General features: G+C 58.5%; 43 protein-coding genes (2 of these 43 running past the window's edge). 23 read left to right on the forward strand and 20 right to left on the reverse strand.

Going from position 1 to position 57,671, the window contains the following annotated elements:
- A protein-coding gene (locus tag SH410x_RS24655; RefSeq protein ID WP_473671687.1) for a DUF1805 domain-containing protein crosses the window boundary here: on the reverse strand, positions 1-8 show its 5' end (the start). 325 nt of this gene lie to the left of the window's left edge; the window shows 8 of its 333 coding nt (coding positions 1-8); its start codon is at positions 6-8; its stop codon lies beyond the left edge, outside the window.
- 709 nt (positions 9-717) lie between these two features.
- Between SH410x_RS24655 and SH410x_RS24660 the strand changes: the two genes are divergently transcribed.
- The 5 genes from SH410x_RS24660 (at position 718) to SH410x_RS24680 (ending at position 8,664) form a co-directional block, all read left to right on the forward strand.
- A complete protein-coding gene (locus SH410x_RS24660) occupies positions 718-3,063 on the forward strand; it encodes an FAD-dependent oxidoreductase (RefSeq protein ID WP_473671689.1) in 2,346 nt (781 codons plus the stop codon).
- Positions 3,063-4,742, forward strand: a complete 1,680-nt coding sequence (locus SH410x_RS24665; RefSeq protein WP_473671690.1) for an FMN-binding protein — start codon at positions 3,063-3,065, stop codon at positions 4,740-4,742. Before SH410x_RS24660 ends, SH410x_RS24665 begins: the two co-directional genes overlap by 1 nt.
- Before the next feature lie 241 nt (positions 4,743-4,983).
- Complete coding sequence (locus SH410x_RS24670; RefSeq protein WP_473671692.1) at positions 4,984-7,110, forward strand: FAD-dependent oxidoreductase; 2,127 nt, start codon at positions 4,984-4,986, stop codon at positions 7,108-7,110.
- A gap of 82 nt (positions 7,111-7,192) precedes the next feature.
- On the forward strand, positions 7,193-8,047 hold the full coding sequence (locus tag SH410x_RS24675; RefSeq protein WP_473671694.1) for an ABC transporter permease: 855 nt from the start codon (positions 7,193-7,195) through the stop codon (positions 8,045-8,047).
- A complete protein-coding gene (locus SH410x_RS24680) occupies positions 8,044-8,664 on the forward strand; it encodes an ABC transporter ATP-binding protein (RefSeq protein WP_473671696.1) in 621 nt (206 codons plus the stop codon). The genes SH410x_RS24675 and SH410x_RS24680 overlap by 4 nt, the downstream gene beginning before the upstream one ends.
- 52 nt (positions 8,665-8,716) lie before the next feature.
- On the opposite strand, the gene polA is transcribed toward SH410x_RS24680, so the two are convergent.
- Together polA and SH410x_RS24690 are read right to left on the reverse strand one after the other, a co-directional pair.
- A complete protein-coding gene (polA, locus tag SH410x_RS24685) occupies positions 8,717-11,824 on the reverse strand; it encodes a DNA polymerase I (protein ID WP_473671698.1) in 3,108 nt (1,035 codons plus the stop codon).
- 313 nt (positions 11,825-12,137) lie between these two features.
- Positions 12,138-13,919, reverse strand: coding sequence for a hypothetical protein (locus SH410x_RS24690; RefSeq protein ID WP_473671700.1), 1,782 nt, complete (start codon positions 13,917-13,919; stop codon positions 12,138-12,140).
- A 411-nt stretch (positions 13,920-14,330) separates the two neighbouring features.
- Between SH410x_RS24690 and SH410x_RS24695 the strand changes: the two genes are divergently transcribed.
- A complete protein-coding gene (locus tag SH410x_RS24695) occupies positions 14,331-14,693 on the forward strand; it encodes a hypothetical protein (RefSeq protein ID WP_473670265.1) in 363 nt (120 codons plus the stop codon).
- Complete coding sequence (locus SH410x_RS24700; protein WP_473670264.1) at positions 14,674-15,981, forward strand: hypothetical protein; 1,308 nt, start codon at positions 14,674-14,676, stop codon at positions 15,979-15,981. The genes SH410x_RS24695 and SH410x_RS24700 overlap by 20 nt, the downstream gene beginning before the upstream one ends.
- A 95-nt stretch (positions 15,982-16,076) precedes the next feature.
- On the opposite strand, the gene SH410x_RS24705 is transcribed toward SH410x_RS24700, so the two are convergent.
- Positions 16,077-17,570: a Gfo/Idh/MocA family protein gene (locus SH410x_RS24705; protein WP_473671702.1), complete on the reverse strand. Its 1,494-nt coding sequence runs from the start codon at positions 17,568-17,570 to the stop codon at positions 16,077-16,079.
- A gap of 277 nt (positions 17,571-17,847) precedes the next feature.
- Between SH410x_RS24705 and SH410x_RS24710 the strand changes: the two genes are divergently transcribed.
- Positions 17,848-18,219 carry a response regulator gene (locus SH410x_RS24710; RefSeq protein ID WP_473671704.1) on the forward strand — a complete coding sequence of 124 codons (372 nt, stop codon included), beginning with the start codon at positions 17,848-17,850 and terminating at the stop codon, positions 18,217-18,219.
- A gap of 18 nt (positions 18,220-18,237) precedes the next feature.
- On the opposite strand, the gene SH410x_RS24715 is transcribed toward SH410x_RS24710, so the two are convergent.
- Complete coding sequence (locus tag SH410x_RS24715) at positions 18,238-18,960, reverse strand: hypothetical protein (RefSeq protein ID WP_473671706.1); 723 nt, start codon at positions 18,958-18,960, stop codon at positions 18,238-18,240.
- Between the two features lie 307 nt (positions 18,961-19,267).
- On the opposite strand from SH410x_RS24715, the gene SH410x_RS24720 reads away from it, so the two are divergent.
- On the forward strand, positions 19,268-21,115 hold the full coding sequence (locus tag SH410x_RS24720) for an APC family permease (RefSeq protein WP_473671708.1): 1,848 nt from the start codon (positions 19,268-19,270) through the stop codon (positions 21,113-21,115).
- A 6-nt stretch (positions 21,116-21,121) separates the two neighbouring features.
- Here the strand turns inward: SH410x_RS24720 and SH410x_RS24725 are convergent, their stop codons facing one another.
- Both SH410x_RS24725 and SH410x_RS24730 read right to left on the reverse strand, forming a co-directional pair.
- Positions 21,122-22,543 (reverse strand): pyridoxal phosphate-dependent decarboxylase family protein, encoded by a 1,422-nt coding sequence (locus tag SH410x_RS24725; RefSeq protein ID WP_473671709.1) that lies wholly within the window; start codon positions 22,541-22,543, stop codon positions 21,122-21,124.
- A gap of 146 nt (positions 22,544-22,689) precedes the next feature.
- Positions 22,690-24,138, reverse strand: a complete 1,449-nt coding sequence (locus SH410x_RS24730) for a sulfatase (RefSeq protein ID WP_473671711.1) — start codon at positions 24,136-24,138, stop codon at positions 22,690-22,692.
- Positions 24,139-24,225: 87 nt separating this feature from the next.
- Here SH410x_RS24730 and SH410x_RS24735 point away from each other — a divergent pair, with 87 nt between their 5' ends.
- The gene (locus tag SH410x_RS24735; RefSeq protein WP_473671712.1) at positions 24,226-25,284 is read left to right on the forward strand and encodes an ROK family protein; all 1,059 of its coding nucleotides are present in this window, start codon (positions 24,226-24,228) and stop codon (positions 25,282-25,284) included.
- Positions 25,285-25,286: 2 nt separating this feature from the next.
- The gene (locus SH410x_RS24740; protein ID WP_473671714.1) at positions 25,287-27,212 is read left to right on the forward strand and encodes a glucosamine-6-phosphate deaminase; all 1,926 of its coding nucleotides are present in this window, start codon (positions 25,287-25,289) and stop codon (positions 27,210-27,212) included.
- 77 nt (positions 27,213-27,289) lie between these two features.
- On the opposite strand, the gene SH410x_RS24745 is transcribed toward SH410x_RS24740, so the two are convergent.
- Together SH410x_RS24745 and SH410x_RS24750 are read right to left on the reverse strand one after the other, a co-directional pair.
- Positions 27,290-27,595, reverse strand: coding sequence for a BON domain-containing protein (locus SH410x_RS24745; RefSeq protein WP_473671716.1), 306 nt, complete (start codon positions 27,593-27,595; stop codon positions 27,290-27,292).
- 115 nt (positions 27,596-27,710) lie between these two features.
- Entirely contained in the window at positions 27,711-27,935 is a 225-nt protein-coding gene (locus tag SH410x_RS24750; RefSeq protein ID WP_473671718.1) for a hypothetical protein, read from the reverse strand.
- Between the two features lie 283 nt (positions 27,936-28,218).
- On the opposite strand from SH410x_RS24750, the gene SH410x_RS24755 reads away from it, so the two are divergent.
- On the forward strand, positions 28,219-31,785 hold the full coding sequence (locus SH410x_RS24755; protein ID WP_473671720.1) for a DEAD/DEAH box helicase: 3,567 nt from the start codon (positions 28,219-28,221) through the stop codon (positions 31,783-31,785).
- Between the two features lie 28 nt (positions 31,786-31,813).
- Here SH410x_RS24755 and SH410x_RS24760 read toward each other — a convergent pair whose 3' ends face one another.
- Positions 31,814-32,737 carry an RDD family protein gene (locus SH410x_RS24760; protein ID WP_473671722.1) on the reverse strand — a complete coding sequence of 308 codons (924 nt, stop codon included), beginning with the start codon at positions 32,735-32,737 and terminating at the stop codon, positions 31,814-31,816.
- 122 nt (positions 32,738-32,859) lie between these two features.
- Positions 32,860-33,573, reverse strand: coding sequence for a BON domain-containing protein (locus SH410x_RS24765; RefSeq protein WP_473671724.1), 714 nt, complete (start codon positions 33,571-33,573; stop codon positions 32,860-32,862).
- A 99-nt stretch (positions 33,574-33,672) separates the two neighbouring features.
- On the opposite strand from SH410x_RS24765, the gene SH410x_RS24770 reads away from it, so the two are divergent.
- From SH410x_RS24770 to SH410x_RS24780, 3 genes are all read left to right on the forward strand, one after another.
- Positions 33,673-35,661: a DUF3352 domain-containing protein gene (locus SH410x_RS24770; RefSeq protein ID WP_473671726.1), complete on the forward strand. Its 1,989-nt coding sequence runs from the start codon at positions 33,673-33,675 to the stop codon at positions 35,659-35,661.
- Between the two features lie 553 nt (positions 35,662-36,214).
- Positions 36,215-36,637: a TraR/DksA family transcriptional regulator gene (locus SH410x_RS24775; RefSeq protein ID WP_473671727.1), complete on the forward strand. Its 423-nt coding sequence runs from the start codon at positions 36,215-36,217 to the stop codon at positions 36,635-36,637.
- A 121-nt stretch (positions 36,638-36,758) separates the two neighbouring features.
- On the forward strand, positions 36,759-37,334 hold the full coding sequence (locus tag SH410x_RS24780) for an adenine phosphoribosyltransferase (protein WP_473671729.1): 576 nt from the start codon (positions 36,759-36,761) through the stop codon (positions 37,332-37,334).
- Between the two features lie 104 nt (positions 37,335-37,438).
- Here SH410x_RS24780 and SH410x_RS24785 read toward each other — a convergent pair whose 3' ends face one another.
- The gene (locus SH410x_RS24785) at positions 37,439-38,029 is read right to left on the reverse strand and encodes a hypothetical protein (RefSeq protein WP_473671730.1); all 591 of its coding nucleotides are present in this window, start codon (positions 38,027-38,029) and stop codon (positions 37,439-37,441) included.
- Positions 38,030-38,206: 177 nt separating this feature from the next.
- On the opposite strand from SH410x_RS24785, the gene SH410x_RS24790 reads away from it, so the two are divergent.
- Positions 38,207-38,872 (forward strand): DNA-3-methyladenine glycosylase, encoded by a 666-nt coding sequence (locus SH410x_RS24790; protein ID WP_473671732.1) that lies wholly within the window; start codon positions 38,207-38,209, stop codon positions 38,870-38,872.
- Positions 38,873-38,958: 86 nt separating this feature from the next.
- On the opposite strand, the gene SH410x_RS24795 is transcribed toward SH410x_RS24790, so the two are convergent.
- Positions 38,959-40,119, reverse strand: coding sequence for a glycoside hydrolase 5 family protein (locus SH410x_RS24795; protein WP_473671734.1), 1,161 nt, complete (start codon positions 40,117-40,119; stop codon positions 38,959-38,961).
- A gap of 715 nt (positions 40,120-40,834) precedes the next feature.
- Here SH410x_RS24795 and SH410x_RS24800 point away from each other — a divergent pair.
- Positions 40,835-42,346, forward strand: a complete 1,512-nt coding sequence (locus SH410x_RS24800) for a sulfatase family protein (protein ID WP_473671736.1) — start codon at positions 40,835-40,837, stop codon at positions 42,344-42,346.
- Positions 42,347-42,439: 93 nt separating this feature from the next.
- On the opposite strand, the gene SH410x_RS24805 is transcribed toward SH410x_RS24800, so the two are convergent.
- Together SH410x_RS24805 and SH410x_RS24810 are read right to left on the reverse strand one after the other, a co-directional pair.
- Positions 42,440-43,720 carry a prenyltransferase/squalene oxidase repeat-containing protein gene (locus tag SH410x_RS24805; protein ID WP_473671738.1) on the reverse strand — a complete coding sequence of 427 codons (1,281 nt, stop codon included), beginning with the start codon at positions 43,718-43,720 and terminating at the stop codon, positions 42,440-42,442.
- Positions 43,721-44,007: 287 nt separating this feature from the next.
- The gene (locus tag SH410x_RS24810; RefSeq protein ID WP_473671740.1) at positions 44,008-45,405 is read right to left on the reverse strand and encodes an HlyD family secretion protein; all 1,398 of its coding nucleotides are present in this window, start codon (positions 45,403-45,405) and stop codon (positions 44,008-44,010) included.
- 305 nt (positions 45,406-45,710) lie between these two features.
- Between SH410x_RS24810 and SH410x_RS24815 the strand changes: the two genes are divergently transcribed.
- The 4 genes from SH410x_RS24815 (at position 45,711) to SH410x_RS24830 (ending at position 49,512) form a co-directional block, all read left to right on the forward strand.
- Positions 45,711-45,992, forward strand: a complete 282-nt coding sequence (locus tag SH410x_RS24815) for a zinc ribbon domain-containing protein (protein ID WP_473671742.1) — start codon at positions 45,711-45,713, stop codon at positions 45,990-45,992.
- Between the two features lie 4 nt (positions 45,993-45,996).
- Complete coding sequence (locus SH410x_RS24820) at positions 45,997-46,848, forward strand: 2-phosphosulfolactate phosphatase (RefSeq protein ID WP_473671744.1); 852 nt, start codon at positions 45,997-45,999, stop codon at positions 46,846-46,848.
- Complete coding sequence (locus SH410x_RS24825) at positions 46,845-48,263, forward strand: hypothetical protein (protein WP_473671746.1); 1,419 nt, start codon at positions 46,845-46,847, stop codon at positions 48,261-48,263. The genes SH410x_RS24820 and SH410x_RS24825 overlap by 4 nt, the downstream gene beginning before the upstream one ends.
- Positions 48,264-48,375: 112 nt before the next feature.
- A complete protein-coding gene (locus SH410x_RS24830) occupies positions 48,376-49,512 on the forward strand; it encodes a M20 family metallopeptidase (protein ID WP_473671748.1) in 1,137 nt (378 codons plus the stop codon).
- 92 nt (positions 49,513-49,604) lie between these two features.
- Here SH410x_RS24830 and SH410x_RS24835 read toward each other — a convergent pair whose 3' ends face one another.
- Complete coding sequence (locus SH410x_RS24835; RefSeq protein WP_473671750.1) at positions 49,605-49,850, reverse strand: hypothetical protein; 246 nt, start codon at positions 49,848-49,850, stop codon at positions 49,605-49,607.
- 110 nt (positions 49,851-49,960) lie between these two features.
- Between SH410x_RS24835 and SH410x_RS24840 the strand changes: the two genes are divergently transcribed.
- Positions 49,961-52,084, forward strand: a complete 2,124-nt coding sequence (locus tag SH410x_RS24840; protein ID WP_473671752.1) for an AI-2E family transporter — start codon at positions 49,961-49,963, stop codon at positions 52,082-52,084.
- 44 nt (positions 52,085-52,128) lie between these two features.
- Here the strand turns inward: SH410x_RS24840 and rdgB are convergent, their stop codons facing one another.
- The 4 genes from rdgB to SH410x_RS24860 form a co-directional block, all read right to left on the reverse strand.
- Entirely contained in the window at positions 52,129-52,740 is a 612-nt protein-coding gene (gene rdgB / locus SH410x_RS24845) for an RdgB/HAM1 family non-canonical purine NTP pyrophosphatase (protein WP_473671754.1), read from the reverse strand.
- A gap of 110 nt (positions 52,741-52,850) precedes the next feature.
- Positions 52,851-53,894: a 2-amino-4-hydroxy-6-hydroxymethyldihydropteridine diphosphokinase gene (gene folK, locus SH410x_RS24850; RefSeq protein WP_473671756.1), complete on the reverse strand. Its 1,044-nt coding sequence runs from the start codon at positions 53,892-53,894 to the stop codon at positions 52,851-52,853.
- A gap of 271 nt (positions 53,895-54,165) precedes the next feature.
- On the reverse strand, positions 54,166-55,446 hold the full coding sequence (gene clpX, locus SH410x_RS24855; RefSeq protein WP_473671758.1) for an ATP-dependent Clp protease ATP-binding subunit ClpX: 1,281 nt from the start codon (positions 55,444-55,446) through the stop codon (positions 54,166-54,168).
- Positions 55,447-55,957: 511 nt separating this feature from the next.
- Entirely contained in the window at positions 55,958-56,422 is a 465-nt protein-coding gene (locus SH410x_RS24860) for an SHOCT domain-containing protein (RefSeq protein WP_473671760.1), read from the reverse strand.
- 279 nt (positions 56,423-56,701) lie between these two features.
- Between SH410x_RS24860 and SH410x_RS24865 the strand changes: the two genes are divergently transcribed.
- A protein-coding gene (locus tag SH410x_RS24865) for an MFS transporter (protein WP_473671762.1) crosses the window boundary here: on the forward strand, positions 56,702-57,671 show its 5' portion. It continues 530 nt past the right edge of the window; only the first 970 of its 1,500 coding nucleotides appear in the window; the start codon lies at positions 56,702-56,704; the stop codon falls past the right edge of the window.

A 57,671-nucleotide genomic window follows, 5' to 3' on the forward strand; every position in this document is an offset into this window, starting at 1 on the left:
CTGGTCATGAATCGGGCAAAGTGGTTGTTAGCGTGGAAAGTGGATTCGCCGAGCGTGACAGCGATTCAGACCACCCATCTCGCGATGCCGGGGTTCTCGATCGGTGGGCGTGGAACGAGGCTGGTGCATCGGACCGTTTGTGCTGAGCCACGCGTGTGCGGTTGCCAGTTTCGAAATTGCAGTCACGACCGGGCTGACATGCCTAGGAGCTTACCACCGGCGACGATCTTTGCAAAGCAAATTGCAGGCCCGTGGCGTCCGGATGGTCTCCCGTCTCGTGCACCTCCAGTTGCCCGGGTGTCATGTGTTGCTTCGCAGTGATGTTTTCCTCGATCGCGTCAAGCGACCTGACTGGACCCTGAGTGACGAGATACATTTGCCTGTGAGCTGCGTCCAGGTTAGGAACGAGCGGAAAGTCACTGTCTAAAATTGTGGTCGAACGCTCCGCGGTCGAGCATCCCGACCGCGGAGCGTTCGGCCACCTATTTTCCGCTCGTTGCTTAGAGCGAGTGATAACAGGCCAGGACCGCCCCGCACTTCGGGCCGCCGTTGAGATCGCGTGGCGACTTACCATGGCGTCACCTGCGACATTTCGTTCTGATTCGCTCATTCCGGAAACCACACTTTGCCGTGCGAATGAGATAGACTGGTGGGTCGTCACTCAACGAGCAAAATTCGCGTGACGATTCCACCTTCACTATCCGAGAGCCATTGTCGATGCACCGAAATTCCAGTCTGTTTTTCCATCGCTTGCTAGCGTACGTGGGCCTGACGGTCCTGGGCGTCGCTGCGCAGCCTGCCCTCGCTCCGGTATCGGTGATGGCCGACGGGGAATCTGCGACCGGCGTATTGATCGAGGCCGAGTCATTGAAGTCAGCGGGTGGCTGGAAGCTCGATACGCAATTCATTCGGGAGATGGGATCGCCCTACCTGTTGGCTCACGGACTGGGCGAACCGGTCGCCGACGCGTCTGGATCGATTCAGGTGCCTGAAACCGGCGAGTATCATGTCTATGTCCGCACGAAAGACTGGGTCGCTCGCTGGGACGCGCCCGGGGCGCCCGGTCGCTTTCAACTTCTCGTCGATGGCGTTCCACTCGCCACGGAATTTGGTACCGAAGGCGCCGATTGGCACTGGCAAGACGGTGGGACGGTTCTGATTTCCAACAAGACCGTGGAGCTAACACTGCATGACCTGACCGGATTCGATGGCCGGTGCGATGCGATTTACCTGACCAAGTCGAACGAGGCGCCACCTACCGACGATGCGATCCTTCCCGCTTGGCGACGAAAGCTGCTCAACGTTGATGAAGAATTCGAGACCAAGGGCGATTACGACCTGGTCGTGATTGGTGGAGGCTACTCCGGCCTCGGCACATCGATCGCTGCCGCCCGAGCCGGTTGCCGTGTCGCCCTGATTCAGGATCGCGGCGTGCTCGGCGGCAACGGTTCGAGTGAAGTGCGGGTATGGGCCAAGGGTGAGATCCGCCGTGGCAAGTACCCTCGCATCGGTGAAATTGTCGAAGAGATTGCCGATGATGCGAAGAAGTCTCCCGGCACCTACGAAGAGTTTGAGGATGCGAAGAAAGAGGCGATTGTGCGGGCCGAGCCGAACATTGATTTATTCCTAAACCATCACGCCTATCAGGTGGAAATGGACGGAAACCAAATCCAGAGCATCGATGCCTTCGACACGAAAACCAGTCGCCGCTTAAAATTCGTGGCACCCTTGTTCGCTGACTGCACCGGACACGCCACGATTGGATTTTTGGCTGGCGCTGACTTCGACATGTCAGCCGACGGCCGGATGGGCATGAGCAACATGTGGGCTTGGGACGAGATCGATGAAGAGGTCGATTTTCCCGAGACGCCCTGGGCACTCGATTTAGAAATGCAAGACTTCCCCTACCCGCGAGACCACCACGCCCAGTGGTTCTGGGAGTCCGGGTTTGACCAAGATGCAATCGGTGACGCCGAAGGCATCCGTGACTGGAACTTGCGAGCATCCTATGGTGCTTTCAATGCGATGAAGAATCGTGGCGGAGCAGCCGAACACAAAAACGCAACGATGACGTGGTTAGCATACATCGGGGGCCCACGCGAATCGCGACGGTTACTGGGCGATGTGATACTGAATCACGACGACATCATCCAAAAGAAGGAGTTCGTCGACGGCACGGTGCCGAGTACGTGGTCGGTCGATCTGCACTACCCTAAAAAACAATACGCTGAAAAATTCCCCGACAACCCATTCATCTCCATTGCCGTTCATGGATCGGGAGTTGATCGAATGGTGGGTTATCCCATTCCGTATCGCTGTTTTTACTCGCGAAACATCCCCAACCTGTTCATGGCGGGACGGTGTATCAGTGTGACGCACGAAGCGCTCGGAACGACGCGGGTGATGAAGACCTGCGGGATGATGGGTGAAGTCGTTGGGAAAGCGGCCTCGCTGTGCCGGCTTCACGAGTGCCTGCCACGTGACATCTACTACAACTATTGGCCCGAACTCGATGCGATGCTGAAACTGCCGGGCAAGGCAAACCGCAAAACCGTGGATGCGGAATTCGTCATCCCCGACGATGCCATGGAACTGGCAAAACCGCCGGTCCCCAAACAGGCCAGTGACCCGTCTAAGGGGATCGATCCCAAGACGTTCAGTGGGCTGGTTGTTGACGACGCCACCGCCAAACGAACGGGCAACTGGACAGCGGGAACCGGTCTGGCAAAGTTCATTGGTGAACGCTATCTCTACAGCAGTAGCCCGGATGCCAAGATCCGCTTTGATTTCGTGACGCCTCCGTCGGGAAAACAAGAGATTCTGCTGGCATATCAAGCTCATGAAAATCGTGGCAAGCGAGTTACCGTTACTCTGCAATTAGGAAACGATTCGCTACAGCAGACGATTGACATGACCGTCGAACCGCCCATCGACGGCCTTTTTGTGTCACTCGGAACGATTGATGTGAATCGGGCCGAACGCGGCTCTGTCACTCTGTCGGCCAAAGACGCTGGGGGTCACGTCCACGCTGACGCGATCCGTGTGAAGCCTATCGACAAGTAATGCATGTTCCGGAGTCGGCTCGCCGCGTCCTGGTTCACGCTATCCGCGTGGGCCTGTTCGCGGCGATCATTCTTCTCGTGCACTCACGCTTCGCCGTGGGCACGAGCCAAACCGCCAGCGAACCCGACGTCGAACTCAATGACGTCGCTCGCCTGCTGCCTGATGCTGCTGCGCTCAGTGAGCGCCACGACGACGGCTCGCACAGTGTGCTGAACTCGGACGCCGATCCGATCGGCTACGTGCTGCAGACATCGCCGCTCAGTGACCATATCATCGGCTTTTCAGGGCCCACGAATATGCTCGTGGCTTTCGCGCCCGACGATACGATTGTCGGTGTGAACATCCTCAGCAGTGGTGACACGCGCGAGCATTTGGACGAGGTGCGTCAGAGCCCTACCTTCCTCTCATCATTTAACGGGGAATCACGTAGTGATGTTGCGAATCACATTCGCGTGGATGCCGTCTCTGGAGCGACGCTGACCAGTATGGCGATCAGCGAGTCGATCATTCACCGATTGGGCGGAGTGAAGTCGTCATTGCGTTTCCCTGAACCGGTCGCTCTCTCGCAAGTGCAATCCCTATTCCCTGATGCCGATCATTATCAAACCGACGACGCATCCGCGCTCACGAAGGTGTTTTCACGCGACCAATGCATTGGACATATCCTGCGAAGTTCGCCTGCGGCCGATAACATCGTTGGGTATCAAGGTCCCACCGACACGTTAATCGGATGGGCGTTGGATGGCAGTGTGAATGGATTCGTTGTTGGCCAGTCCTATGACAACGAACCCTATGTCGGCTATCTGCGGGAAGACGACTATTTTCGGCGGACGTTCAACGACCTGTCACTCGACCAACTTGCGGCCGCCGATTTGCAGGCGATGCAGGTCGAGGGTGTGTCAGGCGCCACCATGACGAGCCTGGCCGTTGCCGAAGGAATCGTTGCGGCGGCGCAGGCGCAACTGAGATCAGCTCGAGAGGCCGTTCCGCCCCCAAAGTCGGGTTGGCTGAGCATCCATGACATCGGTACAGCACTCGTGATCATGGCGGCGATCCTCATTGGGTTCACCCGACTTCGAGCAAACAAGCGAATACGGATAGCGTTTCAGATCGTGCTCATCCTCTACCTGGGGCTGATGACGGGCAACCTGCTGTCGCAGGCAATGATCGCGGGCTGGGCGAAGCATGGCGTGCCATGGCGGAACGCGGCCGGGCTCGCGATGCTGGCGGTTGCGGCGTTCGCATGTCCGATTTTTACCAAGCGAAATATCTACTGCTCCCATCTATGCCCCCACGGAGCCGTGCAGCAACTCGTCAAGCGGCGGATTGGTTATCAGGTCTCGCTCAATCGAATCGTGACGAAACTGCTGAAACTCGTCCCGGGGCTGTTATTGCTCTGGTGCTTGATCGTTGTATTGGCGGGTTTGTCCTTTAGCTTGGTCGACATTGAGCCATTTGACGCATACCTATTCCCGATCGCTGGCTGGGCAACCATCATCGTTGCGATCGCGGGGATTGTTGCGTCGCTATTTGTTCCGATGGCCTATTGTCGCTTCGGCTGCCCCACTGGATTGCTGCTAGAATATCTGCGTTACAATGCGAAAAGTGATCGCTGGACCATCCGAGACTGGATCACCACAGGATATCTGCTGTTAGCGGTCATGATTTATTTGGCTTAACGATCGCGTGAAGAAAGACTGGCGTACGATACGCTCGCCAGAACGTGGGCCCCCACCGTCGGGCGACGGTAGCTACGAGAGAATCCGTCACTTGTTGTTCAGGCGATCAGAACCTTGTTTTTTATTGAGTGAGCGAGTCTCTTCGACACGCACTGAAGTCTCGGAGAGACTCGGCTGCTCACTGCACCTTTGAATGACTCCCCTTCCCCTCCCCCCCACACACCCCACCGAGTAGTCACACATGCATCGTGTCCCCACCTTACAAACCCTCTCACTGATCGCGTTGTTCTACGCGTCGACGTTCTGTTCGATTTCGCGAGCTGCCGATGAAACGGCATATGACGTCGTGATTTACGGCGGCACTTCGGCCGGGATCGCAGCGGCGGTTCAGGTCAAGCGGATGGGCGGGTCCGTGATTGTCGTCGAGCCCAGCCGACGCATTGGCGGTTTGACGACGGGGGGCCTCGGACAAACGGACATTGGGAACAAAGCCGCGATCGGCGGGATTGCCCGTGAGTTCTATGAACGGGTGCAGAGATACTACGAACAACCCGAGAACTGGGACGGGCAACCCCGCGAAAGCTATCGCGACGGCGGCCAAACTCGCACGGGAAATGCTGAGAAAGCGATGTGGACGTTCGAGCCTTCCGCCGCCCTTTCGATCATGCAAGACTTAGTGCGTGAACACGAAATCCCCGTCGTGCTGGAGGAGCGACTCGTTCGCACTGACGATGCCAATTCCACCAGCAACACTGGGGGCGTGACACTCGACGGGCAAAAGATCACCGCAATCACAACGGAGAATGGGCATACCTATCACGGTCGTACATTTATCGACGCCACCTATGAAGGTGACCTGATGGCCGAAGCCGGCGTCGCGTACACGGTCGGGCGGGAGGGCAACGCACAATACGGCGAGACACTCAATGGGGTGGAGACGCGGCACGCGAGATCGCACCAAATTGTGCCGGGGGTCAACGCCTATGTCGTGGCCGGTGACGTTTCGAGCGGCTTGCTACCGGGCATCGATCCAAATGGACCGGGCGAAGAGGGCGGCAGCGATGCACGCGTGCAAGCCTACTGTTATCGAATGTGCTTGACCGATCGCCCTGAAAATCGGATCCCGTTCGCAAAACCCGATGGTTACGATCCACTTGTCTATGAAATTTTGCTGCGGAACTACGAAGCGGGGGAAACGGCGGTGCCATGGATCAATTCGAGCATGCCCAATCGCAAGACAGATACGAACAACCGGACGGGATTTTCAACTGATTTCATTGGCCAGAATTACGACTATCCCGAGGCGAGCTACGACGAACGCGAGGCCATCGCACAGCGGCATCGCACCTATCAGCAGGGGCTGATGTGGACGCTCGCCAATCACCCGCGAGTGCCAGAACACGTTCGCAAAGAAGTCAGCCGTTGGGGAACGTGTCGGGACGAGTTCGAGCGAGAGGATGGATGGCAGCAGCAGCTCTACGTTCGCGAGGCCCGGCGACTCGTTGGCGCCACGGTCATGACACAGCATCACTGCCAAGGTCGTCAAGTCGCCGAAGATCCAATCGGTCTGGCCGCCTACACGATGGATTCCCACAACGTACAACGCTACGTTGACGCCGATGGAAATGTCCGAAACGAAGGCGACGTCCAAGTGGGCGGGTTTTCACCCTATCCGATCTCGTACGGCTCGCTCACGCCGCGTGCCGATCAGTGCGAGAACCTATTAGTTCCTGTCTGCTTGAGCGCCTCACATATCGCGTTCGGTTCGATCCGCATGGAGCCCGTCTTCATGGTGTTAGGGCAATCGTCGGCGACTGCTGCGATGCAGTCCATCGAACAGGAAGTCCCCGTGCAATCCATCCGTTTTGAGGCATTGCGTGAACAATTACTCGCCGACGGCCAGGTATTGACCTGGACCGGCCCGGTGCGAAAGTCAGCCACCCACATCGACCCCAAGACACTTGACGGGATCGTGGTCGATGATGAGGACGCAGAACGAATCGGATTTGGGTCCATCAGCGTTTCGCTCGGCCCCTTCGTTGGAGCAGGTTATCGCCATGATGGAGACTTGGACAAAGGCAAGCAGAGTATTCGCTTTCGGTTCACCATCGAAGAGGCAGGTGACTATGAGGTGCGTATCGCTTGCTCACCCAATGCAAACCGTGCGACCAATGTTCCCGTTACCATTGAAGCGGGCGGCGAGTCCCGCACGGTGAGAGTCAACCAGCAGAGGAAGCCGGAGCACGGAGCCTTTGCATCGATCGGCAAATTCCATTTCCCAGCGGGCGATGCGTTGATCGAGATCAGCAATGCGGACACCGACGGCCACGTCATCGCCGACGCGGTTCAACTCTTGCCACAGAACTAGTACGCCTTTGACGCCGTTCTGAACGGTTTACTTCCTCAATCGCCCGGTGGCGAGCTATGCGACCCCCGAGCGAATGCATTTGATGTCACCCATCCAGCGACGCAGCGACGTTCCTTTTTTCCTGGTGATGGGTGGTATCGCATCGTGTTTTGTGCTGCTGATTGCATTGCTGCTGGCGGCCGATGTGGCATTCACCTCGTTTGCGGACGTTCGAAACGCGTTAGCGAAGCCTGAGATTCAAGCCTCAATTCGATTGACCGTCCTCACCTGCACGGTGTCCGCGATCCTCGCCGTCATCGTCGCCATACCGCTCGCCTACCTGCTATCGCGGTTCCGCTTTCCCGGGCGGGTGATCGTCGACACGTTGGTCGACATTCCCATGGTGCTGCCGCCATTGGTGCTGGGGCTGAGTCTATTAATCCTGTTTCATCTTCCCTTGGGCGGTTCGGGATGGGAGTTGGAGTCATGGCTGCGTGAGGATGTCGGTTTCCCGGTCACCTATCGCTGGCCGGCCGTGGTACTGGCTCAGTTCACCGTTGCGTGCGCGTTCGCCGTCCGCACGATGGGTGTGACGTTTGAGCAGATTAGTCCTCGCAGCGAGGATGTTGCCCGCACCCTTGGATGCACGCGGATGCAGGCCTTCACCCAGGTCACCCTACCGCAAGCCGGGCGTGGGATCATTGCCGCGTTAACGATCGCTTGGGCACGGGCACTCGGCGAGTTCGGGCCGATTCTCGTCTTTGCCGGCGCGACTCGGATGCGGACGGAAGTGCTATCGACGTCGGTGTGGCTCGAGTTCAGCGTCGGCGACTTGGACGCCGCGGTCGCGGTCTCCTTGCTGATGGTATTGATCGCGATAGCGGTCTTGCTAACCCTGCGCGGATTGGGCACGTTGCGACTCGGTGTCGCCGCATCACCGGGAGTCCGTTCACGATGATTCGGCTATCGGGCATCACGATTGAGGCGGGGGATTTTTTGCTGCGAAATTTCTCGCTCGAAATTGAATCGCGAGAGTATGTCGTCTTGATGGGCAAGACCGGCTGCGGAAAGACATCGATTTTAGAGACCATCTGTGGTTTGCGCCGCCCCGTGGCCGGCTCGGTGTGGATCGGTGGTATCGACGTCACGACGTTTTTGCCAGGCGACCGGCAGATTGGATACGTGCCTCAAGACCTGGCTCTCTTTCCAACGATGAGTGTGGCCGAGCACCTTGAGTTCGCATTAAAAATCCGGCGCGCATCCCGCCATCGCATTGCCGAACAAAGGTCACGAACCGCCGAAATGTTGGGGATCACGCATCTGCTCGCGCGCAATGTGCAAGGGCTCAGCGGCGGCGAGTCGCAGCGGGTAGCCTTGGGCCGGGCGCTCGCGTTTGAACCGGCAGTACTCCTGCTCGACGAACCACTCAGTGCACTTGATGAACAGACACGCGACGAGATGCTAGCGTTGCTGCAGTCGATCAAGGAATCGACGCACGTCACGACGCTGCACGTCACCCATCACTCCGCCGAAGCGACAGCCCTCGCGGATCGCTGCGTGCGGATCGAGAGTTGAGTAGCAATGTCTCTCCGGGAGGCTCGATCGAGCCTCCAAGCGATGCGTCGACTCAGCAATCCGCCCAGGTCGGCCCCGAGGCCACGTCAACCTTCAGCGGCACATCCAAGTGCATCACGCTCGTCATTGCCTCGACGACCAGTTCGGTGAGTGCCTCGACCTCCTCCGCAGGTGTTTCCAACAGCAACTCATCATGGATCTGCAGTAGCAACCGAGCTTGTAACGGGCTCTTTTTGAGTTGATCGTGCACACGCAGCATCGCGAGTTTGATCAAGTCCGCGGCGGTACCTTGGATCGGCATGTTAATCGCAATCCGCTCAACCTCAGTCAGGCTGCGACGTTTTTCGGGTGGCAACTTCGATAGATCTCGGACGCCCTGCAGTTCACGCCGTCGGCCCAACATGGTCGACACAAAACCTTCCGTGCGACAACGAGCGAGCGTCTCCATCATGAATTTCTCCACGCCTGAATAACGCTGGAAGTACAGCTCGATGTAGTCGCGTGCTTGTTCTTTGGGAATGCTAAGCGTTTTGGCCAACCCGAACGGGCTCTGGCCATAGACGATCCCGAAATTGATCGTTTTCGCGATTCGCCGTATGTCGCTCGTCACATCGGCTTCGGAGATACCATTGACCTCGGCGGCAACGCGGGTGTGAATGTCGGCGTCCTCGCGATATGCCTGCAGCAAGGCTTCGTCGCCGCTGTAGTGCGCCAGCACGCGGAGTTCGATTTGCGAGTAATCCGCCCCGAGCAGGACCCAGCCGGGCTCGCTCGCAGTGAACGCACCGCGGATCGCCTTCCCCTGTTCGGTTCGAATCGGAATATTTTGTAGGTTAGGCTCGCTGCTGCTGAGCCGTCCCGTCGCCGCGACATCTTGGCGATACGACGTGTGCACACGCCCTGTTTTCTCACAGATCAACTGCGGCAAAGTATCGATGTAGGTATTTTTGAGCTTGGTCGCTTGCCGGTATTGGAGCAGATGTCGGGCGATCTCGTGATTGACGGCGAGTTGCGATAGGACGTCCGCATCGGTGCTGATGCCCGTTTTGGTTTTCTTGATGACAGGCAAGCCGAGTTCTTCAAACAGCACGCCGGCGAGTTGTTTGGGACTGTCGAGATTGAAGGAATGTCCTGCGGCGGCAAACACGATCGTCTGCAGGTCAGCGATCTCCGCCTCAAAGCGACCGCTCATTTCCGCCAGGGTGTCGGCATCGACGCGGATGCCGTTGGATTCCATCTCAATCAGCACCTCGACGAGCGGCATTTCGAGCGTTTGGTAGAGTTCGTCGAGTCCCAGTTCGGCAAGTTCACGATGCGAGGCATCGGCGATACGCAGCGGCACGTCAACATCTTCGCAAGCATACGGAGCGACCACATCGACGGGTACTTGGTCCATGCGGATTTGCTTCTTGCCCGCCCCGATCAGTTCCTTGATCGGCGTCGTGGTGTGATCGAGCCGTCGCCGCGATAGATCGTCGAGCGTGTGATTGCGACGACCTGGATTGAGCAAGTAATCCGCGATCATGGTATCGGTGCGGATCCCACCGAGAATAACCCCCGAGATATCGTGACCGTCGCCGCTGCCGGTGGTCGCTTGGCCAGCGGCCGATCGCAGGACGATGGCATCGAACTTGATGTTGTGTCCGATCTTTTCAATCGATTCAGACTCAAGGACCTCCCGCAGCGTCTCGATCACGAGGGTTTCGTCGAGCGTGACATCCCCAAGCGGGGCGCGGATCGGAATATAGGCCGCCGCACCGACATCCCAAGCGACAGAGATGCCGACCAAGTCGCACCCGCGTGCATGGGTGCTGGTCGTTTCCGTATCAAGGGCAATGCGAGATTGCCCCGCCAAGCGTGCGGCGAGTTCGCGGAGTTCCGACTCGCTCGTGATCGTTTGGTAATCCGTCTTCCATTCCGCTTCGCTGGGTTCGCTCGAGTCAGGTCCACTGGCGACGCCGCCTAGCAGCTCGGCGGCGCGGCTGCGCAGGCGGCGGAAGCCAAACTCTTGCAACAGTCCATCGACGCGTGACAAATCGGCCGCCGAGCGGACCGAGCGACTCCATGGGATTGGGGAGTCGACGTCATTGCGCAGCGCGACCAGCGAGCGGCTGAGCATTGCCTGCTCACGTCCCTCCATCAAATTCTGTTTGCGTTTCTTGCCCGTCATCTTGTCGGCGTTGTCGAGGACGCCCTCGAGCGTGTCGTATTGTTCGAGCAAGCTCTGGGCGAGTTTCGGGCCGATCAGAGAGATCCCGGGCACGTTGTCGACCGGATCGCCGACAAGCGACTGATAATCGACGACTTGGTCGGGACGCACTCCCCATAACTCCCATAATCGGGCCGCATCGATCAGCTCGTCTTTCCGCAGATTGTAAATTTGGGTGTGCGGTGTGATGAGCTGACGACAATCCTTGTCACTGGTCACGATCAGGCATTCGCCACCCCCAGCCTGGACCTTGGCCGCCACGGTGGCGAGCAGATCGTCGGCTTCGAACCCCGCTTCTTCCATGATCGCAATCCCCATCGCGTCGACAATCTGACGGATCAGCGGGATCTGCTGGCGCAGTTCATCGGGCATCGATTCCCGATGCGCTTTGTATTCGGGATAGAGCTCATTGCGAAACGTCGTCGAGCCCTTGTCGAACGCTGCGATCAGATAATCTGGATTCTTGCGGGCGATCAACTCCAACATATCCCCGACGAATCCGTAGACCGCGGCAACGGGGAGTCCACCGGTGCTGGTCATCGGCGGCAAGGCATGGAAGACCTGATAGATCAGCGAGTGGGAATCGATGACGACGACGAGCTTCCCTGCGAGATCGGGCACGGGCTCGTCGAGTGACGGCGCGACCGTGCGCCGCAGGATTTCCGGCAGCGACTCCGCTGCGATCCCCACAGCATCGTGCCGTTGCTGCCGCGTGGCGGCATCCTCACGTGTCCGCGATGACTCACGCACCCGCGATGATTCTCGCCTCGCGTCAACACCGGCATCCGGTGCGGGCGAGGCGACGGGATCACGCGGCGAGGACTTTTTTACATCCGCAGTGCCGCCGCTCGGCTTGCGGACGACTTTCGCGTCCGGAGTCGGTTCCTGCGTCTCGAACCCACTGAACATCATTTGATCGTCGGGTTTCGATGCGGGTCGAGCTTTGGCCATGCGGTCGATGAATCTCAGAGAAGGCAGAACGTGAAATGAAGTGGGAACGATCCGATGCAGCCATCGTCGTTCCCGATTCTAGCAGCGCGCCGGTCTACCGAAAGGCACAGCCGATCGTCCGCGAAAGACTCCTGCGGTGGACAATGAGCGAATCAAAAAATCCTGGCGGGAGCTACCGGCTTGGCCAGAGCGCCCCCACGACCGGATCGGATGAGTGGACCTGGGCTCGCCCAATGAATCTCGGTGAGCCCAGCATCCCAAGCGATTTTTGAATCACCGTGAAAACCGCTGGGGCGGCAAGTTTGCCGACCGACTATCGCTTGATCTCAAACGCGACGGTGGCTTGACCGTACTTTTTGCCGTGGATGTCTTCCATCGTCAGACGCAATTGATAGCGGCCCGGATCGATGGCTTCGGGAAGGTACATCTGGTAGGCGATGAAGTAGTCACGCAGGTGATTCTTGGACACTTGGTGATCTTCGGGGAGCGTTTGGCTGGCGATTCGCTCACCGCTCGCGTCGAGCAGATCGTAGCTGCCCCGCAATCGCGTCTCAAATCCGCCTTCGACCGAGTTGGCCACGAAGTTGTCGATTTCGCAGTACAAAATCACTTCCTGTCCAGCGGCGAAGCGGCGATTCGGGAAGGGTTTAATCTGACCATAGGCCTCGATTTCCGTGCAAAATTCAAGTGCGCGGACTTCCAGCGAATCGCTCGCGGCAGCCAAGTACCCGGTTGCTTTGCGGATTTCCGGCAGTGCGGAACTGAACCGATGCGATGGCACCGGGTGCCCCTTGGGATCGACGATTTTCCACAGCCCCAGCAATTGGTGACGCAGGTACTGCGCCTCGTCTTCGGACAGGCCTTCCAAGTGATCGACGGCTCGATCGGGGTCACCGGAAAGGACCATCAGGTGACGGGCGACGACTTGGCGGCGATGCCGTTCGGAGTCACTCTCGGCCGGGACCTCCTTTTGCAAGCGGGCGACGAGAGCATCAAACAGTTCGGCATCACTGAGCGTGGCGGCGCCATTCGATTTCCCGGGCGTGTTGTGAATCGCTGTGGGGACCAACGCATCACTGAAGGACATCGACACGCTGGCAAGCGGTTCCGCCTGATCGCTGAACGTCATACTTTGCGGAGGGTTCGCGACTGCGGCGGACGCTTGCATCAGCCGAGCGGACGCTTGCATCGGGCGAGCGGACGCTTGCAAATCGCGAGCGGGGGTCCCCATCTCGGCGGCGGCGGGGGGCATCTCACGGGCGGGAAGATCTAAGATCGCATCAAGTTTGGCCTCTGGGAGCGTTTCCAGTGACGCCTGTTGAATTGCGGGCTCCATCGTGAGTGTTGTTTGTGCCGCTACATTTGCGACCGTGTTTGTTGCGTTGCTCGCGCCGACCATAGCAATGTTCCTCGGGGCCGGCGGCTGGGAGATACCGATTCGCGCCGGTTTGACATCTCGCTCAGGAACGACGGTCGGCAGCTCGGGCAATTCGTCGAAGGCGGCCGCCAAGGCTTGGTCGATCGACCATGGCTGTGCGGATTCGCGAGCGCGGCGGCGTGCGCTGGCAATCAACCTGGTGACTGCCGCTTTTTGAATTTCCGGCGGTGCACCTTCGAGAGCATTGATCAGATCGCTGATGTCGACACCACTGTAGTTCTGGGGTAGCTCGAGCGAGGGTCCCGCGGGCGTGGTTTCAATCGGCATGCTGGCGGATACCTGCGCGATTTCCGAGGCAGCGACCTTGTCTGGTAGCGGAGTTTGATCGGGAAGTGCCGCTGGCGATTCGGCCGCGGGCGGTGGGGAGGTGTACCCCGCCAGTTCACTCATCGTTCTGCGAATTTTCGCGGGCTCAGATCCAGCGGTGCGGCGGGCGACTTGGCGGGTCGTGGCCAACCGCTGTTCGACGGGCTCAATCTCCGTTTCCGGGACGGCGTTTTCACTGGTCACTCGGACTTGAGAGGGGGAACCCTCTGCCGCAGCGGAACTCTCGCCCATCCGGCTGGCCGCTCGCACTTGCGCGGGCCCCGCCATCGATGGGCCGTGCACTGAGGGTGGTGAATTGTCCATCACCCGCTGACTGGCCAGCGGCGACATGAGCCGTCCCTGTTGGCAGCCGGAAAGTATCGCAATCAACCCACAAACGGCCAATGGAACGGTCCCGAGACGCTGCCGTGAATAGGTCGCTGTTCGCCGTCGGAGGCCTAACGGCGAGCAGAACAAGCGTCGAGATCGATGGCGAAATGGGATCGCGTGCATGAGGGAACCTTGCGAATGATGTCGCGACTAAAACAGAGTGCGGGCCCATGGAACAGCCCGTAGCCCGTCGACGCTACAAAATTTCCCGTCCCCGCAACAACGCCAATTGTTTTCCGGGGGCACAACAGGGTGCATGACAGGGTTTGCGGCTGGGATTGGGGTCGGCTTGAATTTGGATATGAATTACACTTTGCGGCGTGCAGCCGGGAAGGCTGGGAGCTTTAGAGAACACTTTTCGAGGGAATCGCCATGGAATCGGCATCAGCCACACCCACCGCCCAACAAATCGCTGACCTCGTCATGCAGCGGCTCATCGATGGTGGCGGGATTCCCGATCTCGCCAACGCCAACTTGATGACGATCGAGCAACGGACCATCGAGGAAGTCGACCGGGTCACGCAAATCGTCATGAGCGAACTGCTCGCCAAGCAGTCTCGAGAGGCCGATCCGGTGACCGCCTGTCCCAAATGCGGTATGGAAATGACACCGAAAAAGGCTCAGCATCGCTCGCTGCAAAGTAGACGAGGCCAAGTGAAATTCAAAACCGACGTATCTCATTGCGAGGCTTGCCGCCTCGATTTTTTTCCCTCAGATGAGAACATTGCAGTGTGACATCGACATCGAGCAAACGCCCGCAGTCCTACAGAAAGTTACCATCGCCGCAGCGAGAGACCGTTCCTATGCGGTGGCCAGTCGCAACCTGCGAGACCTCGCTGAACTGACCATCTCTTCCAAGCAATGTCAGCGGATCGCCATTCGCATCGGCAACGAACGACTCGGCGAACAGCAACAAAGCATTGATCGCTACACCGCCGCGAGCATCCCCGAGCAACAGCACGGCCAAAGCCACGATGCACCAGCAAATGATTGGAGCGGACGTGCCGCAGTGATACAGGGTGACGGCGGTCGTGCTCAGATTCGCGATTCGCTTTGGGGGCAGGACAAACCGAGCGACAAAAAGCACCGTTGGTGGCGAGAGACTCAGGCCGGCGTGCTGCAAACGTATCAGTCCAGGCCATCGGACGTGGACCCTCACCCCGAGGTCCCAGAATGTTTGAAAGATCCGCTGTGGATTATTCCCAAAGTGAATGAAATCCATCGCAGCAGCGGTTCATCAAGTGATTCAGGCGAACCTGAGAGTGAGCCATCGCGTGACAGCCAGCCGTCATCAAAGCAATCAGCTTCGGCAGAACCAGCCAGCCAAAACAGCAAGTCGTCACGCAAGGATCACAAGCGTTGGAGCGGCGGTGATCCGTTGGTACAAACGATCGTTGCGACCCGACTGGGATATGATCATCTCGGGTTGGCGTTGGCGGCCGAGGCGTATCGGCGTGGTTTTAACAAAGCCAAAATCAAAGCCTTCATGGGCGACGGCTTGAAAGTGAACTGGTCGCTGTGGTCGAGTCACTTCTCGCACTACACGCCGATCGTCGACATCATGCACGCCTTGGCTTACGTCTACGGCGGTGCGATCGCATCCTGCGGGCGGATCGAAGATGGCTGGCAGTTGTATATCCAGTGGCTCGAGTGGACGTGGAGCGGTGATGTCGATCGAGTCATCACGGCGATGCAACAGCAAGCTGCCGGTCACGAAGATGTTCCCGAAGACCTGCGTCGGGCCATCACCTACCTGAGCAACAACGCGTCGCGGATGCAGTATGCTCGTTATCGGCGTGCGGGACTTCCAGTGACCACCTCGCCCGTGGAATCGGCTCAGAAGCAAATCAACGAGCGGATCAAAGGGACGGAAAAGTTTTGGCGAGACGATTCGCTTGAGCCACTACTGCAGCTCAAAGCGGACGACCTGAGCGAAACGCACGACCGAGACGCCTTCTGGCATCGTCGAGGCCAGCGAAACGACGGCTTCCGCCATCGCAAGACCAAAACCAAAGTTACCTAACAAACCCTGTCATGCACCCGGCACAACATGTCAACATTCGCGAAGACATCGAACACGCCCGTTCGATGGCAGACAAAAGTCCGGTAAACACGCCGCTAGGCGATGGGCTTGATTTCAAAGCCGGGTCGGTATTCCCGTCGCAAAAACGAGTTAGCAAGATCGGCATGCTCGCCGGTAAAACGCTCCGCTGCGGGATCATGCTCGAGCATCGGGCTGGACAGCAAATCGCCCGTATCGGCACCAAATCCACTTAGCGGCGCGGTCATGTCACCGACAATCGCTTGCCACTGCGGCAGATCGCTGGCGTTGGTCAGCTGATCGCCATCGAACGCTTCACTGGCGCGGAAGGCGACATTGGCCAGGTTGCACCAACCCGTGCTGTAGTGACCATTTTCAATCGGAGCCGCTAAACTGTCTGCGTTGCGGCTGCGGACGGCATCGACGAAGTTTTCAATGTGTGCCGGGACGGTACTGACGTCAGCCTTGAAATTGCGGATGTGCTTGCCGTCGGCATCGAATGCGTCGCCGTGACCGCGCTGGCCCAGGTACGTTCCACCTTCGCAGACAACAGCGTAACCGCTGGCGGGAGCATCCATTTGCATCTGCCCCTTGGCTTTCCAAACGCCCTTGGCGCCCGGTTTGGTCGGCAAGTTGCTCAGGGCGATCACGGTCGGGAACGTTTCCGTTTCAAACAGCGCAAAATGCACGTTCGGCGTATCGCCGGCGTCGTCCCAACCGATCCGGCCACCACCGCAGATCAAACGGCTCGGTGTCGACACTTGGTCCTGATAGGCCACGTTGCGAACGTCATCGAGAATGTGGACGCCCCAATTCCCCATTTCGCCGTTTCCGGTGTTCCAGTCCCAGTGCCAATCGTAGTGGAGGTTATTGCGATAGATGGGTTGATCGGCAGCGGGGCCGACCCACAAGTCGTAGTCCAGTCCTTTGGGAGGCGTCAGCGGGGTATCGCGGCGACCGATCGAACCGCGTATCCCAAGCCGGTTGGCTTGAACGTACTTGACTGGACCGAGTGCCTGATCATCGTGCAAAAACTTGCGGGCTTGCATTTGGATGGGGTCGCTGCGCTGTTGCGTTCCGAGCTGCACGATCCGTCCATGCTTCTGAGCCGCAGCGACGACTTGGCGGCCTTCCCATTGAGAGTGCGACAGTGGCTTTTCGACGTACACGTCTTTGCCTGCTTCAATCGCCCAAATTGCGGCCAGACAGTGCCAGTGGTTGCAGGTCGCGATCACGACGGCATCGACGTCATCCGAATCCAGCACCGTGCGGAGATCGGTGACGGCTTTCGCGTTGTACCGCGCCGCCATTTTTTCGGCGCGGCCTAGTTCGGGATCAGCGACCATCACCAATTTCGCGCCCGCGGTGGTGCTGATCGGGCCGGCTAACTGCCCACCTCGTCCACCCGCGCCGAGCAGGGCGATGCGGACCTCATCGTTCGCAGCAGCGGCGCCGACGACGCCAGGCAACGCCGCAGTGCCGACACCGGCGGCAAGAAGACCGAGGAACTGGCGTCGTGCGGTCGAGGAGCATGACGAGGACTGGATCTTGGTGTGGAGATGCGAGTTCATATTTTCAAAGAAAGGGATCGTGGGACGCGTGAGTGAAACCTCCTTCATGATACCTCAACCGAATCGACTGTGTTCATTGCGATTCCGCTAAAACGGATCCGTCCAGCGTCAACGCGAGGCCGTCGTTGTCCGGCGGCCGATGCTCTGCGATGCGTTGGCGTGTCGATCAGGATTCGGGTAAACTGCGTGCGAGAATTCTGGTCAGAACCACTGGGGACTGTTGATCTTCACGAGAGGGCCGAAATGGCGAAAGACACCGACAACGCGGAGTAAAGTGGTGGAACCAAGGAAATTCAAAATCTTGATCGTCGAGGACCAGCGGCCGCTGCGAATCGTGATGACTCGATTATTGCAAAAAATGGGACACGAAGTCCAAGCGGTCGAAAGTGGTTCCGAGGCGATTGTATTTCTCGATACGTATCAACCCGAGTTGATCTTTTCAGACATTTCGATGCCAGGGATGACCGGCTATGAACTGGTCAGTCACCTGCGAAAACGCGATGACTTGAACGACACCTACTTCGTCGCCATGACGGGGCTCGGCCAACAATCCGATCATGATCAAGCGATTGAGTCTGGGTTTGACGAACACATGGTCAAACCGGTCGACGTCGACCGCCTGCGTGAGCTGTTCGGCCGGCTCTCGTAGCGACCCTAGCCGACGTGACTATTTGATCGGCTCAACGGAGATCACCGTCGCTCCGTCGGGCAGAACCATGCCTGGGCGTAGATCGGCAGTGCCCGGATCGACCCGTCGTGCCGTGCTAGGCCGGTACTGTGTCGCGCCACTCCGGTAGTTGCCCGCACCGCTCATTGACGGCGCAGTTGAATAACCTCGGTACGCCGATGAATACGGGGAGGTGGACGGATATCCGTAGCGGCTCAGCCCGTATCCACCGCCGTAGCCACTCAATCCATATCCGTTGATCCCATAGCCTGTGCCGTACCCGCCCAGCCCGTACCCGACTCCATACCCACCGACTCCATAGCCACCGACTCCATACCCACCGACTCCATACCCAGGGCGGTATCCCCCGGCACCGTATCCGCTGCGGTAACCGCCAATCCCATAGAGGCCGGGTCCATAGGCCCCTGACGCCGAACCACTGGGGCCGTACCCATAACCGAAACCATAATTGGGCAGGCTGCCCCCCACGTAACCAGAGTTCAGGTTGCCACCTGAGTACCTGCCTGAGCCGATCATGCCGCCGGTTGCCAGGCGACCACCGCCACCGAGACCGGATCCCCCTGCGAGCCCCCCGCCCAAACCCCCGCCACCGGCCATCATGCCACCTCCGCCGAGCCCTTGTGCGATGGCGGTCGAGCCCGCCAAACTGGCCGCGACCACGATCGCGACAGACAAACCGATACGAACCGCTGGGACGAACATGGGACTCAACCTGTGAAGAGAAACGGGAGCGGGAAACGAGCGTGAGTGAAAGCTTATTGTAGCACGCGGCATGCCAAGGCTCTCGTCGAATGACACAATTTGCGTCCCTGTCGTGTTTCGTTGTATGTGAACTAAGGACACCAGGAACAATAAGTGACGGGTTTACGGTAGTGGATCTTGTTAAAGATCCTGTTCTGGATGGATCTTTAACAAGATCCACTACGCCAGTTATTGATCTCGCGTTGCTAACGAGGGGCGCCGCGGTCTAGCAAACAAACTTACACACGTATGTTGTAGAATCAGCCACATGAGCGAGCAAGCAACCGCACCGGTGACGCCCCCCAAACCCTCCGGCCCTCACAAACTCGGCGAGCTCGCGTCGACAGCGATTTGCGGGAACGATATCACGTCGTCGTGCCTGTACGTGTCGTCGTTGGCGATTGTCTACGCCGGGCGATGGGCGCCCGTGTGCCTTTTGTTGGTGGCGGGGACACTGTATCTATTTCGCGCCATTTATGCCGAAGTCGTCGGTGCGCTGCCGCTCAACGGCGGTGCATACAATGCACTCCTGAATACGACGAGCAAGTACCGAGCTTCCATTGCCGCCTGCTTGACGATTCTCTCCTACATGGCGACTGCCGTGATCTCGTCCAACGAGGCGATGCACTATTTGCATACGATGTGGAACGGGCTGCCGGTCATCGGGGCCACGATCGGTTTGCTCGCGTTTTTCATGGTGCTATCGATCATTGGAATCACGGAGTCATCGAAAGTTGCCATCGGCATCTTTCTGTTCCATTTAGGCTCGATGGTCTTGTTGCTGGCCGTGGGAGGGTACGCTGTTTTCGCGCTCGGTACTGACGTGCTCTGGAGCAATCTTCAACAGCGCGAGCCCAATGGCATTGGCATGGCCCTATTCTTTGGTTTCGCGGCAGCGATGCTGGGGATTTCGGGATTTGAGTCTTCGGCAAACTTTGTTGAAGAGCAAGCCGACGGTGTGTTCCCCAAGACGCTCAGGAACATGTGGATCGCCGTCACACTGCTCAATCCAGGCATGGCGTTCTTGGCCCTCGCGTTGGTCCCGATCGCCGAGGTTCGTGGGGTCTATCAAAATGATTTGCTCTCACACATGGGGGAGGTTGCCGGCGGCACTTGGCTGTCTTGGTTGATCGGCATCGATGCGGTTTTGGTGCTCAGCGGTGCCACGCTGACGAGCTATGTCGGCGTGACGGGCTTGATCAAGCGAATGACGCTCGACCGTTGCCTGCCACGATTCCTGTTAAAGGAAAATCGTCGCCACACACCGCATCGAATCATCTCATTATTTTTTCTCCTGTGCGTGTCCGTGTTATTGATCACCAAGGGTGAGCTGAAGTCGCTCGCCGCGGTCTACACGCTGTCATTCCTTTCCGTGATGGCTCTCTTTGCAATCGGCAACTTATTGTTGAAAATCAAGCGGGCCAAATTACCGCGGCCGTCGCACGCCTCCTATTTCACGGTGCTCGTTGCGTTCGCGGCTGTCGGGATCGCCATCATGGGCAATGCGCGGCTGAACCAGAGCTACCTGATCGTGTTTCTAGAGTATCTCGTGCCGACGGTCTTGTTCGTCACCGTGATGTTAACGCGAGTGGAGATACTGGAGCTGTTGGTGTTCTTTGTCGACGAGGTTCGCGGCAAAGTCAGGAAAGAGAAAAACGAAGCGATCGAGCACCATGACCGCAGCTCAGCAGCATGGTGGGGGATCGCTCATCGCCGCGTCAACCAGTTTGACCATCGCATCCACGAGCTGCTCGATCACATTCGCTCGCAGCGGATTATCTTCTTCACCCGCGGTGATCATCTACCGAACTTGAATAAAGTAATTCAGTACATCCAGGACAACGAGCACACCGATAAAGTGAAGTTTGTGACACTCTATCGAGACCCGAGTGAGATCCCCTCAATGTTGGCCGAACAGATCCAATTTCTCGATGAAGCCTATCCTGAAATCGATATCGAATACGTCAAGGTGGAAGGGGAGTTCACTCCTGAAAAGATCATTTCCCTGGCCAAGGAATGGAATATCCCCACCAACCTGATGTTCATTGGTTCTCCTACCGGTGATAGCATGAAACATCGCTTGGAAGACTTTGGAGGCGTGCGATTAATCATCTGATCCGAGTCAACTCGCCTCGCCCGCGGCCAACGAGATAATCTCCAGAGCTTCGTTCACTCGTTCGGCGTGAGTGCGGACGGACAAGATGGCCAGACGCAGATACACGTCACCGCCAATCCGGGTACTGGAGAGCAGGACGCGTTGTGTGCGATTGATGCGGTCCAAGAATTCGAGCTGAGAGGCATTATCGCGGCCTCGGAGCCGGAAAACGATGACGCTCAAGTCAGGTGTCCAAGGCACGTCGAGCCGCTCGTCTCGGGCAAGCCGATCGAACGCGTCGGTGGCGAGATCGAGTTTCTCATCGATCTGCTGGCGGAATGCATCGACGCCATGTAGATGCAGCGGAAGCCACAGCCGCAGGCCGCGAAACTCACGTGTCAGTTCGGGCGAAAGCTCGTCAAAGTCAGGCAGTCCGGCGGTGCGATCGAGAGCACGGACGCCGTGGATGTCTTGCATGTAGTCGGCGGGCTCGGCGAACGTGCGGTGCAGCAAGTCTCGTGAACGAACGACGACCGCCCCGGTACCGAACGGCAAAAAGAGCGTTTTGTGCGGGTCCAGGGTGATCGAATCGGCCATTTCAATTCCCGCGAGACGAAGGCGGCCCCGCTGCGTCAATTGAAAGAGACCACCGTACGCACCATCGACATGAAACCAAACCTGAAACTGACGCGCGATCGTCCCGATCTCGGCAAGCCGATCAATGGTACCGGTATTCGTTGTTCCCGCAGCGGCACAAACGCAGACGGGAATCAACCCGGCACCACGGTCGGCATCGAGACACGCCCGCAGATGCTGGGCGTCTAAACGGAGAGCCGCGTCAGATCGGATGACACGCACATGTTCGCGTGAGATTCCCGCCGTGCGTGCTGCCTTGGCAATCGAACCGTGGGCGTGTTCGCCGATGTAGAGGGTTGCCCGGTCGACCTGGCCGTCAGCATGGAGCGTGCGCGCGGTGGTCACGGCGATCAAATTCGCCATCGAACCGCCGGTCGTGAGCAACGCCTGGGATTCGGCGGGAAACCCGAACAGATCACACATCCAGCGCAGCACACTCTCTTCCAAGCCAACGAGTGCCGGTGCGGTTTTGACCTTGCCGGTATACCGATTCAAACCGCTGGCCAGAAACTCCGCCAACGCCGACGTGAAGATGCCACCGGAGGGAACATAAGCCAGATAGCTCGGCCCCGATGTCTGGTAGCTCTGCTCGGCAGCGTGACGGACCCTCTCCAGCAGATCAGGTAGTTCCCCCGGTTCATCGGCCGGTGGTCGGGAAACGTCGTCCAAGCACTCGGCACTGAGATCTTTTCCCGATGCGGGACTGTTCTCGATCGCTTCGGTCATGTCGATCAACAGATCGATCACGAGCTGAGTAGCCGATCGCATCTCGTCCGCGTTTGGCTCCAAGGGATGTGTTTGCGAGTGAAACATTCGATTCAGGGTCTACGAGTGGGCGGTGGAGTTCGCTGCCCGGCGACTGCAACATCCCAACGTTGGAAAGTGTTCGGTCATCGACCGAGGCCATTGAGTAGCCGTGTTCTCACCGAGGCGCTGAACCGAGCCTTGAAAAGACGCAGCTACTCAGTTGTTCTTGCTTTCTGGATCGCGTTCATTTCCTTCGCGGCATCAAATTGGGGGTTTTGCTCAGCCGGCACCGGAGCCCCCGTCCGCTGGCGCCACTGTACCAGTTGTCCGTGCAGTTCCGCGGTTTTTTCTGGCATCGCGTCAGCGAGATTCTTGCGTTCCCCCGGATCGCTGCTCAGGTCGTAGAGTTCCAGCACACCGTCCTCGAAATATTCGTGCAGCTTCCACTGGCCACTTCTCATCGCGGAGCCAGGGCGGGTGCGGTAGAGCGGATCGCGTGCGTCATCCCTCCGGCCATCGTAGGCCTGCAAGTAGATGGGGAAGTGCCAGTACTGTGGCACCGGTTCCCACGCTCCGACGCCGGTCATCAGCGGCATCAGACTCACACCGTCGAGCGTGAGACCATCCGGGCGACTTATTCCCGCGGCCGCGAGAAACGTTGGGTACAGGTCCATCGTGTTGACGGTTTCGTCGCAGGCTGTCCCCGATGCGATCTTGCCCGGCCACCGCATCACAAGCGGCTCACGCACCCCGCCTTCGTAGTACGAACCTTTTCCACCACGCAGCGGATGCTGGGAATGAATCGCCGCGATGCCCCCGTTATCGGATGAGAAAACGACGAGCGTTGAGTCCGCCAACTCGAGACGATCGATCGCCGCGAGCAGTTTGCCGATCGACTCGTCAATCTTTTCGACCATCGACCCGTAGGTGGCATTGATGCCGCTGCGTTGATAGTGATCCACATATTCGGGAACCGCCGTCAGCGGCGAGTGAACGAGGTAGGGCGAGAAGTGAATGAACATCGGCTCGCCCTGATTGGCCTCCATAAAGTCAACGGCTTCCTTGGCAAACACGTCCACACGGTGCGTGTGGGCATCCACTTCACGCGTCCATTTCGCCATCGCGCCCTTGGACCACGGCGAATAATAGCCTCCCGATGGACTGCCGCTGTGATCGCCACCGACATTCACGTCAAACCCATCCTGCAGAGGATCCTTGCCGATGTGGTACTTGCCCAGATGAATCGTTCGGTACCCGCCGGCCTTCAGAGCCTCCGCCATGGTGACGACCGCGGGCGTCAAGGAACTGGTGTTCTCGACCGGAATCAGCCGGCGAGTCTTGGCGTTGCCGCGTTCGGACGTGCCCACCGTGTAGACGCCATGCCGCGGCGTCCACTGGCCGCTGTGCACGCACGCACGACTGGGGGCACAGTTGGCCGCGGGTGCATAGGCGCTGGTGAACACCATCCCTTGCTTTGCCAGTCGGTCAATATTGGGGGTGCGGAAGACGGGATCGTTGTAACCCACGTCCATCAACCCCAGATCATCGGCATTGATATAGACGATATGTGGCTGTGCGGCGGCAACCGGTTGGTAGGCGACCGTCCCCGCCAACGCGATCACGAGTACGTTCGTTTTCAACAGCACGGAATTAAATATCATGTCCTGCTCGTTCATCACCGGAGAAATTTTGGTTAGAGTATGACGCACTCCCCACGTTTGCTTTCTATCTACCATGCTATTTAACTGATGTCCCAGCCCGAATTTTCGGATACGCGATCTAGAACGTCAAACGCGGAACAGCCAGTCTACCTCGGCATCGATGTCGGTGGGACGAACGTCAAACTGGGGGTCGTCAGCGGCGGCGGCCAAATTCTCGCACAATCCTCGACGCCGACCCCATCGCTGGAGACCCCCACGCGGGTATTTGAGCATGCGATGAAGTTCGCGGCCGAGCAACTGGACTTGCTCGGGGGCAATCAGACCTTGCATGGCGTCGGGCTGGCAGTTCCCGGTGTCCTCGATACCTCGGCGATGGCATTGCGTGAGGTCGTGAACCTGCCCGGTTGGCTCGATCAGCCATTACTGCGTCTGTTGTTCGATGCCGCTGGCGTCCCGACCATGGTGGTCAATGACGCCAATGCGGCCGCGCTCGCCGAGCATTCGCGGCGGGGCCTGGGCACGCACTCGCTGGCGCTGGTGACACTCGGTACAGGGATTGGTTGCGGCGTTGTGGTCGGCGGTTATCCGCATAGCGGCGACCACGGGTGTGCAGGCGAACTCGGGCATATCGCGATTCGCTTCGGCGATGACGCGGTGCGATGTACCTGTGGTAGTCGTGGCCACTTAGAATCTTACGCGGGATCGGGAGGCGTCGTTGCGAGGCTGCATGCCGCGTACGCATCCCAACCGGCAGCGACGGCACCAGAATGCCTGTCCTCCGAAAATGTCACACCCCGCGAGATTGCCGAGCAAGCCGCCGCCGGCAACGCCATTTGCCAAGAAGTGATTGACGAGACAGCTCGCTTCGTGGGTGCGGGAATTGGATTGATGGCCCAGGTGGTCGATCCCGCGGTCGTCTTGCTCGGTGGCGCGATGACATTCGGTGGCCCAGACACACCGACGGGTGCCCGATTTATCGAGCACATACGCAGTACGGTCCGAGAAACAACCTTGGCGCAAGTTGGCAGACATCTCATTGTCGATTTCGCATCTCTGGGTAACGATGCTGGGATCCTCGGTGCTGCACTCGTTGCCAAACAAGCTGCTGCGGATGCATCCATTCAAATTGCGAACCATTCAGACTGAAAATGATTGCCAATTCCAACGAACGAATTCCTTGCCGAATCTTTGACCGTGCATCCGACGCCAGCATCGCGGCAGCTCAGGAAATCGCGGCATTGATCCGCCTGTGCAGCGAGCAGAACCGCCCCTGTGTGCTGGGGCTCGTCTCAGGGTCTTCCCCGGTGAACGTCTACCAGGAACTGGTGCGAATGCACCGCGAAGAATCGCTGTCATTCGCCAATGTGTTCACGTTTAATTTAGATGAATTCTTTCCGATGCAGCCACTCGAGCTGCAGAGTGTGGCGAGGTTCATGCATGAGCACCTGTTCGAGCAGGTCGATATCCCCACCGCTCAAATCCACTTGCTCGACGGGTCGCTACCCCGCGATGAGGTCGCCAAGCATTGCCAGGATTTCGAGCAGGCCATTCGAGACCTGGGCGGAATCGAACTGCAATTGCTCGGCATCAACCGGGCCGGACACATTGGCGTGAACGAACCGGGCTCGGATCGTGGCTGCCGGACACGCATGATCACGCTCGATCAAATCACGCGAACGGATGCGGCGAGCGACTTCTTTGGCGCCGAAAATGTGCCGCGTCACGCGCTCACGATGGGAGTCGGGACGATTCTCGAAGCGAAACGAATCCTACTACTCGCCTTCGGTGAAGGCAAAGCGGACATCGTCAAACGTACCGTCGAGGGATTTGCAGGAGCAAGCGTCCCATCCACGTTCTTGCAGAATCATCCCGCCACGGTGCTGCTGCTCGATGCGGCGGCAGCGTCGAACCTGACTCGTGTGCAAAGTCCCTGGCTACTCGGGGAAGTCGCGTGGGATGACACCACGATTCGTCGCGCGGTGATCGATCTATCCGAGGCGACCGGCAAAGCGATCTTAAAATTGACGGATGCCGACTACAACGAGCAGGGGTTGCAAGACCTCCTTGCCGCCCACGGCAGCGCCTATGACATCAACCTGAGAATATTCCGTCATCTGCATTCGACGATCACCGGTTGGCCGGGCGGAAAACCCGCACACGCCAAACAGGTTGGTGACCGCCCCGGTAACCGCGACGACATCTTCCCCAAACGTATTGTCCTCTTCTCGCCACACCCCGACGATGACGTGATCTCGATGGGCGGCACGTTGATCCGCTTGGTCGATCAAGGCCACGAGGTGCACGTTGCCTATCAAACCTCCGGCAACATCGCGGTCTTTGACGAAGACGCACTGCGTTACTCGGAATTCGTCGAAGACTTCTGCCGGCGGTTCGATCTACAGCCGACCGGACTCAATGAACTCGCCGACCATGTCGACACCTTTTTACGAAATAAGAAGGCCGGCCAGATCGATAGTGAGCAGGTACAGAATATCAAGGGACTGATTCGACGCAGCGAAGCGCGAGAGGGGGCGAGATGCTGCGGCGTCGCGGACGAGCATCTGCATTTTCTCGACCTGCCGTTCTATCAAACCGGACGCGTGAAAAAGATGCCGATCTCGGAAGCTGATCTAAAAATCACAATTGATTTATTGCAGCGAATCCAGCCACATCAAATCTACGCGGCCGGCGATCTCTCGGATCCGCACGGCACGCACCGCACCTGTTTGTCAGTCATTCTGCAGTCGTGCCTGCGATGCCAAGACGATCCGTGGTACACGTCCGCTGCGGTTTGGCTATACCGGGGTGCGTGGCAAGAATGGGCGCCACATCAAATTGAGATGGCAGTGCCGTTGAGCCCTGAGGAAGTGCAGCGCAAACGCATGGCAATCTTCAAACACCAATCGCAAAAAGACCGCGCCCTATTCCCCGGCAGCGACGCGCGCGAGTTCTGGCAGCGTGCCGAAGCTCGCAACGCTGACACCGCCCGCCGCTACGACGCCCTCGGGCTCGCCGAATACGCCGCTATCGAAGGCTTTGTACGCTGGGACGGGCAGTCGGGAATCGAGCTTTAATCACCGAACCCGAGCTGCCGTGGGCTACCGTGGGCTACCGTGGGCTCTGCAGCAAAACCGCAAGAGCGTGCACACGCTCAAGTGCTCCCGTGGTCCACCTGCACGCGATTGCGGACCTGGTGGACACCCGGCACGCGGCGGACGAGTTCTTGGGCGAGTTGGTTCAAATAGAACGATGGCAACCGTCCGCGGAGCGTCACCGTCACGTGATCGTCCGCCGAGACGAAGCAATCACACAGGAGGCTCGCGATGGGCTGACGACCACTACTGCGCAGCGACGCGTGCACGGACTCCTCGATTGCCTCGACCCGGCGCGTTGCCGCATCGACGATTGTTTCACTTCGCACAGGGGTGGCTGGGCGAACGGGAACTGTCTGATCCATGAACTTTTGACTCCGATGCCAATGCCCACACGACAAGGATTCATCCGTGCTCGCAACCGTGGCAGGGCCAAATTCGGTTGCTGCGCTCGGAGCTCTCGTATTAGGCTCTTTACAACTATTCTTGAGACGCTTCGTCGCCGTCTTCAGCCTTGACCTGATCCTCTGCGGCCACGGGGGTCCCGTCGTCGATCATGTCGGCGGAGAAATCGGTGGCGACCTCCCCGTCTTCAGTGGTAATCGCCTGCCCCCGAGGTGGCTGACACCCCGTGCTGGCCAAGACAAAACAGCTCAGAACGAGCGACAAAGCAACAAATTGGATTCGAAAGCGAAACGGGATCATGGGAATTCTCGACAGAGGGTTTGGGGGCGGGAGGGCACCGTACCGGCCGATGGTGGTCACAGGGAACAGCCCTTCGTTACGAATCACATTCACGAGCAACGCAAAATCCATACCGAATACTGGTTCTCCGGCGTCCAATCGGCCCACAGGCAATCCCACCAAGAAAGAATCGCTATCTACCATCGCATTTACAGTCTCCGACGTGTACCCTGGTTCGCTCGAATTTCCGTGCGCCGCTTGATTTTGGTTTTGACCTTTTGAATCGCGGTTGGACAGGGAATGCTTGTTTTTTCACCAGAATGGGATTGATGACGGCATGGACTGGATCGCCGAAGACCAGATCGGATCGCTTGGGCTGCTGCTCGGTGAAGCAATTGAGCGCCTGGTCGATTCCCATGATCAAGAATTCGACAAACATGCGGCCATGATGACCGTGAAAACGCCCACGCTAACGCAGGGCGATGACGGCGTTCGGTTCGAGTTTCAGGTTAAAGGGAATCGACAGCGGATGCAGAGCGTGGTTGTCACCGTGCAACCGCTCGCCGACCCCGAAGATCCGAGCGCCGAAGCGATGCAGTTGCGTGGTGAGTGCAAGTGCGGCTGTCTCGCCCACGAGCGAAACCTCCGCTGTGCGCATACGCTCGCCTGTGCGTGGTGGATGCAGGAACAGATCACCCGCCGGCGGGGAAACGGGCAGTTACTCGAATTTCTCAGCGGGCTCAAAGCGGACGCTGTCGCGGCGGGCAAACAGTTCGTCGACGAATTGCTGCGCCGGGCTGCCAGTGCCCGTCCCGAACGGGCCGACGAGGAACCGACGCAACTGCAGTGGCGGCTCCGCGTGAACATCGCCTCGCAAGCCACGCCGCTGACGATCACGCCGTTTGAACAGCGCAGCCGCAAGGGCGGTAAGGGCTGGACCAAAGGCCGCGAGGTCCGCAGCTTCGATCTGCTCGAACAAAACCTGCTCACCGAACCGCTCGACAGCCAGATCGCCTCATTGACGTCGATCCCCACCCACGGTTTTCGCGAAGACCAATACGGAATGTTCCAAGCCCTGCGGTTGCTCGCCGGTCACGAGAACGTCGCTTGGGACGATTCCGACGCGTCGCCGGTCGATGTCTTCAGCAGTCAGCTCAGCTTGACGCTGCATCCCGTCGAGGTCGACCAACCGGCCAAAGCGAAAAAGCGAGACAGCCAGAACTCAACGGCCAGCACCAAGAAAACGGGTGCGAAAAAGCAACCCGCCAAGTCTGCTCGATCACGAACGTTTGCGGAACTCACCGACTCGCCCGAGCTCGACGAGGCGACTGAATCCGAGGCGACCGCCACGATGACCGTCCCGCGCGACGGCGATGCCCCCGTACCCGACGCGCTCGCTGCCCCTCCCGGCGAATCCACCGCCGTCCAGTTCCGGCCGCGGCTGACGGTCGAAGGCATCGATATCGACGTGCACTCCTGCGAAGTCCTCTTCGGACACACCAGCCCGGTCGAACCGGTCGTCGTGCTGGCTGATCGGGAGCACAATCGTCTTGTCGTTTGCACGCTGATCGATTCAGCGGCCAGCGGGCTGGTTCAATTTCTGTTGCGGGAGGACTACCGCGACACGATGCTCGATGAGCAGTCGGCGGCCAAGCTGGCGCTGTCCGCGGGCACCATCGATTCGCTGATCCATGTCTCCTTGCCACCGCAATTGGCGGGGCCGATTCAACCGATTCAGAGCGAGTTGATTCTGCAGATGCGTCCTCGGCCCGGTGCGGGTTTGAAGATCGCCCTTCGCTCCCACGACGCAAGATTCCGCAGTTCGCTCATCCCCGGACAACAGCCCGATATCGTTCCCTGTCTCAGTGAAACGGGGCCGGTCCGATTGCAACGCGACCTGACGGGCGAATTGACGGCTGGCCAAGAAATCATCGAGCGTTTCGCGTTCAACAAACTGTCCAGCGATGGGGACCATGAATGGGTCGCCATCAGCGACCACGCCGCCCTCGATCTACTCGGACGCTTGCACGATGCGGGCGACGAAGCCCCACGGATCGTGTGGCCAGAGGGTGAGACGTTCCGGGTTCGCGGTGAGATCACGCCGAAATCGCTCCGCGTTCAAATCGACGATTCGCCGGATTGGTTTGGCGTTTCCGGATCCGTCACGATCGATGGTGTGGAAGTACCGCTGAACGACCTGTTGCTCGCCGTTCGCGAAGACCGCCAGCTCGTGCGCGTCGGTGATCGCAAGTTTGCGAAGATCAGCGAAGCGTTCCGCCGCCGGTTGACCCAGTTGGCTGACACCCTCGTGTCGGAAAAAGGGCACCTGAAACTGCCGACGGCTGCGGTCCCCCTGGCGCAGGAGGTTCTCGGCGACGACGTGTCCCTCGAGGCGACCGCGGCCTGGCATCAAGCCATCGAGCGACTCGAGTCACTGGGCAGTTGGAATCCGGAGCGTCCCACGGGACTCGATGCGACGCTGCGTGACTACCAGCTCGACGGATATCGCTGGCTCGCCCGCCTGAGCCGGTGGGGAGTGGGTGGTGTTCTTGCCGATGACATGGGTCTGGGGAAAACCGTCCAAGCCCTCGGCATTCTGATCGATCGATCTACCGATGGACCGGCCCTCGTGATCGCACCGACCAGTGTCGGTGAAAACTGGGTTCGCGAAGCGGGCAAATTTGCCCCCGCGCTCAACGCGGTCTTGTACCGAGATTGCGACCGCGATGAGATCATTAAGTCCGCTGGGCCTGGCGATATCTTGATTGTCAGCTACCAATTGATGCAGCGTGACGCCAAACGTTTTGCCACCCGGTCGTGGACGACGCTGGTGCTCGACGAAGCCCAATTCATCAAGAACTCGCAGACCAAGACGTCGCAGGCCATCCGCACACTGCAGGCGGATTGGCGGTTGGGGTTATCGGGCACGCCACTGGAAAACCACCTCGGCGAGCTATGGAGCCTGTTTCGCACGCTCAGCCCCGGACTGCTTGGCTCCTGGCAGCGATTCCGCAGCCGGTTTGCCGAACCGATCGAGCGGCACAATGACGCCGAGCGCCGCGAGGCGTTGGCCCGGCTCGTACGCCCGTTTATCTTGCGGCGAACTAAAAACAAGGTGCTCACCGAACTGCCGCCGCGGACGGAAATCACGCTGCGGGCGGAACTCAGCGAGCCGGAGAGAAAACTCTACGAAGACGCGCGTCTGGCCGCACTCGCTGAGCTCACCCACGCGGCGAGCGATGGCGAGAAATCGCACGAAGGTCGTCGCCGGATTCAAACACTCGCGTGGCTGACCCGACTCCGCCAACTCGCGTGCCACCCCGCGTTGGTTGACCCCAGCTGGAAAGGCTCGTCGGCGAAGCTTGATTTGTTGGTGTCGCTTGTTGATGAATTGCGTGACGGCGACCACCGCGCGCTCGTGTTCAGTCAATTTGTCAAGCATCTCGGGGTCGTGCGGGAAGTCCTCGATCGACGTGGAATCCCCTACCAATACCTTGATGGGTCCACGCCGTCGCACGAACGACAGCGCCGCGTCGACGCGTTCCAAGCCGGTGAAGGCGATTTGTTCTTGATCTCGCTCAAAGCCGGGGGCACGGGTCTTAACCTGACAGCCGCTGACTATGTCTTGCACCTTGATCCATGGTGGAACCCGGCGGTCGAAGACCAAGCGACTGACCGTGCCCACCGCATCGGCCAGGAACGTCCCGTGACGGTCTACCGACTGGTCGCCGAACGCACGATCGAAGAGCAGATATTGCAGCTCCATGCCGACAAACGAGAACTCGTTGCCGGCGTGCTCGATGGCACCGATGCTGCGGCCCGGCTGCAAACTCAAGACCTGATCGAATTGATCAAGAACGAGATGGGATAGTCGGCGCGTCTCGGAAAGACAGGGGGACTCAGCGGACTTTGATCACGCGTGTCCCCGACAGGCTGTCGTGCCATCCGGTAGCCTCGCTGCCGAAAAAGGAAAACGGTTCAAAGGGGATGAACCGAGCGAAGGTGCGGCCAATGATGGCGCCGAAGCCCGCGCGACCGCCCGTGGCGCTGACGACGCGTGTGCCCGTGCAGAATTTTCCGATCGTGGCACCGAATACGGCTTCCATCACGATGTAGTACAAAACGATTGCCACAAACGCGATTGCGTTGGCGACCATCCCCAGTTGCGCACTTTCCTCCGGTGAGATCTCACCGCCCCCATTGGAGGCAATTTTAGCAATGCCAATGACCACTCCCACGACGAATGAAAGGGCAACGATGAGCCCTTGGTCGATTAAAAAATTGGTAAATCGCAGTCCCTTCGAAGCGATGGGGCCGCTCGCCGATCGCGCCGTGGTGTCGTCGATCGACTGCGGCGCCGCGTAGGGATTGGAGGCGGCTCTGCCCGCGGTGGGAATCGGGGTGGACTGCACAGGAGCCCAGTCCGCATCGCTGAGATCATCGAACGCCCCTGCATCAACTTGCAGCGACTCGGCAGCAGCAGAGCGTGAGTCTGCCGGAGGGGCGGGGGCCGAACGAGGGGCGGTGGGCCGCTGTGCGGTGCGGCCACCGGCTGCGGCGGGACCAACGGACGCGGTGCGGCCACCGGCTGCGGGGACGCGAAGTTGTTTCCCACAGGGGCACTTCACGACCTTGCCCGCCGCGGCATCTGGGATTTTGAGCGTGCGAGCGCAGCCGGGACACTTCAATTGCATCAGTGATTCATCCGAAATGAAAGAGACAGGGATCTTGATCGCCGAACCGGGATCGCCCTTAGAACGAGCGGAAAATAAGTGGCCGAACGCTCCGCGGTCGGAATCGTCGACCGCAGAGCGTTCGGCCATCATATCAGACAGTAATTTTCTGATCGTTCCTCTTAGCGGCGTGTTGATCAGGTGAGTCGAAATCACCCGGAGAGTGCCCGCATGTTCGGCGCCCTGCGTGATTCGCGAAGACGCGGCACGGGTTACTCAACGACGCTAATTTGATTGTCCACTGCGGAGACACCAGGTTCCAAACGCATCAGCAATTCGCTCATGCGCCGGTGCGTGTGACTACTGACGGTGCCCTGCAGGACGGCGGTTCTCCCTTGCATCTGAACACTGACGCCCGCGTGCGGTCGTGTGGGAGTGCCGTAGGATGCACCGGGGATAATCATGCCGCGTGCTCGCGGACGCGGCCCCAGTGTGCTGGTTCCTTGGAGGCGGTTGTTGACGTTGACCACAACGGCGACTTGATCCTCGACTTTGCGTGGTGGCAGTGCCACGGCGCTGCGGAGTCGGGTGCGCAGTGGGATGACCGATTCGCTCGCACCGAGCCCGGTGTCGAGCGTGTTATTGAAGGCGGCCCCGAGTCCACCCAAGCCGCCGACTCCTCTTGTCGTCCGTGCCCCCGTCGTGCCCAACGACGCCGCCGAGGATGTCACACTGGCTCCGACAGGTTCGCTGAATTGCCCGACGCCACCGGTCCGGTCGATGTCACCGATGAATTCTTCTTGCAGGTCGACCAGGTCGCTGCCGCCTGAGCCGGTACCACCTGTCGTGCCACCTGCGGTGCCGCCCGTCGTGCCCCCGCCATTATTATTTGCTTGGACCGAGGCAGCCGAGCAAACCGCCAAGCCCATCAGAACGATACTGGTTAGTAAGGGTTTGTACCAAACGTTGGATTTCAAGAGCGGCATCGGATACTTTGGGGTTTGAGCTCGAATGGGATCGGATAATGCTATTCTAGCTTGCTTTCAGGTGTCTTTCCTCTTTTTTGCTTTTGAATTTCGATGCAAATGAAATTGCTCTCGGTCGCATTCGCTGTTGTTCGCTGTCGCTGGTTAGTGATCGCGTTGCTGGCCGGAACATTTGTGCAGCAAACGGCTGTCGCACAGGTCCGTGGGCCGAGGGGGGAAGCGGACTCCTTTGAATCAAAATGCCCGCCTGCATCGCGGCTTTTACCCACCGATACGATGGCGTACATGCGGATCCGCAACACCACCGAGCTGAAAGCGGGCTTCACCCGTTCGACGCTCGGCCAGATGCTGGGCGACCCAGCGATGCGGCCGTTCGTTTCGGATACCTACCAAACCCTCAGTCAGCTGGTGGAGGAATTTGCCAGCCAAGTGGGGCTCTCACTGGACGAAATGCTGTCGATCCCGCAAGGGCAAGTCTCGTTGGCATTGGTCCCCGGCGCACCACCGGAGCAGCCCGAGGCCCAAAAGGGAGACGAAAAAAGCGAAGAGAGCGACGAGGAAATCTCGCGGCGGATGCAGCGGCAACGCCGCGATCAAAACAGTTTCGGGGGTGTGCTGCTCATCGAGACTGGAGAGCAGAACGAATCCGCCGCATCGATGCGAAAACTGATTGCCCAGATCAGCGATTTGGCGAAGAAGAACCAGTTTGTGCAGAGTGAAGAAAAGATTGGCGATCATAGCGTCACCTCATGGCAGCCACCGCGCGGTCGCGGTCCCGTTGTCGAATCGTTCGATCGCGATGGTGTGTTTGTGATCGGTTTCGGTCGCCGGGCCGCCGCCGACGTGCTCGAACGCTGGCATGAAACCGACGCCCCCGAAAACCGGAAGGCTGCCGCCGAGAAATCGCAAAACGCGGTCGCTGATTCATCAAGCCTAGCGAACCTATCAAGCAACCCGGACTTTGGTGCCGTGATGACGCGCTGCGTCGGTGCCGAGGCGGAGACACCACAGATCACCTTTTTTGCGAATCCCTATGCGATTGCCCAAAAGATAATCAGCCGCAGCAGCTCGTCATTCTTCATTCAGCCGATCGTCGAAGAACTGGGGATTGAGAAGATTCGCGGGATCGGCGGCAGCGTGTTTCGGGGCGGTGATATCGTCGAGGGAATCCTCCACCTGCATGTGGTGATCGATGCCCCTCGTGACGGATTTTTTGGCGTCGTGCGCCCGGAACCTGTCGAACCGACGCCGCCCGAATGGGTCCCTGCTGACACGACGAGCTATCTGACGGCAAACTGGGATATCGTCACGGCGGCGGATAATCTCGCGAAGATTGTCAACCGTTTCGCGGGCGAGGGCACCTTCGAACGATTTACCGAAGACCGGGTCCAGGCGAGATTGGACGTCAGCCTGAAGGACGATCTACTGGCAAATCTCACGGGCCGCTATGTCGGCGTGCGTCGCTATCAGTCCCCGGCCGCGTGGAACGCGGTTGCTCGCATGGACGCCGTGCAAGTTCGCGACGTCGATAAAGCACGCGAGATGCTCGACAAGATCCGCCTCAAGCTGCCCGCGGCTGACATGCGGCCCGAAACGATCGGAGACGTGCAAGTCTACTTCGCGCGAGCTGGCCGCGAACTGCCCGACACGATGCGGCAGGTCGAACGCAGCGTGATGCTGCTCGACGACTATCTCGTCCTCTCCGATTCACGGGAAATCGTCGAGCAGGCGATCCGGGCGCGTGGCGGATCCAAGCCCCGGCTGATCGATGACACGGACTATGCGCTGCTGCTGTCGGAATTGGGTGCGAAACTGGCTGGCGAGAAACCGTTTTTTCTGACATTCAATCGCGATGCTGACAATTACCGGGTGCTCTACGAACTTGCCGCCTCGCCCACATTGGCCGATGCGTTCGGCCGACGTGGCGAAAACAATCCCGTCGCTCAAAAGTTCAGCAATCTACTGCAGAGACAAACGCTACCGAAATTCAGCGAATTGCGGAAATATTTTAATGTCAGCGGCAGTTTCGCCTACGACGAGTCCGGTGGGTTGCATCTCGGCACGATGACGCTGCGTCCACTGGAGTGAACAGCGGCCCCTGGAGTGAGCGCCGCAGACCCCCCCACCTGACCACCGCTCCGCAAAATGGCGGAGAAAGAGAGACTGGGGGGCGTCTCGACCGCGTGAAAGGGGAAACAATGCACCGTACGGATTCCGCTCATCGCCGTGCTCATCAGCCCGACTCCCGAGCGGCAAATCCGACTGGCCGCATCCACCCTGCTCAGCGGGGGGGGTCTGGAACTGTCGACGTCAGCGAGTGTTCCGGGGAAAAAAAGTTTTCGAGGCCCGAGTGATATTTTCTGGCACAATCATTGCATAAACCAAAGCCTGCTGCTGCAATTGCCTGTTTTTTAGGGTTGCCTCTCCCTCCCAATGGATACCCTTGACCGGGTGAGGCGTTCACGTTGCGTCAACGTGGCCGGCAACTTTGAGTCCCCATCGCACGCTTTCGAGGTAGTACTGGTAGCGAGGCAAATCCGATTAGCGAACTTTCCGGCGTCCATCCACGTCTGAACGGTTGCCAGCACCCGGATTTTTTCGGTTACCCCGGACGCCCCTCGTCTGAAAGAAAGGTTTTCCCATGCCCAGAAAAGAATCTCTGCAAAACTTGCGAGCTACGTTGGTCCGCCGTCGTGACGCCCTCCGAAAGGCGTTGGCGGGAGATCTCAGCCTGCTGAGCGAACTGCATCAACAAAAAACCGGCGATGCTCTTGATGCTGCTGCCGACACCGTCCAAGACGAGTTAAACAGTCAATTGGTCGAGGTCGAGAGCAAGGAATTGGTAGCGATCGAAGAGGCGATTGCGAAATTCCAACAGGGAAATTACGGCGAGTGCGAGGACTGCGGTAAACCCATTCCGCTGAACCGACTCCGCGCGATTCCCTATGCGAGCGAGTGCATTGAGTGCCGACGAAAGGCCGAGAGTGACAGCGATGGTGCGTCACCCTCAGTGCCGTGGAATCGGATCTTCGATATGACCGAAGCTGACAAGGTAGAAGGCTGACGAGGGGCTCGCGAGAATCCGAAAACTTGTCAATCGATGCCTTCATTCCGGTTGGTCTGGCGGTTATGGTCTGGAGATACCGAGTTTCCACACCTCACCCGAGCATCGCAGAGACAACGTCATGACGGACCTTCGCTCGTTGATTCGAGACATTCCTGATTATCCCAAACCAGGAATTTTGTATCGTGATATCACACCGCTGCTGTGTAATCCTGCCGCACTGCATGAGGCTGTCGATCAGATGGCCGCTCCGTTTCTCGATGCGGGCGTCGATATCGTTGCGGCGGCCGAAGCCCGTGGATTTATTTTTGGTACACCACTGGCATTGCGACTGGGAGCTGGATTCGTCCCAATCCGCAAACCCGGCAAACTGCCTTTCGATCTGCACTCCTTCGCGTACCAGTTGGAATATGGCAGCGACGAATTGCAGATTCATGTTGACGGGATCCAACCCGGCCAGCGGGTACTGATTGTCGACGATCTACTGGCCACTGGGGGCACGGTCGAGGCCTGTCTGCGACTGCTCGAAAAATGCGACGCTGAAATCGTCGGCTGTTCTTTCTTACTCCATCTGGAGACACTCGGCGGCCAAGCGAGACTGGAGCCGTATCATGTCCACAGCGTGTTGACGTATACGGGCGACGACGGTGAAGCCGAGCTCAGCATTCAGAACCGTGAACCCGGACCAAGCGTTTAGGTACGACTCCCGTACGCGACGCTCTCCCGCCCGCCACGCTCTCCCGCCCGCCACGCTCAACCGTACGCCACGCTCAACCGAGCGTGGCTCCTTGGTTTTGCCCTCTAATACGCCAGCCCCGGTGATTCATTGACCCGGCGGGGCTTGAAAATCTGGCGTACGGTACCACTTTGCTGGCTGATTCGGGCGGGCGTCGGTTGGCCGGTCATGTGCGATTCCACAATTCGCTCGCCCTCGCCGAGTGCATAGGGCGGCTGTCCTTCAGCATAGCTACCGATGTACTCACCGGTCGGGTGCAACGATCCATGACCATCGCAACCGCAATCGCCGCCACAGCTGCCTGAACTGCAGCCACCATCGCAACCGCCGTCGCAGCCGCCATCACAACTGCCGCCGCAACCATCATCACAGCGATATCCCCACAGGCTTTTGATGCCTGAGAAGACAGGGCGGCACTTGCCGCAGGATTGTCCATTGAAGTTGCCACATGAATCGCAGGGATCGTTGTAATCGGCGGGATCGTTGATCCACGGATCGATGTACAGTTCACCACAACCATTACAGGCTCCGCAGCCATCGTTGCAGCCTCCGGCACATGCCCCTGCGCGGCCACCGTGATTCCATAACGGGCCACAACAACCGACCGTGAGGGTCAAACTGAGGGCGAGTAAAAGAGTTTGAGCGGCGTGATTCATCGCAGACGTCCATGTCACTTGGGCGGTAATTTGGGGTCGAGGATGCGTTTGGCGAATGTCCACCGATGCTGGCAACCTCGGGCCGAAATCCAGGGATGAGGATTCAGCGTCACAATCGTTATCGTCCGCATATCCGCTAAACTTTACCAAATCCCTGACCTGGATCGATCGCTTCCCGTGAACTCAACCGCCGCGAAACTCCCGCTTGACCATCGCTTCTTTCGGCGCGATCCCGCCGAGGTGGCGCGCTGCCTGCTGGGCCGCGGGATTGCCCATTTCGTCGATGGCGTGTGGCTCGGCGGCTGGATTGTCGAGACGGAGGCCTATCTGGCACATGACGATCCGGCGAGCCATAGCTCGAGAGGGCCGACGCCACGCAATGCGTCCATGTTCGCGGACCCTGGCACGCTGTACGTGTATTCGATTCACGCACAACACTGCATGAACCTGGTCACCGAGGACGCCGGCATGGGTTCGGCCGTCCTGATCCGCGCGATCGAACCGGTCTGGGGTGTTGAGAGAATGCAGCAGAACCGCAGCACGACTCACCCCCGCCGGATCACATCCGGCCCAGGGATGATCTGCCAAGCGATGCAGGTCCGACGAGACTGCGACGGCCTCGATGTGCTCTGCTCTCGCGACTGGAGGCTGACGACGGGTGACGACTTGCAATCGCCTATCATTGCCTCACCACGAATCGGGATCCGCCATGCCGCCGATCTTCCGCTCCGATTTTTCGTCGATGGCAACCGCTACGTCAGCGGATTAGCAGGCCTGCATACCCGGCCTCGCCACGACGAAATCGGAAGTTCGATCTCGATGCAGGCGTTCGAAGATATTTAGGTCATCAGGCCCATGAATGTCGTGGATCAATCCGCGATCCATCGCTGGAGTCGTAGCTCCCCACACGGGTCGAGAACACGTGGGTCTTAATTCCGCCCCACTTCGGTCACTTTGCGAATGTAGTCCACTTCCGCTTGACGGTACGGGGTACCATCGGCGCGAAAGATGTCGTGGAACCATACCGGCGGTTCGTCGGCGTACGGTTTCTGCCACGAGTCCCATGGATAGATCGTATTGGACTTGCCGGCCACAAATCCCCAGTTGTAGGCACCGATATTCTGATCGGCAAAATAACCCAGGATCGGATCGAACTCACTGCCGTTGGGCCGAGCCATGTACTCGGTGCAGATCAACGGCCGGCCGAGCGGGCTCAGGTGATTGACCCACGTCTTGAGGCGTTCCAGTCCATCGTAGCAATGGAAGCTGATCACGTCGGATTGTTCGAGCTGGACCTTCTCGATGTCATTGAGTCGTTTCGGATCCGCCTTTCGATCGCCCAGCCACACGCCCGAGGTCAATGGCTGGGTTGCGCCGGCCTCGCGTGCCCACGCGAATGCCTGGGGCAGCAGTTCTAAAACGAGGGCCAGCTTTTCCTGCGGTTCTTGGTTGAGTTTATTCTTGCCATAGCTACTGTCATTCAAATTGTCAGGCTCGTTCCAGACGTCCCATACCTGCACACGTGGGTCGTTTTTGAATTTGCCGACAACACCCTTCACGTATGCTTCGAGCAATCCGTGCCGCGAACGGTCTGTTAGATCCTTCGCACCGGGACTCTGTACCCAACCGGAGTTGTGCAGCCCTTGCACGGGTGCCCGCTGCTCGCCGAGCTGCGGATTCGGATCCCAGACGCTATCGAAGAGCACAAACATCACACCAATATGATGCTTGTCGGCGGTAGTGAGGAACTGATCGAGCCGTTCGAGGAACCCATCTGCGTCTTGCTCCCAGAGCAAGTGATGCAAGTAAACGCGAATGCTGGTGAATCCAAGATCCTCCGCCCATTCCAATTCCTGGTCAATCGCGGCGAGGTCAAACGTATCGGCTTGAAACATTTCGAGTTGGTTGATGGCATAGGCGGGCGTGAAGTTGGCGCCGACCAGCCACGGTGTTTGTTCCTGCCAAGCGTTCGCTTTTTCCGCGGACCAGCGTTCACTCCGTCCCTGGGCCTTCAGCGGATGTGCTGCGGCAATTGCCACCAGGAAAGTAAGGGATGCGAAAATTCGAAAAACACGTGTTCGTGTCAACATGGTGGGCCCTGGGGAGTAGTGAAGACGAAGCATCGCGACAGTGTATCCGCCCGCCGGTGAGATTTCAATTTCGTCGAGTCCTTGATTCATCCGACACGTCGCTGGTGATCCCATCTCGTTGGGCGAGGTCACGCAGGAACATTGGCTGGTTCCGATCGGGCAAGAAATCAGCGGATATCGATGCGATCAGGATAGGGCCCCGGTTTTCCGGGGTCCCTCCCACACCACCTAGCATCCGGGTCCGCACGAGGCGGTTCGGCTCAAGGTGCAAACTTCTGCCACCGCTCTTCGAGACAAACAAGGCCTGCAACTGTGAGAGATTCGATCGACAGCGTGCATTGGGCTCTCGACATCATCGAAAGACGCTGCATCGAGAGACGCCATTGCCCCTTGCGGCTGCAACCGAAACCCAGTGCGTCTCGCCTCCTGTTTGCGTTCTTACGAGCTATCCATGTGGTATCATGACTCTCTTGTTAAGAGGACTGGAATTCAACACAGGGGACTAAGTTCCCAAAGGAACGGCACCCCATAAGATCACGCCCATGCAGGGCATACATGATGACGGAGCGGTTGTGATCGCCCTTCTTGGAGTGATTGAGTCACTCGCCGCCGCCGGCATATCGCTCCCACTGATTCAGCGGAAGCGAAATCGAAGAAAGTTTCTCAATATCGAGCGAAGAAGTCACAATCTTAGTTCTCCGTTATCAAGAGTCTCATGAAATACAGATCCTCCGCGTTGTTTGCCGTCACGGTACTATTTGCCGTCACGGCGTCGCTACGAGCCGACGACGATTCAACGCAACCGAATTTAGTGTTCATCATCGCCGACGATTGCACGTTCGCGGACATCGGCTGCTACGGTGGGCAAGCACTCACACCGCACATCGATGCACTGGCGAAACAGGGCATGCGTCTGACCCGCTGTTTCCAAGCCGCACCGATGTGCTCGCCAACGCGGCACAACCTGTACACGGGCCAATATCCTGTCAAAACAGGTGCCTACCCGAATCATACGTTTGCTCGCGATGATGTCAAAAGCATCGTGCACTATCTCCAACCGCTCGGGTACCGAGTCGCTTTGTCGGGAAAGACGCACATCGGTCCCAAAACAGTATTCCCCTTTGAGTACTCCAAAGGCGGCAATGCCAAACAACCGCACGCGAATACAGCCCCGGGGACGGACCCGAGCGAGCGGTCCGTAATCAACATGGGCGCCGTGGACAAACTGATGGCAGAATGTGCGGAGACGGACCAACCCTTCGCCCTCTTCGCCTGCTCCAACGAACCCCATGAACCGTGGAACAAAGGTAAACAGTTTCGTCGCCAATATGACCCCGCGACGTTAAAACTCCGTCCCTACATGGTCGATACGCCCGACACACGAATAGCCTACCGCGACTACCTTGCCGAGGTCAGTTTCTTTGATTCCGAAGTCGGACAAATCCTCTCCATGATCGACCAGCATGAGCTTGCGGACAACACCTTGGTGATGGTGGTTTCCGAACAGGGCAACAGTTTCCCATTCGCCAAATGGAGCTGCTACGATGCAGGTTTGCAGTCGATCATGATCGTGCGTTGGCCGGGTCAAGTCTCGCCCGGCAGCGAAACCGATGCGCTCGTTGAATACGTTGACGTGTGCCCCACATTTGTCGAGGCTGCCGGCGGGGTCGCTGCGGAATTGCTCGATGGCAAGAGTTTATTGCCGGTACTGCGGGGGCAAACCAATCATCACAAAGATCATGTGTTTGGCATCCAGACCACGCGAGGCATTATCAATGGCCCGCGCGACTATCCCATCCGCAGTGTTCGCGATGAACGCTTCAAATTGATTCGTAATCTCGATCCCGAGGCCACGTTCCATAACACGATCAATGGAAGACCATGGTTCCACAGTTGGGAGGCATTGGCAGAGTCGGGCGATGCCGATGCAAAAACGATCATCGATCGTTTTGCCACCCGACCGGCGGTGGAGCTCTACGACATCCAGACAGACCCGCATGAACTGAATAATCTGGCGGGGGACCCCCGTTACGCCGCGGTCGTGTCCGAGTTGGACGAGACCCTCGCCGCATGGATGCAGTCCCAGGGCGACCTCGGATTGGAAACCGAAATGCAAGCCTTCTCACAGATGCGTGGCGGGAACCAGGAATACAAAGAGTGGGCCAAACGTCAAAAGAATCCTCAGAAGGCTCTCAACAAACCGAAACCTCGCGTGAAGAAAAACTGACATAGCGACGGGAGCGGCGCGAGAATTCGTCACTTGTTGTTGACGCGAAGCTTAGGAATCTGGATCCGCCAAAGATTGAGGTTCTGGCATTGCTCAATCGAGGCAGGAATGGAGTGTGAGTAGCGCGAAGCTGGTGCCGTAGGGTTGGTGGTAGTCGTAGAGTGGATAGTCCCACCAGGAACCGTCGGCTTCTTGACGGTCGAGCATCAATTTCGCGAGCAGGGGCTGGTAGGGCGAGATTTCGGATTTCGGTAATAAATCCATCCCGACGGCGGCGTAGTAGTGGCCGAAGTAATAGAAATAGCCTGCCACCTGCATCCATGCCTCATGAGGAATGGGTCGTTTGCGGCCGATATCTAGCCAACCATTGCGAAGATACAGACGGCACAGCCAGACCTTGATGACGTTGTCCGTGATCGCCTCATCGCCCCATAAACGCAGGGCAGCATTGCAGCACTGCGATCGGCCCAAACTGCCTCCCGGACGATTGATGCCACGCATCGGTTGATACTTTAAGCCTTCGCTGTAGACATAGCTGAAGTCGGGTTTCTGCTGTCGATACAGCGCCGCAAGGGCCCGGTTTACCATCCGCTCGGGAGGGTCCAGACCGATGGCCTTTGCCTCGGCGAGAGAGACCAACACGGCACCGTTGACAAAGCTCGTCGACGAGGAGGTTGGCTGGTCGGCCTGATAACGAAAATCATAGTATCCCCACCCGCCGTCGACGGACTCGTATCGTTGCAGCATCTCAAACTGAGTTCGAATCAGTGCGACCAATTCGGCTTGTTTTTTGGGATCGTCGCCATGCCAGCGATGCAGCTGGGTCAAGCCTGTGATCGAATAGCCGTGCCCCCAGACGTTGTAGAGTGCATCGCCTCCCGCACGCCGCAACCGCGGCAAATTTTCGATCAGCCAAGCCTCAGCTCGTGACACACTATTGCGTACCCGCCCGCGAATGTCGGCGTCGGCGTTCTCGACCGGTAAACGCTCGAACGTTTTGATCAAGGCAGCGATCGACAGGGACGTCGTGGCGGTGCGGAATGCGTGGTGGGCCCCGGGAACGGGCGCGTAGATATTCAACGCTTTCGTCCGAGTCGCCGACCCCCACGAGCCGTTCGCATTCTGGTCAGCCAGCATAAACTCGATGCCGCGAATCATTGCGTCGACGATCTGGTCGTCGGTCGGCCCGTCGACCTGTGGAGGTATCGGCGTGTGTTTCCAATCAAACTGATTGGCAGCCACCGCTGCGGTTGACTGCGGAGTGGAAGGCGACGGACTGTCCGTGTCCGGTCCTTCGGCAGCCACGCTCATGCATGCAAGCCCCGCGATCAAGAGTGTCGCGCCGCGGAGACTCAGCGAAAAGTGGTTGGACATGATAATGATCCGGGGGTGGGGGAGCGAAGGCCGCAGGAAGGACGAGTGTCGTGGATCGCTCAGGGCATCGATTCGATTACAGCGGTAATCGATCTTGTTAAAGATCCGTCGCGTGAGGAGGATTTTCAACAAGACCCACTCCCCACTGCGGCTTCGCCGCCGTACTAAAATGCTGCAGTAAAAAAATCGACGTCCCCCGCGATCCACGGTTCGGATCGCGGGGGGCGCGATCCGACGGTATGCAAGTGGGATCCTTCACAGGCCCCACTTCGGTCAGGGGTGAAGTTTCACTTCGTGAACTCGACGGAACAGGTCATCGTGGGCACGATCGAGTCATCGATCTTACCCTTCAGTTTGACGACGGCATCAAACTTTTTAGCAGCAAACGGCACCTTGTCGACGTGAGCGATCACGCCCGTGAGGGATTGATCGGGCAGCGAGGTGGGCTTGACCACGCACTTTGCGTCGCGGATCACGCTGGCCAGCTGGGCTTCGGACAACTCCAGTCGCACTCGCAGGCGGTTGGGATTGACGATCGTCGCGATGACTTGGTCTTGGTTGATTTTGGAGCCCTGCTCCAACGTAGTCGGTTTGGCTCCCAGGGCACCACGGGTCAACTCGCCATGCAACAGGATCCCGTCGCCAGGAGCCTTCATCACGATTTGTTTCCGTTGTTCTCGCAGCGTTTCAAAATCGTTCGTCTTCTCGGTGAGTTCCATCGCGGCTTGTTTGCGTTTCAAATCACGCTGCTGCCTGGAACTCGTCAAATCGCGAATGGCTTTGTCGTACGCCATCTCCGCTTTCGCCAAATCCGCCTCTTCGGTTTTGTCACGCAGTGGGATGGTTTGATCCATGATCCGGTTTGAGCGAACTTCAGCTGCCTTCAAGTTGAACTCAGCCGACTCAACCGCTTGCTTGGCCCGCTTCATCACGATCTCTTCGGACTCTTCGGTCAAATCATCTTCTTCATACATCTGAGTCAATTGCGTCAGTTCTTCTTGCACATTCTGAAGATAGTACTGCGAATTCTTCAGGCTGTGTTTCGCGTTTCCAAGGGTCTGTTCACGATCGACTTTGACGTAGTTGTCGTAGTTCTGGCGGGCTTGCTGACGGGCCCGTTCAGCGGCCTCGCGATCGAGTTTTTGAGTTTCGAGAAATTGGTCGTAGGCAAATTGATCGTCCGCGGCGGCTAGCTCAGCGAGTTTGAGTTGGATCTCGGCGGTTGCCATTTTTCGATCGATGGGTTCGGAATCGAACCAGACAACATTCTGCCCTTTCGTGACGACGGCGCCATGGGGCAGAATCCGTTCGACCTCGAGTGTTTGTATTTGGTCTTGATCGTGAATCAACTCCCACGACTGAACGGCTTCGAAAACGCCCTCCACCTTCACGGTTTCGGCCTCTTTGGGCTCGTCCTTTTCACCCGCGGGCGAATCCGGCTTTTTCGTGTCGGAGGTCTCCTCCTCAGCCGATTTCGGCTCAGCCGATTTCGGCTCAGCCGATTTCGGCTCAGCCGATTTCGGCTCGCCCGGTTTTCCCTCAGCCGATGTCAATTCAGCGGGTTGCTGGCTGTCGTCGGACGGGCTGACGATGGCCCGAACGGCATCCTCAGCCAGCAGGTTTAGGGGGAACGCGGGCGTCGCGAGGACGCTCATGACCAGGGCGAGGTATAGGGAACGCTTCATTCTGCTCTCCGGAAATTTGTTGATCGCACGATTGCTCACCGCCCATTGTGATCGCCCGAGCCCGGGGATGCCAACGGTAAACTGGGACGCCAGCAGCAATTCATCGATAGCTCAACTCCCGCCGAGGCGACCACGAAATCTGCTACTGTGGTGGTGGATGTCAATACGGTACAGTGTTTGCTCATGGAATCGGTACGAAATCGGCAGTGAAATCTCTATTCTAGCGAGCATGGATACGCAGGATGCTCGCGGAGGATTTCCATCACGCTGATCATTGACAATCACACGGAGAGGATAACTGAACGATGACCATCCAGAGAGATCCCACGGCCGATCCGCTCGGCCGGGAGAGCGAGAGCACTGACATTTGGGATCATGAATCCCAACTTTCGCACGTCGATGATAATGCGAGTTACGTTTGCGATAACTGTGGTGAGGAGATCGTCATCCCGGTGGACTTGGCCGGTGGCCAAGAGCAAACGTATGTGGAGGATTGCCCGGTGTGCTGCAGTCCCAGCGTGATTCATGTTCATGTTGACGATGATCATGTCGACGTGCGTGCCGAACCAGAACAGGATCGATATTAAACCGATGCAGATTGAAACATGGTTATCGCCTAGTGCCGTCGGACCGCACGAACGCACACATGCCCGCGTCGCCGTGGTGATTGACGTGCTGCGTGCGACGACGGTCGTGACGACTGCGATTGCGGCGGGCGCGAGGTCTGTGACGACGTGCCTCAACATCGATGACGCGAGGGCGTTGCAACGCGAGGGTCCTGCGGACGCCGCGCCCCTGCTGTGTGGGGAGCGCGAGTGCAGACCCATCGAAGGGTTTGATTTTGGGAATTCCCCCTCGGAGTATTCTCCCGCAGGCGTTGGCGACCGCGATCTGGTGATGACAACGACCAACGGCACTCGGGCCATTGATGCGGCTGCGGATTGCGACGTGATGTTGCTGGCCTGTTTTGCCAACCTGACCGCGGTGGCCGACGCGATCATTGAGGCCGTGACCGATTCCGATTCGGCTGGAGCGAATCACCCTGAGTTCGCCAGCAGCGAACCCGCTCGCACCACTGGCTTGGTGCGTATCGTGTGTGCAGGCACGAATGGTGCAGTAACGAGCGAGGACGTGCTGTTAGCGGGGGCATTGATCGCCGTTTGTCACCGCAAACTCAGCGACACGTCGCGGTTCTACGACGGCCCGATTGAGTTGGTGAACGATTCGGGGGCGATTGCATTGGCGGCGTGGCAACACTGCGTCACTCACGACAAGGTCGTCGATTCCGAATCGCTGTCACGACGACTGGCCCTGACAGGAGGCGGTCAGAACCTGATCGCGGCCGGGTATGAAAATGATCTGGTGGATTGTGCCAGTATCGACGTGTTCGATCAGGTTCCCTACCGCGACCAACTCGCCCCGCCGAGGTTCATGGGTCGATGAATTCACCGGCTGCTCGCAACCGAAATCGATTTATCGACACCCGGGGCCGGCTACCGCCCCTGTGGCCTCGCCGAACCATTTTCTTCGCGAACTTGCTGTCCCTGTTCTTTGGCAATTCCGAACAAACCCGCGTGCTCGGCGAGGAGGTTGGCGAGCTGGACTCGTACAGCAACCGGCTGATCCCCATCTTGGATTTGCTGTTCGCCGGACCAGAAAATCTGTTGGTCGTCGAGCGTGCACCCGATCGGGATCTATGTCGCTACATGAACCAAGAACTCGGTCTGTCACTGCCCGAAATCTGTGTGTTGACCCACGAGGACTACCTGGAACTGGGCCGCCAGCTCGAGTCGCGGCCGGACGCATCGCTGGGCGAGATTTTGCCGCCAGGTCATCCGCTGACCTCGGCGGCCGGTCTCCAATCGGACCGTTGGCTCGATGGGTATGTGATCGATGACATCCTGCCACGAATTGCCGAGCGGCTGGGGTGCCCGACGATTTCATCGACGCAGGCCAGCCAGGCGGGCAACAACAAACTGCTGTTGCATCAGTTTTTGCTGGCACAAAACCTGCCCACGGTAGCGACCGAGATTGCACGCCAACGGAGTGATGTCGCGGGCTGTGCGGCACGACTGCAGGCGCAAGGCTATACCGCTGCGGTCGTCCGCGCCCAGGTTGGAGCGTCGGGGGTGGGGATGCGGAAACTAGATGATTTGAATCAAACGGATCCGTTGAACTTGATTCCCGAGTATTTTTTTCATGAAGGGCCATGCTTGGTCCAGGGCTGGCTCGGCCCCGGGATCCAAGGGATCGCTGAAATACTGAGCCCCAGCACACAGTTGTTTCTCGATGAAGAGCATGTCTACGCGTTTGACATGACGGAACAGATCCTCAGTGACCATCATGTGCATGAAGGGAACGAGTCACCGCCCCCGTATCTGAACGAACGCCCCAATATTCGGGCGGAAACGATGCGTCAAGCCGAGATCGTCGGCGGCTGGCTCCACGAGACGGGTTACCGTGGCACGGCGAGTATCGATTGGCTGGTCGTCCAACGCGAATCGAAAGCGGACTGGGACGTCTATGTTTGTGAGATCAACGCACGAGTCACGGGGGCGACCTACCCATCGCTGCTCGCCAAACATTTCCATCCCGAGGGCGCTTGGCTGCTGCGCAATCTGCGACTCTCCCAACCGGTCACCGCAGCCACCCTACTTGAGATTTTCGCCGCGAAAGATCATCTCTTTCAAATGGGGCGACGAGCGGGCGTGCTGCCGCTGAATTTCAACTTCGGCAAAGATGGCCTGGTTCACAAAGGTCAGTTCATTTGCATTGGTAGAGACACACAGGAATGCCACCGGTTTCTCACCCTCGCGGAGCAGGATCTACCAGGCGGTTGGATCGCCGATCGCGATTAAGGAACGAGCGGAAGACAAGCAGCCGAACGCTCCGCGGTCCGAATCTTCGACCGCGGAGCATTTGCACCCAAGTTCAGACAGTATTTCTCGACCCCACCGAAGGCAAATCGACTTGACAGGCACTGACAAGCACGGGCATCTCAAATCGCGTTTGACTTCGTTGACTCGGGATTTGATTTTGATCCCCAGTACGGAGAGTCGCCCCGTCGAGCGGCAGAAGTCTTTCGAATTCCTACGGCATCACCTCGACTCATCGCCGGGCGTCCGGCTCGATACGTTCGAACGCAACGGCCACGAATCATTGGTGGTACGGCCGATAGGGTGCGATGCACCGGAGATCCTACTGTGCGGGCACGTCGATGTGATCGAGCACTCTGAAGTGGACTGCTACCATTCCAAAGTCGAGAATGGCAGGATCATTGGGCCGGGCAGCGGTGACATGAAGGGACAGATCGCCATCATGATTGAGCTGATGCGGGCGATCCATCGCCGTGGCACAGACGCCAGCGTTGGGCTGGCGATTACGTCCGACGAGGAACGCGGTGGCGCCGATGGGGTGCAGTTTCTGCTCGACGAAATCGGGTTGCGATGTGACGTCGCCATCATCCCCGACGGCGGATCGCTCGACCAGATCACGACTGCGGAAAAGGGCGTCGTGCACGCGCGACTGATGCAACATGGCCGGGAGGCACACGCGGCACGACCCTGGCTCGGTGAGAATGCGATTGAGCGGTTGTTGCCCGGGCTGAATCGATTGATCGAACATTTCGCGAAGTATCGGCCGCCGGGGATCATCGATCCGAAGGTCGATCACTGGTTTCCAACCTGCAGCATCACGATGTGCGAAAGCGAAAACACGACCGTCAACCGCATTCCGTCAGGCGCCTCGGCGGTCGTTGACATTCGCTTTCCTCCACCGCATACGGTCGCATCGATCCTCGCGGAAGTCGCCCGCGTTGTGGGGACCGATTGCACCCTGGAACCCCTCATGACCGCGGAGCCAACCAACCTCGATCCCGACCCGTTGTTCTGCCAAGCAACCGCCGAAGAAACGGGAAACCCCGTCCGCCTGAACCGTGCGTCCGGTGGCAGTGATGGTCGTTTCTTTCGGACCCACCATATTCCCGTGAACCTGTCTCGACCACTCGTCGGCAATCTTCATGCCATCGATGAATGGATCGATATCGATTCGATGGTGTCCTACTACCAGATCTGCAAACGCTACATCGACCAGCGTTTGTCCAGCTAGTCCGAGACGCGACTCCGCTGGTTTCTCGCATCGGCGACGATCGGCTCCCAATAGCGTCGCCCGTTCGCAGAAACGAAGTGGGTGGAACTTGATTAGGGGCGTTGTGACTCCAGCGGTCCGCGATCAAGCGTTGCATCGACGTCGTCTTTCGCCCGGTCGACCTGATCAACGGCCTGCTGAGTGAGTTCTTTCGACTTCTCGACGATGACTGACGTATCCTGCTTGACCTTGTTAGTATCCACACGCAAGGTTGGGTCTCCATCGGGTGAACTGAACTTGATCCAACCCACAAAGCCCAGAACCACTAAGACGACGACGACTGCTATTAGAACTCGCATGGTGATGTTTCCGTTTTGTCCGTTGAGAAATGGCGACCACCAGAAGTTCAGTGGCGACGATCGTTTGAGTGCAATTAGTGCGCCGTCCACCCCGTCTTACGAATACTTGCATGACCCAGTCAAAATCTGAAATGGCGACGATTGCCGCAGTCGCTCAATTGCTCGCCGTCGTGCTCACGGTGGCCGCGTTGTTCTTTGCACGGGACGTTTTCATTCCGCTGGCGTTGGGACTGCTACTGTCGTTCCTGCTCAGCCCGATTGTCGATCGATTGCAACGCAGCGGCGTCCCCAATGTCGTCGCGGTCGTCCTGACGGCGACGTTGACGTTTCTACTGTTGGCGGGGGTCGCGACGCTGATAGGCCGCGAAGTAACCAGCTTGGTGGGTGCTCTCCCCGAGCATAAGGATGAATTGGTCACCAAAGCAAGGAGCATGGCAGGCATGACCACGGGGGTGGGCGGTTCGCTCGATAAGCTCGCTGATGACGTCACCGAAGCGATTGAGCATGGTGCGGAGCCCGCCGCCAATAACCCCACTGACGCGTCCACTGCGCCGGATGCTTCGGGGGAGAATGAATCTGCAGCGGAGATAGAACCCCCTGTCGCCAACGAGGACCCAACCGCGGAGCCCCCGGTAGGCGAGGATTCGGTAGGTGGGGATTCGGCAGGTGGGGATCCGGCAGGTGGGGATCCGGCAGGTGGGGCGGCCACGAAATCGATCCTGCAGCGTTGGACGGACAAGTTCCTACCTGTCCCCGAGACAGGTAATTTAGAAAAATCGAATGATGGTTCCACACGGAAGACGCCGCTCTACACGGTGCTGGTTGAAGATAGCCTTCCCCTGGCATCCTGGGCGACGACGGCGGGAACGATGCTCGGCCCCTTCGCGACGGCCGGTTTAGTGTGCGTGATCGCCCTGTTCATGCTAATTCACCGCGAAGACTTGCGAGACCGCATCATCGCTGTGGTCAGTCACGGGGATTATGTCACGACGACCGAAGCGATGGATGAGGCTGCCGGTCGGATCAGTCGCTATCTGATCGCTCAGACCATCGTCAACACATCCTATGGGCTGGTGCTAACGATAGGGTTGACGGTCATCGGGGCCACGATGACCGAAGGCGGTAGTTTCCCCAATGTGATTTTATGGGGCGCGTTGGCGACGTGTTTGCGGTTCGTGCCCTACATCGGCCCCGTCGCATCGGCCGTGTTCCCACTGACGATGGCGTTCGCGGTTTTCCCTGGATACGGCGTTTTCATCGCCGTGGCGGCTTTGATTATCACGATGGAGCTGCTCAGCAACAATATTCTCGAGCCCTGGCTGTACGGAGCCAGCACGGGGATCTCCGCCGTCGCGGTGATTTTCGCAGCCGTGTTTTGGGGCTGGTTGTGGGGACCGGTCGGTTTGTTTTTGTCCACGCCGCTGACCGTTTGCTTGGTCGTGCTCGGTCGCTACGTGCCCCGCTTCAAAATGCTCGCGATTCTACTGGGCGAAGATGTCCAGATCGAAACCTCGATGCGGTTCTACCAACGGTTACTCGCCAGCGACGAGCACCGTGCGCGAACGATCCTCCGTGATCACGTTGCTGAGCATACGATGGAGGCGACCTGTGACGCCGTCTTAGTTCCTGCGCTCAAGCGAATTCGTTCGGATCACGATGCCGAGCATCTCTCCGACGGCGACGCGAATCGCCTCTTTGCACTGGCCGGAGGCCTGATCGAAGAACTGGATTCACGCAGTGGTTCCGTAGACGCCGAAGACGAGACCGCCGATAGCGGACCGGATTCAGCGCCGATTGCGGAGTTACCCACCGTCATCGGCTGTACCTCCCACCACTTCAGCGAATCGCTGGTGTTGAACATGCTGCGGATCGCGGGCGAGGGCATTTATCAACTGCGTGCGATCAATGAAGAAACGCTGCCCCAGGACGTTGGCCGAGAGGTGAGCCAGGCCAATCCTCCCGTGGTGGTGATCGTGGTGCTGCCCAAGGGCGGTTTTGCCCAAGCCCGCTATCTGTGCAAGTCCATTCGTAGCGAGGGTTTCAAGGGCGCCGTTTTGATCGCGTGCTTAGGCAAGTTCCGAAACTACGATGGATTGTTCGTCAAGTTTCGCAAGGCGGGTGCGACCAGCATGACGACCTCCTATTCACAGACCTCGTCAAAAATTCAATCCATCTTGTCGCGGAAGGATCCCGTTCCTGTCGGCGATCAAACGCCGCAAAACGCATCCGCTTAGCGACCGCGAGACGATAAAAAGCGGCTCATCCGACGGAAGCGTCGCTAGTGCATTTGCTGCTCGATCAGCGAGCGAAGTGGTGGCAGGAACTGTCGCAGGGCGCGTGAGCGGTGGCTGATCGCTCGTTTGACGCTGAGATCGAGTTCGCCGAAGGTACGGTGGTACTCACGGATGACGAACAGGGGATCGTAGCCAAACCCCGCTGAGCCGGAGAGAGACTCGGCGATTCGGCCGCGACAAATCCCCGCTGCCGTCAGGTGCACGCGGCCCTGTGGATCGGCAAGACAGAGGTGGCAATTGAACTGGGCACCTCGTCTTTGGGGCGGCACTCCCTGGAGTTCCACCAGTAATTTCTGATTGTTGGCCGCGTCGTCACCATGCTCTCCGGCATAACGAGCGGAATAGACACCGGGGCGACCGTCCAGAGTGTCGACGGACAATCCACTGTCCTCGGCGAGGACCCAGCGGCCGAGATGCCGCGCCTGATCGCACGCTTTCTTCGCCGCGTTCTCAGCGAAGGTTTCGCCGTCCTCGACGACGTCAATCGCACCTTGGATGTCCGCTAAGGTTGACAACGCCGCGAGACTCTTGGGGAGCATCATCTGTAGCTCAATGAGCTTCTTTGCGTTGTGGGTGCCGAGAACGAGATCGAACATATGAATTTTCGAGGCCAATGGAATCAATAGTGAGGAGACGAACGCCAGCTAAAAAACACTCGCTGTGGGCAGCCGGATCTCGCCGAGACTCCGACAAAACCCCGGCACTGCTATCCATGCCACCAGTTGCCGTCGGCGGTGATCGGGCGCACGTCGCAGCACATCGAATCCAGCGCGGAGGCCAGTTCACCGACCGCCCAATCGAGATCGTCGACCTCGAGTCGGTACTCAGGCCAGCGCCATCCTGACGGCCAGATTTGATGTGGTGCCGGCCAACGTGTGGCTTCCGTCGTGCGTTCGATTCTGGCGATTAATCGCGGCAGGTTACTGGATTCGGGGAAGGTGGTGTGTTCTGGTTCAGGAAGCTGTTCACGCAGCACGCGGGGGACGCTGGGGGACACCCAGGCGCGCGTGCGGTCCCACGGGGACTGGCACGACACCGGTTCGGCGGACCGTGCATCGGCGTCGATGATCTGGATGTCATGTTCGGCCGCCAGTCGCTCGCAGATGGTTTGCCGCAGCGCCTCGTCGCCACCTGTCAGCGCCATCGAAGGGGTGCCGGCGGCGAGGTGAGTGGCGAGATCGGCGAGTGTCCAGCCGAAGCGCGGGTCGCGGTAGTCCGCGGCGACGTCGCAGGCTGGAACGACCACGAATTTTCTCGCCGTATAACGCGGGTGCGGCACGACCAGTGAATGGGGGCTGCCGACGGGACCGCGGCCACCGATGAGCCCGCGGCGGCCCGCAGGCGCATCGCCACACAGCTGGCCGTGCAGGACCACATCGAGATCGATCGAACGGGCCCCCCAACGATTCTCTCGCTTGCGACCGAGCTCCTGTTCCGCGTGCTGCAGTACATCGAGCACTTCGGCCGCAGAGGCGTCCGTCGCAAAGGCCGCGACGGCGTTGAGAAAGGGTGACTGCCCACCGGGGCCACCGATGGGCGGAGTTTCAAACAAGCGGCTGGCACGCAGGCCCCCGCTCGGCGGCAGGATAGAACCGTCTGTCGGCGAGATCAAACTGCCCGAAGAAAGGGTGTCGCAGTCCCGCGAGGGCGCAACGATGCCCGAACGATCGACCAACTGAGCCGCGTGAGCGACCACGGCGTCTCGATCGCCCAAGTTGGATCCGAAACTGATCAGGCAATGCGTCGGCATGCCACAAGATTAACGACCAGGGCGTCGTCCCTACAGGGGGCATCCGAGCGTACGAGGATCGCTCGAAACGTAGACGGCCCTCCTGGAAAAGCTCGCCGCGCGATCGTTTGCAACCCGCTCCGCTTCATCGGGAGGGTTCAGCAACTCATTTTTTCGTCAGCACTGAGTCGTCCTGTAAAACGAAACGAGCCCAGCAGGCCGACACACTGACTCGGTGTGCCGACCTCTGGGCGAATGACCTTTCGTTTCGAAAGCGTTCGCGATTTCTCGCCTATGCACTCTTGGTCGCGGGCATCGTGAAGAGTTTTCGTGTGCCCATGATGACGGTCTCGTCAATCGTGTAGACACGCCCATCTTCTTGGTCGGGCAGGTCGTACATGATGTCGAGCATCACTTCTTCGGTGATCCCGCGAAGGCCCCGAGCACCGACGCCCTTGTCGATCGCTTTTTCGGCGATCGCTCGCAGGGCACCCGCAGTGAAGTTCAGCTCGCAGTTCTCCATCGCAAACAGAGCTTGGTACTGTTTGACGAGTGAGTTCTTCGGTTCGGTCATGACCTGAATCAAACCTTCGACATCGAGTGGCTGCAGGTAGGAAACCACGGGCATCCGGCCGACCAGCTCGGGAATCAAACCGAATTTCAAAATATCTTCGGTTTGGACCTGAGCGAGCAAGTCCGAGACGCTCTGCTCGTTGCGGAGGGAGCCAGCGTCGCCGAAGCCGAGTGTCCGGTGGCCGAGGCGACGACGGATGATGTCTTCGATCCCGACAAAGGTACCGCCGCAGATAAACAGGATGTTACTCGTGTCCATCTGGATGTACTGTTGTTCGGGATGTTTGCGTCCACCCTGCGGCGGCACGTTGGCAACGGTGCCTTCGAGCATCTTGAGCAAGCTTTGCTGGACACCTTCACCGGAGACGTCGCGGGTGATCGAGACGTTACCGTTGGTACGTCCAATCTTGTCGACTTCGTCGATGTAGAGAATCCCGCGTTGGGCCGCTTCGACATCGAAATCGGCGGCGTGCAAGAGTTTCAAAAGCAGGTTTTCGACGTCTTCGCCCACATACCCGGCCTCGGTCAGCGTGGTCGCATCACCGATGGCAAAGGGGACGTTGAGCATTCTCGCCAGCGAACGAGCGAGCAGCGTTTTGCCGCTGCCGGTAGGCCCCGCGAGCAGGATATTGCTCTTCTCGATCTCGACGTCGCCTTCACTTTCCCAGCCGCTGCTGAGACGTTTGTAGTGATTATGAACCGCGACGGCGAGGACGCGTTTGGCGGCGGTTTGACCGATCACGTAATTGTCGAGGTGCTCGACGATCGAACGTGGGGCAGGGATTTCACTGAACAGTGATTTCGACGGGCCGCGTCGACGCTGTTCTTGATCGAGGATTGACTGGCAAAGCTCAATACACTCGGCACAGATATAAACGTCGCCCGGCCCTTCAACGAGCGGTCCGACGTCACGGTAACTCTTGCGACAGAAACTGCAAAACGCATTCTTCTTAGTCGACGCGCTACTGCGGCGTGAGTTCGAAGATTCCTTGGTGGGCATACACGACTCCTTTTATAAGAGCTCCGTCGCAAAATCCAGACGTGTGCGGGCAAACGACTCTCATGAACTTTGATTCACGACCCGGATGGGAGATCCGAGAACGAAATCTTGTTCGCGTTTGCCTACGATTCGTCTGAATCCTCGCTATGAGAACTCGACACATCGAACGGTTCAGGCCACGACTCGAATGCTTTTCAAAGTGCTACGATCCCATCAACAACCCGCATGGGATTGAATTCGTGATCGCAACGCGTGCTTGAAGGAACATCCGTGTCCTCGAAGCTCGAGCCATTCGTGGTTTTGGTAAAAGTGATTGGTGTCAGTGATTGGTATGCCCGACCAAGGTCGCTACTGATGCGTGTCCACTTGCGTGAGACGCGAATGAGTTTTGCACTTGAATCATAATTGGGAGGGCGAACCACTGACTGGATTGGGTATCGGCGGGTCACTCACACGTTGACCGGTTGTCTTGCTCTGCTTCATGTCCCGGGTAAAGTCGGCTGGCTTGAGATCACTCATCCGAGGAATCGGATGGCGGCTCGGGCGAGCGGACTGGTTGGGACTGGGCGGAGGTCGACAACACGACATGTGAGTGGGCCGATGCTTTTATATTTCGGAATTCTGCTTCGCTGATGTCACCTTTGCGAAGCATTTCTTCCAGGTTTACGAACCCTTCCTGGGGTGCTGGACGGTCTTGAGTGTTGTAGTCGCGCAATCTTCCCAGCAACCAAATCGCGCCAACTATCATGACGAGCAGAACCGTTATGGCGAGACCAGCCTGTACGGTCGGTGCTGCGAAAATATCAGGCATAATCGTAAGTGCGAATGAGTACCGATAGGTACCGGGGACGAGTGCGAGACTCCATTGGGTTTCGACCGATTGAATCCCTTCTTGGGGGACACCTTCATAATAGGCGTGTCCGCCCCGGGTGGTCCACTCTTTTTCATGGAGGAAACCGCGACTTTCCAGTTTCACGGGCGTTTTTTCACACGTTACCCACGATCCGCTAAGATGACCTCAGAAATCACACGTCGCCGCGAAGCCTCTCGGTATGGTAAGGCTCTTTTCACTGCAGCAACGCGGAAGTCTTGCCGCTCGACCGCATGAGCAAACACGCCACGCTTGATCCGTCAAAGACGCGCCGCGATCCGGCTACCGGCGGATCATGGGCACGCCGCTCAACGGGTCATCCGGCAAGACCTCCCCCCAGCTGCTTGGCGAATGAAATGCTCTCAGAACCCCTGAAATCGGCCCATGTCCTCAACTGCTGAAAATCCCTTTGAACCACCGGTCGATGGGGAACCTCGAGACGACGCCCCTGACCAGCCGGCGGTGGGCAAAATTAACCGGCTCTCGCATCCCGCGTTCCTCGGATTCCTGGCGACCCAGTTTTTCGGTGCCTTCAACGACAATCTGTTCAAACAGTTACTGTTGCTGCTGGCGATCCCGACCGCCATCGTCGCCGGTGCCTCCGATGCGGGCATGCTGGATTCGCAGCAGGTCCAAGATGTAGCCGCTCAGACGGTCGCCGCTGAAAAGGGGTCGGCGGGTGCTGCCGAGGGCGGGGGCTCGGACCTGCAGGGGATTGCGACGATCGTCTTCGGTATTCCGTTTGTGCTCTTCGGCGGTTTGGCCGGCTATCTCGCCGACCGCTTGAGTAAGCGCACCATCATCGTGTCCAGCAAAGTTGCCGAAATCGTCATCATGGGACTGGGGCTGGTAGCGTTCCTGGCCACGCCAACGATTGGGTTCATGGGCTTATGGATCGTGCTGTTTTTGATGGGGCTGCAGAGTACGTTTTTCGGCCCAGGAAAATATGGGATCTTGCCGGAGATGTTGCCGCGTGACCAACTCGGCCGCGCCAATGGACTCGTCTTGATGACGACCTTTATCGCCATCATCATCGGTACCGCGGTCGCCGGACCACTCAAAGACGCGATCGTTTCCCCCTCACTGCCGCCGATGCAAGAGGCAGCCGGTTTGTGGGTCGCATCGCTCGTGTGCGTTGGCATTGCCGTGGTCGGCACCCTGACCAGCCTCCTGATCGTTCGCATACCCGCTGCCGATCCGACGCTGCAACTCAAGAGCGAGAATCTGTGGTTGCCCCACACCATTCGCTCGTTGCTGTGGCGTGACAAGCCGCTGCTGCTCGCATTGTTCGCCTCCTGCATTTTTTGGTTGATCGCTGGATTGACGATTCAGTCGGTCAATTCACTTAGCAAGG

This window comes from Rhodopirellula sp. SH410 (assembly GCF_055811895.1).

Excerpts from the sequence above, each read along its gene's own strand:
- SH410x_RS24660 (WP_473671689.1), top strand. The coding sequence starts at position 718 with ATGCACCGAAATTCCAGTCTGTTTTTCCATCGCTTGCTAGCGTACGTG.
- SH410x_RS24665 (WP_473671690.1), top strand. The coding sequence starts at position 3,063 with ATGCATGTTCCGGAGTCGGCTCGCCGCGTCCTGGTTCACGCTATCCGC.
- SH410x_RS24670 (WP_473671692.1), top strand. The coding sequence starts at position 4,984 with ATGCATCGTGTCCCCACCTTACAAACCCTCTCACTGATCGCGTTGTTC.
- SH410x_RS24675 (WP_473671694.1), top strand. The coding sequence starts at position 7,193 with ATGTCACCCATCCAGCGACGCAGCGACGTTCCTTTTTTCCTGGTGATG.
- SH410x_RS24680 (WP_473671696.1), top strand. The coding sequence starts at position 8,044 with ATGATTCGGCTATCGGGCATCACGATTGAGGCGGGGGATTTTTTGCTG.
- polA (WP_473671698.1), bottom strand. The coding sequence starts at position 11,824 with ATGGCCAAAGCTCGACCCGCATCGAAACCCGACGATCAAATGATGTTC.
- SH410x_RS24690 (WP_473671700.1), bottom strand. The coding sequence starts at position 13,919 with ATGTCGCCGCTGGCCAGTCAGCGGGTGATGGACAATTCACCACCCTCA.
- SH410x_RS24695 (WP_473670265.1), top strand. The coding sequence starts at position 14,331 with ATGGAATCGGCATCAGCCACACCCACCGCCCAACAAATCGCTGACCTC.
- SH410x_RS24700 (WP_473670264.1), top strand. The coding sequence starts at position 14,674 with ATGAGAACATTGCAGTGTGACATCGACATCGAGCAAACGCCCGCAGTC.
- SH410x_RS24705 (WP_473671702.1), bottom strand. The coding sequence starts at position 17,570 with ATGAACTCGCATCTCCACACCAAGATCCAGTCCTCGTCATGCTCCTCG.
- SH410x_RS24715 (WP_473671706.1), bottom strand. The coding sequence starts at position 18,960 with ATGTTCGTCCCAGCGGTTCGTATCGGTTTGTCTGTCGCGATCGTGGTC.
- SH410x_RS24720 (WP_473671708.1), top strand. The coding sequence starts at position 19,268 with ATGAGCGAGCAAGCAACCGCACCGGTGACGCCCCCCAAACCCTCCGGC.
- SH410x_RS24725 (WP_473671709.1), bottom strand. The coding sequence starts at position 22,543 with ATGTTTCACTCGCAAACACATCCCTTGGAGCCAAACGCGGACGAGATG.
- SH410x_RS24730 (WP_473671711.1), bottom strand. The coding sequence starts at position 24,138 with ATGATATTTAATTCCGTGCTGTTGAAAACGAACGTACTCGTGATCGCG.
- SH410x_RS24735 (WP_473671712.1), top strand. The coding sequence starts at position 24,226 with ATGTCCCAGCCCGAATTTTCGGATACGCGATCTAGAACGTCAAACGCG.
- SH410x_RS24740 (WP_473671714.1), top strand. The coding sequence starts at position 25,287 with ATGATTGCCAATTCCAACGAACGAATTCCTTGCCGAATCTTTGACCGT.
- SH410x_RS24745 (WP_473671716.1), bottom strand. The coding sequence starts at position 27,595 with ATGGATCAGACAGTTCCCGTTCGCCCAGCCACCCCTGTGCGAAGTGAA.
- SH410x_RS24750 (WP_473671718.1), bottom strand. The coding sequence starts at position 27,935 with ATGATCCCGTTTCGCTTTCGAATCCAATTTGTTGCTTTGTCGCTCGTT.
- SH410x_RS24760 (WP_473671722.1), bottom strand. The coding sequence starts at position 32,737 with ATGGCCGAACGCTCTGCGGTCGACGATTCCGACCGCGGAGCGTTCGGC.
- SH410x_RS24765 (WP_473671724.1), bottom strand. The coding sequence starts at position 33,573 with ATGCCGCTCTTGAAATCCAACGTTTGGTACAAACCCTTACTAACCAGT.
- SH410x_RS24770 (WP_473671726.1), top strand. The coding sequence starts at position 33,673 with ATGAAATTGCTCTCGGTCGCATTCGCTGTTGTTCGCTGTCGCTGGTTA.
- SH410x_RS24775 (WP_473671727.1), top strand. The coding sequence starts at position 36,215 with ATGCCCAGAAAAGAATCTCTGCAAAACTTGCGAGCTACGTTGGTCCGC.
- SH410x_RS24780 (WP_473671729.1), top strand. The coding sequence starts at position 36,759 with ATGACGGACCTTCGCTCGTTGATTCGAGACATTCCTGATTATCCCAAA.
- SH410x_RS24785 (WP_473671730.1), bottom strand. The coding sequence starts at position 38,029 with ATGAATCACGCCGCTCAAACTCTTTTACTCGCCCTCAGTTTGACCCTC.
- SH410x_RS24795 (WP_473671734.1), bottom strand. The coding sequence starts at position 40,119 with ATGTTGACACGAACACGTGTTTTTCGAATTTTCGCATCCCTTACTTTC.
- SH410x_RS24800 (WP_473671736.1), top strand. The coding sequence starts at position 40,835 with ATGAAATACAGATCCTCCGCGTTGTTTGCCGTCACGGTACTATTTGCC.
- SH410x_RS24805 (WP_473671738.1), bottom strand. The coding sequence starts at position 43,720 with ATGTCCAACCACTTTTCGCTGAGTCTCCGCGGCGCGACACTCTTGATC.
- SH410x_RS24810 (WP_473671740.1), bottom strand. The coding sequence starts at position 45,405 with ATGAAGCGTTCCCTATACCTCGCCCTGGTCATGAGCGTCCTCGCGACG.
- SH410x_RS24815 (WP_473671742.1), top strand. The coding sequence starts at position 45,711 with ATGACCATCCAGAGAGATCCCACGGCCGATCCGCTCGGCCGGGAGAGC.
- SH410x_RS24820 (WP_473671744.1), top strand. The coding sequence starts at position 45,997 with ATGCAGATTGAAACATGGTTATCGCCTAGTGCCGTCGGACCGCACGAA.
- SH410x_RS24825 (WP_473671746.1), top strand. The coding sequence starts at position 46,845 with ATGAATTCACCGGCTGCTCGCAACCGAAATCGATTTATCGACACCCGG.
- SH410x_RS24835 (WP_473671750.1), bottom strand. The coding sequence starts at position 49,850 with ATGCGAGTTCTAATAGCAGTCGTCGTCGTCTTAGTGGTTCTGGGCTTT.
- SH410x_RS24840 (WP_473671752.1), top strand. The coding sequence starts at position 49,961 with ATGACCCAGTCAAAATCTGAAATGGCGACGATTGCCGCAGTCGCTCAA.
- rdgB (WP_473671754.1), bottom strand. The coding sequence starts at position 52,740 with ATGTTCGATCTCGTTCTCGGCACCCACAACGCAAAGAAGCTCATTGAG.
- folK (WP_473671756.1), bottom strand. The coding sequence starts at position 53,894 with ATGCCGACGCATTGCCTGATCAGTTTCGGATCCAACTTGGGCGATCGA.
- clpX (WP_473671758.1), bottom strand. The coding sequence starts at position 55,446 with ATGCCCACCAAGGAATCTTCGAACTCACGCCGCAGTAGCGCGTCGACT.